Annotated in this window: 51 protein-coding genes and 1 tRNA gene (1 of these 52 running past the window's edge); 25 read left to right on the top strand and 27 right to left on the bottom strand. The window is 73.0% G+C overall.

The features are described from left to right. From acs to LCD31_RS09075, 3 genes are all read left to right on the top strand, one after another. Positions 1–1,001, top strand: the 3' portion of a protein-coding gene (acs, locus tag LCD31_RS09085; RefSeq protein ID WP_224957263.1) for an acetate--CoA ligase. Its footprint begins 979 nt before the window's first position; only the last 1,001 of its 1,980 coding nucleotides appear in the window; the start codon falls outside the window, past its left edge; its stop codon occupies positions 999–1,001. 151 nt (positions 1,002–1,152) lie between these two features. Then, positions 1,153–2,349, top strand: coding sequence for a Na+/H+ antiporter NhaA (gene nhaA / locus LCD31_RS09080; RefSeq protein ID WP_224957261.1), 1,197 nt, complete (start codon positions 1,153–1,155; stop codon positions 2,347–2,349). 73 nt (positions 2,350–2,422) lie between these two features. Next, positions 2,423–2,932, top strand: a complete 510-nt coding sequence (locus tag LCD31_RS09075; protein ID WP_224957259.1) for a phage holin family protein — start codon at positions 2,423–2,425, stop codon at positions 2,930–2,932. A gap of 75 nt (positions 2,933–3,007) precedes the next feature. Here LCD31_RS09075 and LCD31_RS09070 read toward each other — a convergent pair whose 3' ends face one another. The 4 genes from LCD31_RS09070 to nth are packed head-to-tail and all read right to left on the bottom strand — an operon-like array spanning position 3,008 to position 6,318. Beyond that, positions 3,008–4,195: a MarP family serine protease gene (locus LCD31_RS09070; RefSeq protein WP_224957257.1), complete on the bottom strand. Its 1,188-nt coding sequence runs from the start codon at positions 4,193–4,195 to the stop codon at positions 3,008–3,010. 49 nt (positions 4,196–4,244) lie between these two features. Further along, positions 4,245–4,940, bottom strand: coding sequence for a CoA pyrophosphatase (locus tag LCD31_RS09065; RefSeq protein WP_224957256.1), 696 nt, complete (start codon positions 4,938–4,940; stop codon positions 4,245–4,247). Next, complete coding sequence (locus LCD31_RS09060) at positions 4,937–5,584, bottom strand: TlpA disulfide reductase family protein (protein ID WP_224957255.1); 648 nt, start codon at positions 5,582–5,584, stop codon at positions 4,937–4,939. Before LCD31_RS09060 ends, LCD31_RS09065 begins: the two co-directional genes overlap by 4 nt. Then, complete coding sequence (nth, locus tag LCD31_RS09055) at positions 5,581–6,318, bottom strand: endonuclease III (RefSeq protein ID WP_224957297.1); 738 nt, start codon at positions 6,316–6,318, stop codon at positions 5,581–5,583. Before nth ends, LCD31_RS09060 begins: the two co-directional genes overlap by 4 nt. Before the next feature lie 324 nt (positions 6,319–6,642). Between nth and LCD31_RS09050 the strand changes: the two genes are divergently transcribed. From LCD31_RS09050 to LCD31_RS09040, 3 genes are all read left to right on the top strand, one after another. Continuing rightward, entirely contained in the window at positions 6,643–6,897 is a 255-nt protein-coding gene (locus LCD31_RS09050) for a hypothetical protein (RefSeq protein WP_029621632.1), read from the top strand. A gap of 97 nt (positions 6,898–6,994) precedes the next feature. Further along, the gene (locus tag LCD31_RS09045; RefSeq protein ID WP_224957254.1) at positions 6,995–7,669 is read left to right on the top strand and encodes a Crp/Fnr family transcriptional regulator; all 675 of its coding nucleotides are present in this window, start codon (positions 6,995–6,997) and stop codon (positions 7,667–7,669) included. Between the two features lie 634 nt (positions 7,670–8,303). After that, the gene (locus tag LCD31_RS09040; protein WP_224957253.1) at positions 8,304–9,527 is read left to right on the top strand and encodes an MFS transporter; all 1,224 of its coding nucleotides are present in this window, start codon (positions 8,304–8,306) and stop codon (positions 9,525–9,527) included. A gap of 54 nt (positions 9,528–9,581) precedes the next feature. Here LCD31_RS09040 and LCD31_RS09035 read toward each other — a convergent pair whose 3' ends face one another. Further along, positions 9,582–10,367 carry an MBL fold metallo-hydrolase gene (locus LCD31_RS09035; RefSeq protein WP_224957252.1) on the bottom strand — a complete coding sequence of 262 codons (786 nt, stop codon included), beginning with the start codon at positions 10,365–10,367 and terminating at the stop codon, positions 9,582–9,584. Beyond that, entirely contained in the window at positions 10,364–11,203 is an 840-nt protein-coding gene (locus LCD31_RS09030) for an NUDIX domain-containing protein (protein ID WP_224957251.1), read from the bottom strand. Before LCD31_RS09030 ends, LCD31_RS09035 begins: the two co-directional genes overlap by 4 nt. Before the next feature lie 135 nt (positions 11,204–11,338). Here LCD31_RS09030 and LCD31_RS09025 point away from each other — a divergent pair, with 135 nt between their 5' ends. Next, positions 11,339–12,232: a Gfo/Idh/MocA family protein gene (locus LCD31_RS09025; RefSeq protein ID WP_224957249.1), complete on the top strand. Its 894-nt coding sequence runs from the start codon at positions 11,339–11,341 to the stop codon at positions 12,230–12,232. Between the two features lie 41 nt (positions 12,233–12,273). Here LCD31_RS09025 and LCD31_RS09020 read toward each other — a convergent pair whose 3' ends face one another. The 4 genes from LCD31_RS09020 to LCD31_RS09005 form a co-directional block, all read right to left on the bottom strand. Beyond that, positions 12,274–13,575 (bottom strand): hypothetical protein, encoded by a 1,302-nt coding sequence (locus tag LCD31_RS09020; protein ID WP_224957248.1) that lies wholly within the window; start codon positions 13,573–13,575, stop codon positions 12,274–12,276. Between the two features lie 35 nt (positions 13,576–13,610). After that, positions 13,611–14,219: a hypothetical protein gene (locus LCD31_RS09015; RefSeq protein ID WP_224957247.1), complete on the bottom strand. Its 609-nt coding sequence runs from the start codon at positions 14,217–14,219 to the stop codon at positions 13,611–13,613. Between the two features lie 385 nt (positions 14,220–14,604). After that, positions 14,605–15,063, bottom strand: a complete 459-nt coding sequence (locus tag LCD31_RS09010; RefSeq protein WP_224957246.1) for a RidA family protein — start codon at positions 15,061–15,063, stop codon at positions 14,605–14,607. A gap of 2 nt (positions 15,064–15,065) precedes the next feature. Further along, positions 15,066–15,230, bottom strand: a complete 165-nt coding sequence (locus tag LCD31_RS09005) for a DUF4177 domain-containing protein (protein WP_224957245.1) — start codon at positions 15,228–15,230, stop codon at positions 15,066–15,068. Positions 15,231–15,499: 269 nt separating this feature from the next. On the opposite strand from LCD31_RS09005, the gene LCD31_RS09000 reads away from it, so the two are divergent. Together LCD31_RS09000 and LCD31_RS08995 are read left to right on the top strand one after the other, a co-directional pair. Beyond that, positions 15,500–16,501: an ArsA-related P-loop ATPase gene (locus LCD31_RS09000; RefSeq protein WP_224957244.1), complete on the top strand. Its 1,002-nt coding sequence runs from the start codon at positions 15,500–15,502 to the stop codon at positions 16,499–16,501. Continuing rightward, on the top strand, positions 16,498–17,628 hold the full coding sequence (locus LCD31_RS08995; protein WP_224957243.1) for an ArsA family ATPase: 1,131 nt from the start codon (positions 16,498–16,500) through the stop codon (positions 17,626–17,628). The genes LCD31_RS09000 and LCD31_RS08995 overlap by 4 nt, the downstream gene beginning before the upstream one ends. Positions 17,629–17,764: 136 nt before the next feature. Here the strand turns inward: LCD31_RS08995 and LCD31_RS08990 are convergent, their stop codons facing one another. Further along, positions 17,765–18,064, bottom strand: coding sequence for a WhiB family transcriptional regulator (locus LCD31_RS08990; protein WP_184483638.1), 300 nt, complete (start codon positions 18,062–18,064; stop codon positions 17,765–17,767). Positions 18,065–18,310: 246 nt separating this feature from the next. Here LCD31_RS08990 and LCD31_RS08985 point away from each other — a divergent pair, with 246 nt between their 5' ends. The 6 genes from LCD31_RS08985 (at position 18,311) to LCD31_RS08965 (ending at position 24,383) form a co-directional block, all read left to right on the top strand. Next, positions 18,311–20,731, top strand: a complete 2,421-nt coding sequence (locus tag LCD31_RS08985; RefSeq protein WP_224957242.1) for a transglycosylase domain-containing protein — start codon at positions 18,311–18,313, stop codon at positions 20,729–20,731. Between the two features lie 23 nt (positions 20,732–20,754). After that, positions 20,755–21,537 (top strand): siderophore-interacting protein, encoded by a 783-nt coding sequence (locus tag LCD31_RS08980; protein WP_224957241.1) that lies wholly within the window; start codon positions 20,755–20,757, stop codon positions 21,535–21,537. A 209-nt stretch (positions 21,538–21,746) separates the two neighbouring features. Beyond that, positions 21,747–22,685 carry a metallophosphoesterase gene (locus LCD31_RS08975; protein WP_224957295.1) on the top strand — a complete coding sequence of 313 codons (939 nt, stop codon included), beginning with the start codon at positions 21,747–21,749 and terminating at the stop codon, positions 22,683–22,685. A gap of 49 nt (positions 22,686–22,734) precedes the next feature. Then, positions 22,735–22,808: transfer RNA gene (locus LCD31_RS08970), tRNA-Pro, on the top strand. Between the two features lie 528 nt (positions 22,809–23,336). Then, positions 23,337–23,462 carry a hypothetical protein gene (locus LCD31_RS28960; protein WP_255614516.1) on the top strand — a complete coding sequence of 42 codons (126 nt, stop codon included), beginning with the start codon at positions 23,337–23,339 and terminating at the stop codon, positions 23,460–23,462. A 690-nt stretch (positions 23,463–24,152) separates the two neighbouring features. Next, positions 24,153–24,383, top strand: coding sequence for a hypothetical protein (locus tag LCD31_RS08965; RefSeq protein ID WP_224957239.1), 231 nt, complete (start codon positions 24,153–24,155; stop codon positions 24,381–24,383). A gap of 210 nt (positions 24,384–24,593) precedes the next feature. On the opposite strand, the gene LCD31_RS08960 is transcribed toward LCD31_RS08965, so the two are convergent. After that, positions 24,594–25,661 (bottom strand): hypothetical protein, encoded by a 1,068-nt coding sequence (locus LCD31_RS08960; RefSeq protein ID WP_224957237.1) that lies wholly within the window; start codon positions 25,659–25,661, stop codon positions 24,594–24,596. A gap of 133 nt (positions 25,662–25,794) precedes the next feature. Between LCD31_RS08960 and LCD31_RS08955 the strand changes: the two genes are divergently transcribed. Next, a complete protein-coding gene (locus tag LCD31_RS08955) occupies positions 25,795–27,639 on the top strand; it encodes a prolyl oligopeptidase family serine peptidase (RefSeq protein ID WP_224957235.1) in 1,845 nt (614 codons plus the stop codon). Between the two features lie 57 nt (positions 27,640–27,696). Here LCD31_RS08955 and LCD31_RS08950 read toward each other — a convergent pair whose 3' ends face one another. Then, complete coding sequence (locus tag LCD31_RS08950) at positions 27,697–29,517, bottom strand: ABC transporter ATP-binding protein (protein WP_224957233.1); 1,821 nt, start codon at positions 29,515–29,517, stop codon at positions 27,697–27,699. 463 nt (positions 29,518–29,980) lie between these two features. On the opposite strand from LCD31_RS08950, the gene LCD31_RS08945 reads away from it, so the two are divergent. Further along, the gene (locus tag LCD31_RS08945; RefSeq protein ID WP_224957231.1) at positions 29,981–31,045 is read left to right on the top strand and encodes an NADH:flavin oxidoreductase/NADH oxidase; all 1,065 of its coding nucleotides are present in this window, start codon (positions 29,981–29,983) and stop codon (positions 31,043–31,045) included. A 118-nt stretch (positions 31,046–31,163) separates the two neighbouring features. Here the strand turns inward: LCD31_RS08945 and LCD31_RS08940 are convergent, their stop codons facing one another. Both LCD31_RS08940 and LCD31_RS08935 read right to left on the bottom strand, forming a co-directional pair. Further along, complete coding sequence (locus LCD31_RS08940) at positions 31,164–31,652, bottom strand: Dps family protein (protein WP_224957229.1); 489 nt, start codon at positions 31,650–31,652, stop codon at positions 31,164–31,166. A gap of 98 nt (positions 31,653–31,750) precedes the next feature. Next, entirely contained in the window at positions 31,751–32,311 is a 561-nt protein-coding gene (locus LCD31_RS08935) for an NADPH-dependent FMN reductase (protein WP_224957227.1), read from the bottom strand. A 167-nt stretch (positions 32,312–32,478) separates the two neighbouring features. On the opposite strand from LCD31_RS08935, the gene LCD31_RS08930 reads away from it, so the two are divergent. Further along, entirely contained in the window at positions 32,479–33,561 is a 1,083-nt protein-coding gene (locus tag LCD31_RS08930; protein ID WP_224957225.1) for an alpha/beta hydrolase, read from the top strand. A gap of 87 nt (positions 33,562–33,648) precedes the next feature. Here the strand turns inward: LCD31_RS08930 and LCD31_RS29370 are convergent, their stop codons facing one another. Continuing rightward, complete coding sequence (locus LCD31_RS29370) at positions 33,649–36,141, bottom strand: LuxR C-terminal-related transcriptional regulator (protein ID WP_308011290.1); 2,493 nt, start codon at positions 36,139–36,141, stop codon at positions 33,649–33,651. A gap of 77 nt (positions 36,142–36,218) precedes the next feature. Beyond that, positions 36,219–37,598, bottom strand: a complete 1,380-nt coding sequence (locus LCD31_RS08920; protein WP_224957223.1) for an Hsp70 family protein — start codon at positions 37,596–37,598, stop codon at positions 36,219–36,221. 334 nt (positions 37,599–37,932) lie between these two features. On the opposite strand from LCD31_RS08920, the gene LCD31_RS08915 reads away from it, so the two are divergent. The 3 genes from LCD31_RS08915 to LCD31_RS08905 all read left to right on the top strand — a co-directional run bounded on the left by LCD31_RS08915 (position 37,933) and on the right by LCD31_RS08905 (position 42,739). Continuing rightward, on the top strand, positions 37,933–39,120 hold the full coding sequence (locus LCD31_RS08915) for an IniB N-terminal domain-containing protein (protein WP_224957220.1): 1,188 nt from the start codon (positions 37,933–37,935) through the stop codon (positions 39,118–39,120). Positions 39,121–39,452: 332 nt separating this feature from the next. Next, the gene (locus LCD31_RS08910) at positions 39,453–41,264 is read left to right on the top strand and encodes a dynamin family protein (protein WP_224957218.1); all 1,812 of its coding nucleotides are present in this window, start codon (positions 39,453–39,455) and stop codon (positions 41,262–41,264) included. Then, on the top strand, positions 41,261–42,739 hold the full coding sequence (locus LCD31_RS08905; RefSeq protein WP_224957216.1) for a dynamin family protein: 1,479 nt from the start codon (positions 41,261–41,263) through the stop codon (positions 42,737–42,739). Before LCD31_RS08910 ends, LCD31_RS08905 begins: the two co-directional genes overlap by 4 nt. A gap of 102 nt (positions 42,740–42,841) precedes the next feature. Here the strand turns inward: LCD31_RS08905 and LCD31_RS08900 are convergent, their stop codons facing one another. From LCD31_RS08900 to LCD31_RS08880, 5 genes are all read right to left on the bottom strand, one after another. Beyond that, positions 42,842–43,375, bottom strand: coding sequence for a Fur family transcriptional regulator (locus LCD31_RS08900; RefSeq protein WP_224957215.1), 534 nt, complete (start codon positions 43,373–43,375; stop codon positions 42,842–42,844). A 115-nt stretch (positions 43,376–43,490) separates the two neighbouring features. Next, on the bottom strand, positions 43,491–44,963 hold the full coding sequence (locus tag LCD31_RS08895) for a gluconokinase (RefSeq protein ID WP_224957213.1): 1,473 nt from the start codon (positions 44,961–44,963) through the stop codon (positions 43,491–43,493). A 44-nt stretch (positions 44,964–45,007) separates the two neighbouring features. Next, positions 45,008–45,658, bottom strand: a complete 651-nt coding sequence (locus LCD31_RS08890) for a Uma2 family endonuclease (RefSeq protein ID WP_224957212.1) — start codon at positions 45,656–45,658, stop codon at positions 45,008–45,010. Positions 45,659–45,728: 70 nt separating this feature from the next. Further along, on the bottom strand, positions 45,729–46,781 hold the full coding sequence (locus LCD31_RS08885; RefSeq protein ID WP_224957211.1) for an aspartate-semialdehyde dehydrogenase: 1,053 nt from the start codon (positions 46,779–46,781) through the stop codon (positions 45,729–45,731). Further along, entirely contained in the window at positions 46,781–48,046 is a 1,266-nt protein-coding gene (locus tag LCD31_RS08880) for an aspartate kinase (protein ID WP_224957210.1), read from the bottom strand. Before LCD31_RS08880 ends, LCD31_RS08885 begins: the two co-directional genes overlap by 1 nt. 307 nt (positions 48,047–48,353) lie before the next feature. Between LCD31_RS08880 and LCD31_RS08875 the strand changes: the two genes are divergently transcribed. The 3 genes from LCD31_RS08875 (at position 48,354) to LCD31_RS08865 (ending at position 51,487) form a co-directional block, all read left to right on the top strand. Further along, the gene (locus tag LCD31_RS08875; RefSeq protein WP_224957209.1) at positions 48,354–49,595 is read left to right on the top strand and encodes a hypothetical protein; all 1,242 of its coding nucleotides are present in this window, start codon (positions 48,354–48,356) and stop codon (positions 49,593–49,595) included. 19 nt (positions 49,596–49,614) lie between these two features. Continuing rightward, a complete protein-coding gene (locus tag LCD31_RS08870) occupies positions 49,615–50,229 on the top strand; it encodes a nitroreductase family protein (protein ID WP_224957208.1) in 615 nt (204 codons plus the stop codon). Positions 50,230–50,347: 118 nt separating this feature from the next. Beyond that, positions 50,348–51,487 (top strand): aminotransferase class V-fold PLP-dependent enzyme, encoded by a 1,140-nt coding sequence (locus tag LCD31_RS08865; protein ID WP_224957207.1) that lies wholly within the window; start codon positions 50,348–50,350, stop codon positions 51,485–51,487. Between the two features lie 9 nt (positions 51,488–51,496). Here LCD31_RS08865 and LCD31_RS08860 read toward each other — a convergent pair whose 3' ends face one another. The 3 genes from LCD31_RS08860 to LCD31_RS08850 form a co-directional block, all read right to left on the bottom strand. Further along, positions 51,497–53,386 carry an FUSC family protein gene (locus LCD31_RS08860; protein ID WP_224957206.1) on the bottom strand — a complete coding sequence of 630 codons (1,890 nt, stop codon included), beginning with the start codon at positions 53,384–53,386 and terminating at the stop codon, positions 51,497–51,499. Between the two features lie 154 nt (positions 53,387–53,540). Continuing rightward, the gene (locus LCD31_RS08855; protein ID WP_224957205.1) at positions 53,541–53,927 is read right to left on the bottom strand and encodes a hypothetical protein; all 387 of its coding nucleotides are present in this window, start codon (positions 53,925–53,927) and stop codon (positions 53,541–53,543) included. Between the two features lie 83 nt (positions 53,928–54,010). Continuing rightward, a complete protein-coding gene (locus LCD31_RS08850; RefSeq protein WP_224957204.1) occupies positions 54,011–54,292 on the bottom strand; it encodes a hypothetical protein in 282 nt (93 codons plus the stop codon). A 242-nt stretch (positions 54,293–54,534) separates the two neighbouring features. Between LCD31_RS08850 and leuA the strand changes: the two genes are divergently transcribed. Next, positions 54,535–56,325, top strand: a complete 1,791-nt coding sequence (gene leuA / locus LCD31_RS08845; protein ID WP_224957203.1) for a 2-isopropylmalate synthase — start codon at positions 54,535–54,537, stop codon at positions 56,323–56,325. Positions 56,326–56,420: 95 nt separating this feature from the next. Here leuA and LCD31_RS08840 read toward each other — a convergent pair whose 3' ends face one another. Together LCD31_RS08840 and LCD31_RS08835 are read right to left on the bottom strand one after the other, a co-directional pair. Beyond that, positions 56,421–56,618 carry a DUF397 domain-containing protein gene (locus tag LCD31_RS08840; protein ID WP_224957202.1) on the bottom strand — a complete coding sequence of 66 codons (198 nt, stop codon included), beginning with the start codon at positions 56,616–56,618 and terminating at the stop codon, positions 56,421–56,423. Between the two features lie 15 nt (positions 56,619–56,633). Next, positions 56,634–57,482, bottom strand: a complete 849-nt coding sequence (locus LCD31_RS08835) for a helix-turn-helix transcriptional regulator (RefSeq protein WP_224957201.1) — start codon at positions 57,480–57,482, stop codon at positions 56,634–56,636. Positions 57,483–57,671 lie beyond the last annotated feature (189 nt).

The following is a 57,671-nucleotide window of genomic DNA, read 5'->3' as shown; positions in this document are numbered from 1 at the left end:
CCAACGGCGCCACGCAGGTGATCTACGAGGGGACGCCGAACAGCCCGCACGAGGGCAGGCACTGGGAGATCGTGCAGAAGTACGGCGTGACGCTGTACTACACGGCGCCCACCACGATCCGCACCTTCATGAAGTGGGGCGCGGAGATCCCCGCCCAGTACGACCTGTCCACGCTGCGGGTGCTCGGCTCGGTCGGAGAACCGATCAACCCCGAGGCCTGGATGTGGTATCGGGAGCACATCGGCGGCGGGAAGACCCCGATCGTCGACACCTGGTGGCAGACCGAGACCGGCGCGATCATGATCTCGCCGCTGCCCGGGGTGACCGCCACCAAACCCGGTTCCGCGCAGGTCCCGCTCCCCGGCATCTCCGCGAAGGTCGTCGACGAGACCGGCGAGGACGTCGGCCCCGGCGGCGGCGGGCTGCTGGTGCTGGACAAGCCGTGGCCGTCGATGCTGCGCGGCATCTGGGGCGACGACCAGCGGTTCAAGGACACCTACTGGTCGAAGTTCGCCGATCTCGGCTACTACTTCGCCGGCGACGGCGCCAAGTACGACGACGACGGCGACATCTGGCTGCTGGGCCGGGTGGACGACGTCATGAACGTCTCGGGCCACCGGATCTCCACCACCGAGGTCGAGTCGGCGCTGGTCTCGCACCCGACGGTCGCCGAGGCCGCGGTCGTCGGCGCCAGCGACCCGACCACCGGGCAGGGCATCGTCGCGTTCGTCATCCTGCGCGGCAACGCCGCCGACGAGGCGGGAGGCGACGCGGCGCTGAAGGCGCTGCGCGACCACGTCTCGCACGAGATCGGCCCGATCGCGAAGCCGCGGCAGATCATGGTCGTGCAGGAGCTGCCGAAGACCCGCTCCGGCAAGATCATGCGTCGGCTGCTGCGGGACGTGGCGGAGAACCGCGAGGTCGGCGACGTGTCGACGTTGGCGGACTCCTCGGTCATGGACCTCATCTCGAAGGGCATCCGCAAGTCCTCCGACGAGTGATCGAACTCCGCTCGCGGGCCCGGTCCTCCCGGTGGGGGCCGGCCCCGCTCGCGTTCCGGTGCGCGCCCGAGCGGCTGCTAGGGTCGCCGACAGGTGTGCCGGGAAGTCGGGTCGGCGACGCATCAGCACGTCCGCCACCAGGAGGCCACCGATGACCGAACCCGCCCCGGCCCGCGGCACCGCCGCCCTCGCCCGCTACCTGCGGACCGAGACCGTCGGAGGCGTGGTGCTGCTGGTCGCCACCGCGCTCGCGCTGCTCGCGGCGAACTCGCCGCTCGGCGGGCTGTACGCGGGAGTGCGGGACTTCGCGGTCGGGCCCGCCGCGCTGCACCTGGACCTCACCGTCGGCGAGTGGGTCAAGGACGGGCTGCTCGCGGTCTTCTTCTTCGTCGCCGGGCTGGAGCTCAAGCGGGAGCTCGTCGTCGGGGAGCTCGCCGACCGCCGGACGGCGGCGCTGCCGGTGCTGGCGGCGTTCGGCGGCATGGTGGTGCCCGCGATCATCGCGTTCGCCGTCGGCCACGGGGCGCCCGGCGCGGGCCAGGCCTGGGCGATCCCGGTGGCCACCGACATCGCGTTCGCGCTCGGGGTGCTGTCGCTGGCCGGTTCCGGGATCCCGGCCGCGGCGCGGGTCTTCCTGCTCAGCCTGGCCGTCGTCGACGACCTGGGCGCGATCATCGTGATCGCCGTGCTGTTCACCGCGGGGCTGAGCCCGCTGCCGCTGCTCGCGGCGGTCCTGCTCGGCGCCGCCTACTGGTTCGCGCAGCGCAGGCGGATCACCACGCCGTGGCTGTACGTGCCGCTGGCGGTCGCCACCTGGCTCGCGGTCCACGGCAGCGGCATCCACGCCACCATCGCGGGCGTCGCGCTCGGGCTGCTCACCAGAGTGCGGGCCGATCCCGGCGAGGACGCCGCGCCGTCGGTCCGGCTGGAACACCGGTTGCAGCCCTGGTCGGCGGGACTGGTGGTGCCGGTGTTCGCGTTCTTCGCCGCCGGGGTGCCGGTGAACGGGGCGGCGCTGGGCGCGGTGTTCCACGACCGGATCGCGATCGCCGTGATGGCCGGATTGTTCTTCGGCAAGTTCATCGGGATCTTCGGCACGTCCTACCTGGCGGTGCGGCTCGGGATCGGCGCGCGGCCGGGCGGGGTGACCTGGCGGGACATCTCGGCGCTCGCCGTGCTCGGCGGGGTCGGGTTCACCGTCAGCCTGCTCATCGCCGAGCTGTCGCTGGCCGGGGACGCGGCGGAACGCGCCAAGACGGCGGTGTTGATCGCGTCCGCGCTCGCCGCGCTGATCGCCGCCGCGCTGCTGCTGCGGCGCGGACGGCGCACCGCCCGTGAGCTGAACTGATCGGTCTCGGTAGATCACCCACCGGTAACGCCACGGGAGTCTCACTCGGTCGGGCACCAGGCGGCGTGGCACGATGGCGGGCGTGAACAGCGCCCAGAAGAACCAGCAAGGCAGCAGCGACGGAGCCTGGTCGGCCGTCACATCCCTACCGCTGTCCGAAGAGGGCACTGGCGCGGGCGGCGAGCAGTCCATCGGTTCCCTCGTGCGCGACGCGACCACGCACCTGTCGACGCTGGTCCGCTCCGAGATCGAACTCGCCAAGGCCGAAGTCACCGGTGAGGTGAAGAAGGGCGTCAAGGGCAGCGTCTACTTCGTCCTCGCGCTGGCCGTGCTCGGCTTCAGCATGTTCTTCCTCTTCTTCACCCTCGCCGAAGGGTTGCACGCGCTCGGGATCTGGCGCTGGGCCTCCTTCGGCATCGTGTTCCTGCTGATGCTGGTCGTCGCCGGACTGTTCGGACTGCTCGGTTACCTGCGGGTGCGCAAGATCCGAGCGCCGAAGCGCACCATCGCGACGCTCAAGGACACCAAGCAGCTCGCTCGCCGACGCGGCCAGGACGACGCCGCGCACGCCATCGAGAGCTAGTACCGGACCGGTCCCGGGGGGGAGACGCCCGAACGCGGGCGCCTGGCCTCCGCGCGTTCCGGGTCCGGCGAGGAGTCAGCCGCCGGTGCACTCACCGGTCGAGACCGGCGTGGTGAGCGCCGAGGACTCGGCGACCTCGTCGGCCACCTCGTCGGCGGTGAGCGCGAACCCGGTCTCCGGGTCGTCCACGGCGGCGCCGAACACCACGCCCACCACGTCCCCGTCCGGGGCGACCAGCGGGCCGCCGGAGTTCCCGCTCTGCACCTTCCCGCGCACCGTGTACACGTCCCGCACCACGGTGTTCGCGTCGTAGATGTCCGGGCCGCGCAGGTTGATCCGCTGCCGCAGCCTGCCCGCCGACGCCGTGTACGGGCCGTCCAGCGGGTAGCCGAGCGCGACGACGCTGCCGCCGGGCGGCACCTCGGAGCGGTCCAGCGGCATCGCGTCCGCGTCCAGGTCCGGCACCGCCAGCACCGCCAGGTCCGTCGCCGGGTCGAACATCACCACGTCCGCGGCGAACTCGCCGCGCCCCACCTCGATCGCCACCCGGTCCGTGCCCGCGACCACGTGCGCGTTCGTCATCACCCGGTGCGGGGCGACCACGAATCCGGAGCCCTCCAGCGCCCGCGCGCAGGACGCGGCGCGGCCGCGCACCTTCACCACGCTGGTCTGCGCGTTGCGGACCACGTCGCTGGAGGCCAGCGCCTGGTCCGGCGGGTCGATCGCGGCCACCGGGGTCTTCGAGAACGGTTCCAGCGCGTCCGGGAAGCCGCTCACCCCGAGCATCCGGCGCAGCTCGTCCGGCAACGACTTGACCGCGGTCGGCATCATCGAGTCGACCTGGCTCAGCACCTGCGAGCGGGTGATCGCCGACGCGAGCCCCGGCATCGCCGAGGCCGAGGTGAACGGGAGCGCCACCAGCCAGGCCACCACGAACACCGCCACGCACTGCAGCACCGCGCCGAGCACGTTGTCCACGCCGGTCAGCTTCGACGAGGTGATCCGGTCCCGCAGCTCCCGGCCCGCCCACATGCCGAACGTCTCGCCGAACGCCACCAGCAGCACCACGATGCCCACGCCGAACCCGATCCGGGCCGGCTGGCTGTCCAGCCGCTCCAACAGCAGCGGCGCCACCCGCAGACCCACGACGGCGCCGACGAACACGCCGAGGAACGAGAACAGCGCGGTGACCAGGCCGTTGCGCGCGCCGGACACGGCGGCCAGCAGCGCCAGCGCCACCACCAGCAGATCGACCCAGTTCACCGAACACCCTTCCGCCGCGTCACGTCCCCTGCCGGTGCGCAGGCCACCGTCAGCCGCCGAAACCGACGTCCGCGGCGGACTCCGCGGCCCGCCACGCCTCGTCCAGGTCCAGCTCCGGGGCATCGTCCCAGCCGGCGGACCAGCCGCCGAGTTCCAGCACCCCGGCCAGCAGCACCCCGGTGAACCCCCACACCAGCATCCCCGGCACCACGAACGCCGGACCGGCGCGCCCGTCGCGCAGCCGCACCCGGAGCCGGTTCGCCGGGTCCACCAGCCACGACAGCGGGACCCGGGCCACCGCACGAGTCTCCCCGAGGTCGACCGCGGCCACCGGGGACGGATTCCGCCAGTGCGCCAGCACCGGAGTCACCCGGAAACCGCTGTGCGCCACGTGCAGCTCCGGCAGCACGGCCAGCGGCCGGATGCCCGCGGGGTGCGCGCCGACCTCCTCCTGCGCTTCGCGCAGCGCCGCGGCCACCGGGCCCGTGTCGGACGGGTCGATCGAGCCGCCGGGGAACGCGACCTGCCCGGGGTGCGAGCTGAGCCCGTCCGCGCGGCGCAGCAGCAGCACGTCCGGCCCGTCCGCGTCCTCGCCGAACAGGATCAGCACCGCGGCCGGGCGGGCGCTGCGCGGCGGGCGCAGCCGCGGCCAGCCGAAGTGGCCCTGGTCCACGTCCGCGCTGCGCCGCACCAGCGGGGCGAGCCACTCCGGTGCGGCCGAGCCGTCGACCACCGGGTCCGTCACGATCGACCTCCCAAGGTGCGGCGGACCGCGGCGTCCACCGCGTCCGCGGAGCGGAACACCTCCGGCGGATCGATGCGCCGGACCTCTCCCGATTCGGTGATCACGAAGCTGGCGGGCAGCACGTTCGGCACCCGCAGCGCGGCGCGCAGCGCGCCGTCCGGGTCGTGCACCGCCGGGAAGCGCACCCCCAGCGAGCGCAGCAGCGCCAGGCCGTCCGCCTCGTCGCTGCGCACCTGCACGCCCAGCACCGGGATCGAGCCGGGGCGGGCGGAGTACTCCTGCAGCGCGGGGAGCTCGGTGCGGCACGGGGCGCACCAGGTCGCCCACACGTTGACCAGCGCCGGGCGTCCGGCCAGCGCGGCGCCGACGTCCACCGGGCGGCCGTCGGCCAAGCAGGTCCCGGTCGCCCCGGCCAGCTCGGCGGGGCCGCCGGCCCGCGGCTCGGGGCAGGGTCCGAGGCCCGCGCGCAGCGCCGGGTCGACCGGGGCCGCCTGCGGCCGCTGCTCCGGGGCGTCCGCGGTCGGCGCCCCGCCGCCGGAACCACCCGGCCACAGCGCGACCACGGCGAGCCCGGCCAGCACCAGCACCACGACCGTCCACCGGATCTCGCTGCGGAACTCGCGGACGTACCGCCAGCGGCTCACGCGTCCGGCTCCTTCGCCGCCGCCTTCTCGATGGTCGCCTCGTCCAGTTCACCGGAGATCCCGGCTAGCTCCAGCAGCCGCGGCGCCTCCGGCCCGCGCACCAGCTTCGCCGCCGCCGAGGGCTCCTCCGGGCCGGCACCGAACGACGGGCAGTCCTTCGCCAGCAGGCACGCGCCGCACGCGGGCTTGCGCGCGTGGCACACGCGGCGCCCGTGGAAGATCACGTAGTGCGAGAGCATCGTCCACTCCTTGCGGGGGATCAGCTCGCCGATCGCGTGCTCCACCTTGACCGGGTCCTCCTCCACCGTCCAGCCCCAGCGGCGCACCAGCCGGCCGAAGTGGGTGTCGACGGTGATGCCGGGGACGTCGAAGGCGTTGCCGAGGATGACGTTGGCGGTCTTGCGACCGATCCCGGGCAGCTTCACCAGGTCGTCGAGCCGCGCGGGCACCTCGCCGCCGTGCCGCTCCACCAGCGCCGCGCCCAGCCCCAGCAAGGAGTTCGCCTTGTTCCGGTAGAAGCCGGTGGAGCGGATCAGCTCCTCCAGCTCGGTCCGGTCGGCGCCGGCGTAGTCCGCGGCCGCCGGGTAGCGGGCGAACAGCGCGGGCGTCACCTGGTTGACCCGCTTGTCGGTGCACTGCGCGGACAGAATCGTCGCGACCGCGAGCTGCAGCGGGTCGGCGAAGTCGAGCTCGCAGTGCGCGTCCGGGTAGCCCTCGGCGAGCTCCCGCACCATCCGCCGCGCCCGCCGGACGAGCCCGGTGCGGGTCTCCGTCCCGGCGCTCGCCGCGCTGCGGCGCGGTCGGCGCGCCGGTGCTCCCCCGGCTCGGGAACGACCGGAACCGGAGGTCACGGCGCCCGCGGTCGTCGACCGGGTGGGCGCCGATCGGGCCGCGGCGGGCCGATGGGAGGATGATCGACCAGGCTGTGACCTGTCGTGGGCTGGCTCCGGCACCCCACCAGACTACGGACCACGACGACACCCGAACCCGACCCCGTCGACGGGCAACCGACCCCCGGTTGCGTCCGTCTCGAAGGCATGAGCGAGGATTCAAGCATCATGACTGCCTGGTTCGTTATCGTCGTACCGCTAGTGATCATGTTCTTCACGTTGTTCATGGAGCGCGTGGAGGCACGGCTGCGGCACGTCGCGGTGCAGGAGAACGAGGTCGAAGAGCTGCTGGAGAACGCTCGGCCCGATGAGGTCCGGGCGCTGTTCCGGCAGGGAATCGGGCGTGCGCTGGAGCTCTTCCAGCTACGCAGGGTGGGACGCGCCGGCAAGCTGCGAACTCGCCGTTCCCGCGACCAGTCTTAAACTCAACTGGTAGTGATCGGCGGCACAGTACGGTGACCGCGGAACGACGCGGGCACCGCTTCGAACGAGCCGCCGCGTCTCAACATGGAGGGACGAGGTGGACGAGACCCTTTCCCGCGCCGGAATCTTCCAGGGCGTGGAACCGGCCGCGGCGGAGGCGCTGACCCAGTCGCTGGAACCGTCTGAGTTCCCGCGCGGACACGTGATCTTCGCCGAGGGCGAGCCGGGCGACCGGCTCTACATCATCCAATCCGGCAAGGTCAAGCTCGGGCGCAAGTCGCCCGACGGCCGCGAGAACCTGCTGGCGATCATGGGGCCGTCGGACATGTTCGGCGAGCTGTCCATCTTCGACCCGGGCCCGCGCACCTCGACCGCCACCACGGTGACCGAGGTCCGCGCGCTGACCATGGACCGCAGTGCGCTGCGGCAGTGGATCGGCACCCGCCCGGAGATCGCCGAGCAGCTGCTGCGGGTCGTCGCGCGCAGGCTGCGCCGGACCAACGGCATGCTCGCCGACCTGATCTTCACCGACGTGCCCGGTCGCGTGGCCAAGGCGCTGCTGCAGCTCGCGCAGCGCTTCGGCAGCCAGGAAGCCGGTCTGCTGCGGGTCACCCACGACCTCACGCAGGAGGAGATCGCGCAGTACGTCGGCGCCTCGCGGGAGACCGTGAACAAGGCGCTCGCCGACTTCGCCCACCGCGGCTGGCTGCGGCTGGAGGGCAAGAGCGTGCTGATCCTCGACCCGGAGCGGCTGGCTCGCCGCGCGCGCTGAGCCACCACCGGCCGCGTCGCCCAACGCGCGTCGGCTGACGGGTCCGCCTTTCGTTCGGACCCCTCAGCCGGCGCGCGTTTTCGCACGTCCGAGCCTCCCCCTCCGAGCGCGCTCGGGGACGGCGGATCCAGCACCCGGCCGCGGACACGCCGAGTCACCAGCCATGTAGGGGACGTTGTGCCCGGTTTCCTCCCCGGAACCGGAGGGCACACTGGTATCAGAGCCCGGGACATCTGCTCGGAAAGAATTCACCGAGCCGTGCAACCCGGACCGAGAACTCAACGTCTTACCTAGTGGAGGCCCTTCACGACGCGCGGAGCGCGCGGGTGCTGGGCAGCCGACGGGGAACTCCTCCGGTGCCGGATTCGGGGCCGACCATCGGAGGTTCGAGGAGCGTGGTTGGTCGGGGGACGGGCCGCGCGAGCGAAAGGGCTGGAGCGTCGCGTCGGGGGCGACGCCCCAGCCCTTTCGCACGTCCGGTCCCGGTCGCGCGGCGCCTGGCCGGGCTCGGCCGCCCGCTGCGGCCCGGTCAGCCCGAGAAGCGCGGACAGCCGGGTCGCGGCTCGTTCCGGGCGACGGAGAACACCCGGAAAACGACTGGTACCGGCGTACCAGGACGCGGATACTGGTACGCGTGTCCCATTCGATCACCTTGGCCGACTACCGCGCCGCGCTGCGCACGCCCGGAGCCACCGCACCCGTCCTGACCTCCCTGCTGGGCCGCCTGCCGATCGCGATGATCGGGCTGGCACTGCTGCTGTACGTGCAGAAGGTGACCGGCAGCTTCGCCACCGCCGGGCTCGTCTCGGCCGCCGAGCTCGTCGGCGTGGCGTGCGGCTCGGTCGTGCAGAGCAGGGTGATCGACCGGATCGGACCCACCCGGCCGATGGTCGTGATGTCCGCGGCGCTCGCGGTGTTCGTCGCCGCCGAGATCACCGCCATCGAATCCGGGGCACCGGTCGTGGCGCTCACCGCGCTCGGCTTCCTGCTGGGCGCGAGCCAGCCGACCGTGGCCCCCGCCTCCCGGGCGCTGTGGGCGCAGCTGCTGCCCGCCGGGCCGGCGCGGGACGCGGCCTACTCGTACGAGGCGATCAGCATGGAGGTCTTCTTCATCCTCGGCCCCGGCCTGGCCGGGCTGCTGGTCGCGCTGCCGTGGGCCGGTGCCGGAGTCGTCGCGGGCAGCGCCTGCATGATCGTCGGCAGCATCGGCTTCGCCTCGACGCGCGCCGCCCGCCGGTTGCGGCCGCAGGACGACTCCCGCACCTCGGGCGGGATGCTCGGGGCGCTGCGCGCGCCCGGGATGCGCACGGTGGCGCTGGCCGCGCTCGGCTTCGGCTGCCTCATCGGCTTCGTGGAGGTCGGCGTGCCCGCCTCCGCGGTCGCGGCCGGGGCGCCGAACGCGGGCGGGCTGCTGCTGAGCGCGCTGTCGGTGACCTCCGTGGTGTTCGGCGTGCTGTACGGGATGCGGCCGTGGCCGCGGCCGATGCACCTGCGGCTGCCCGCGCTGCTGCTCGGCTTCGCCGGTCTCGTCGCGCTGCTGGCGCTGCCCGGGACGCTGTGGGGGCTGTGCCTGGCGCTGCTGCTCGCCGGGTGCCTGATCACCCCGCAGTCCACGGCGCACTCGGTGGCGCTGGACCTGGCCGCGCCGGCCGGGACCGAGACGGAGGCGTTCGGCTGGGTCGTGACGGCGGTGACGCTCGGTGCGGCGGCCGGCCAGTCGATCAGCGGCCGGATCGTGGAGAGCGCCGGGCCGCCCGCCGCGTTCCTGCTCGCCGGGGTGGTCGGCGTCGTGCTGGCCGCGGGCCTGTGGGTCCGGCGCGGCACGCTGCTCCCGGTCCGCGAACCCGCCCTGGTCTGACGCGCAGGGCCTCGCTGATCGCGCCCCCGCCCCGTCAGCGGCGCCGGGCCGCGGTCAGCGTTCGCCGCGTTCCGCCAGGTAGGTCAGCTGGGCGGCGACGCTCCACGCGGCCGCTTCCCGCACCTCCGGCGGCACGTCGGCGTAGACGACCGCCACCACCTCGGCGGCGGTGACCTGCGGGCCGCGGGCGCGGACCACCGCGCGGATCTGGTCGAGCCGCTGCTCGCGGTGCGCCAGGTAGCCGTTCGCCACCTCGACCACGTCGGGCAGGTCCGGGCCGTGGCCGGGCAGCGCGGGCAGTCCGGCGGGCAGCGCCGCCAACGCCCGCAGCGAGGCCAAGTAGGAGCCCAGGTGCCCGTCCGGGTGCGCGACGACGGTGGTGCCGCGCCCCAGGATGGTGTCCCCGGTCAGCACCGCCTCCTGCCCGTCGCGCTCCGCGCGGAAGCACACCGAGTCGCGGGTGTGGCCGGGCGTGGCGAGCACGGTCAGCCGCACCCCGGAGGCCTCGACGACCTCGCCGTCGACCAGCGGGCCCGCGCCCGTGCACAGCTGCGGGTCCAGCGCCCGCACCGGCGCCCCGGCGCGCTCCGCGAGCTCCGCCGCGGACTCGGTGTGGTCGAAGTGGTGGTGCGTGAGCAGGACCAGCGACACCGGACCCTGCGCCAGGATCCGCTCCAGGTGCTCGTCCCCGGGGCCCGGGTCGACCACCACCCGGTCCGGTCCCGAGCCGAGCAGCCAGGTGTTGGTGCCGTCCAAGGTCATCGGTCCCGGGTTCGCGGCCAGCAGCACCGACGCGAACGGCGTCACCTGCCGCAGCAGGCCGTAGGAGGGGTGGGTCACCGGCCCTCCTCCTCGCCGCGGTAGCCGGGATCGCCGGGCAGCACCACGCGCCACGCGCCGTCCCGGTGTTCCAGCTGCGGGAGCACCTTGCCGAGCGGGCGCTGCACGTCCAGGGCCGCGGCGACGCTGCCGCAGGCCCCGACCTCGGACAACGTCACCCAGGTCGGCGGGAGCAGGCCGCAGCGCTGCTGCCGCCAGTCCTCCAGGGCGTCCTCCGGCGTGCTCCAGTACGCGCGGGAGGCCTCCGAGGTGACGCCGTCGGCGCGCTGCCCCTCCGGCATCGCGGCGAGGAAGAAGCGGGTGTCGTACCGGCGCGGCTCCTCCTCCGGGGTCACCCAGTTCGCCCACGGCCGCAGCAGGTCGGCGCGCAGCACCAGGCCCGCGTCGGCGAGGAACCCGGCCAGCGACAGCTCGCGGGACTCCAGCTTCGGCCGCGCGTCCGCGTACGGGCGGGTGTCGTCGACGACCGAGTCCGCGTCGGGACCGGCCAGCAGCACCCCGGATTCCTCGAAGGTCTCGCGGACCGCGGCGCACACCAGCGCCCGCGCGGTGTCCTCGGAGCACTCGAAGCGCTCGGCCCACCACCGCGGCGGCGGTCCGCTCCAGGTCACCGAGGCGTCGGCATCCCTGCGGTCCACGCCGCCGCCGGGGAACACGGTCATGCCACCGGCGAACGGCATGCCCTCGACGCGGCGCTGCAGGAACACCTCCGGCCCGCGGTCGCCGTCGCGCAGCAGCACGACGGTGGCGGCGTCCTTCGGCGTCGCGGGCGGATCGGGCCGTTCGGGCAGGACGAATCCGTCGGGCAGCGTCAGGTCCTCCGGCAAACGCACCATGCCGGTCACCTTAAGCGGAGAAGCGCGCCCGATCACCCCTGTGATCAAGATCAACAAATGCGGTTTCCCTGCCACCGGGCCACTTCTCCAGCCCCGAGGTCTGCGCGATGATCCGGACACGGGGACGATGACCGCATGAGCGGAGCACTTCGGGTCGGCATCGTCGGAGCGGGACCGTGGGCGAGGCGCGTGCACGCCCCCGGTGTGCACGCGCACCCCGGGATGCGGCTGGCCGCGGTGTGGTCGCGGCGCCCGGACACCGCGAAAGCGCTCGCCTACCACTACGACGCGGACGTCGCCGACGACTACGAGGCGCTGCTGGACGCCGTGGACGCCGTCGCGTTCGCCGTTCCCCCCGCGGTGCAGGGGGAACTGGCCGTGCAGGCCGCCCGCGAGGGCAAGCACCTCGTGCTGGAGAAACCGCTCGCCGGGGACGTGCCGTCCGCGGAGGCCGTGGCGGCGGCGGTGCGGCAGAGCGGCGTCGCGGCGCTGCTGGTGCTGACCCGCCGGTTCGCCCCCGAGGTCCGCGACTGGCTCACCGGGCTCGGGCACCTCGGCGGCTGGACGGGCGGTTCCGCGCAGTGGATCGCGGGCGGGCTGCTGTCCGGGGACTACGCGGCCACGCCGTGGCGGCAGGAGACCACCGGGGCGCTGCTGGACGCGGGACCGCACGCGCTGGACCTGCTGGACGCCGCGCTCGGCCGGATCACCCGGGTGCACCACGCGCGCCGGGACGAGTCGGACATGTGGCAGCTGGTGCTGGAGCACGCCAGCGGCGCCAGCAGCACCCTCACCCTGTCGCTGCGGGTGCCGGTGCAACCCGCGCTCGTCGAGTTCACCCTCTACGGCAGCAACGGGAAGTCGCAGCTCACCGGCAGGCGCACCGCGGCGCACGAGTGCTACGCGCAGCTGCTGGACGAGTTCCTGGCGATGATCCGGTCCGGCCGCACGGCGCACCCGTGCGACGTGCGGCGCGGGCTGCACCTGCAACGCGTGCTGGACGGCGTGCAGCGCGCGGCCGAGCTCTGAACCCGGCCCGGTGCACCCGCGTCGCGGACGCACCGGGCCGGTCAGCGCGGGTTGTCGATGGGCGGGAACCCACCGGTCGCCGAGCCCGGCATCGTGGAGTTCCACGAGTCCTGGCCCTGCGCACCGGACTTGTTGCCGACCGGCTGCGCCTGCTGCTCGCCGGAGGACGCAGGGCCCCCGCGGTCCTGCTCGCGCTGGGCGAGCTCCTCGTGCAGCTTGCGCAGCAGGTTCCGCTCCCGGTCGGTGAGCTTGGCGTCGACCGCGGCGGGGACGCGGGTGTTCTTCCCACCGCCCTGCTGCTGCGGCAGCTCCTGCTGCCGGGCCGGGTCCTGCTGGAGGTCCTCCGGGTTCACCGGGCGCTGGCGCAGCGTCTGCTCCGCGGCGACGGGCGCTTCCTCGCGGTTCGGGCGGGGCTGTTCCGCGACCGGTTCCGGGCGGGGCTGCTGCCGAGCAGGCGGCTTCTCCTCGCGGGCGGGTTCCGGGCGCACCTGCTCGCGGACCGGTTCGGGCCGCGGCGGTTCCGGGCGGACGGGTTCGGGACGTGCCTGGTCGTGGCGTGCCGAGTCGTGGGAGGCGGTCTCAGGAACCGGGGCCTCGGCGCGTCTTCCCGGCCCCGCGGCTGGCTCACCCGGGAGATCTGCTCCACCGCCGGCCTTGCTGCCCGCGGTGGCGGGCGGTGCCCGCGCGTGGTTGGCCGCACCGTTCGGGATCGCGACCTGGGCGGCCAGGTCGAGGTGCACCCGGCGGGCCGTGGCCAGCGCGTTGCGGTGGTACGGCGGCAGGTCCATGCCGCTGGTGAACACGTCCACCGAGCAGCCCACGCCAGCGCGCCGCAGCGCCTCCAGCAGCTGGTACCCGGCGGCGGTCACCGAGCCGTCCGCGCCGACCTCGGCGAGCAGCACCCGCCGCGGCACCGCGCCGTAGGTGACGCCCGCGGGCGTGGTGCGCCAGGTGCACCACAGGGCCCGCACGCCGTGCAGGCGACCCGCGATCGGGGCCAGCGCGTCGACCAGATCGTGGTCGGTGCGGTCCTGGTCGGGGTTCTCGCTGAACCGGTGCCCTTCGTCCTGCACCGCTTCCACCACGTGCAACCGGTCCGCGGGCGCGTGCGGCGAGCCTGCCTCGTCCAGCGAGCGGCGCAGGTGGTACTGCTCCGTCGAGGTCACCGGGATCCGGCCCGCCAGCAGGCAGCCGATCAGGAACTCGGCGGCCGCGTCGAGCTGCCCGATGCCGAGCATCTCGCGAACCGAGTTGACGGCGTCGTCGTCCACCCGGCCGGTCAGGGCCAGCAGGAGGTTGTGCAGGCGTTCCACCGGCCCCGCACCCTCAGCGACGTCCACCACGAATGCCTCCTTCTACGGCGCCTGCACCGGCACCGTCAGCCACGATGTCCCACGAGTTCGTCGGCGCCCGAGCACACCAGCGCCGACTCGGCGAGCGCGGCGCGGTGGTAGGCGGTCGGTTCCACCTCGGGCGGCAGCACCTCGACGCACGGCTCGGAGTCCCCGAGCGCGCGCAGGATGCGTTGCAGTTCGCTGGTGAGCTCGACGGGGTCCGCGGAACCGGTCACCAGGATGATCCGCTTGGGCCGCGTTCCCGGCAGGTGCCGCCAGGAGCTGCGGGTTTCGCGCACGCCCTGCCTGCCGCGCAGCGTGGCGCCGAGGACCAGCACCGCCGGGTCGCCCTTGTCGTCCACGTGGGACTCGGCGCGGAAGTTGTAGCGGTCCGGATCCGCGCCGGGGAGCACGGCGTGCACCACGGACGGGTCGGCACCCAGCGGCAGCAGGGCTTCGGCGAGCCTGCGGTGGTCGGCGTCGGACAGCGCGACGCGTTCCCGCAGCAGCGTCGCGGGCAGTGAGCGCGCGAGGACGTCGGCCGCCCCGCCCGCCAGCCAGTCCCGGTAGCGCCAGAGGTGCCGGTCCGGCAGCCTCCCGGCAAGTCGAAGCAGCAGCTCGTGGCACAAGAGGTCCGTTTCGCGCACCGCCACGTCGCCCCCTCCCAGCTCGTTCGCTCGTCACCCGGTGCGAGCGACCCCCGCACCCCTCATGCCGAGAGCACTCGATCGGGGTGCACTCTCTCGCGCGGAGTAGCGGAGGAGCAAGCTCGATCGATCACTCGCCGGTGTTCATACCGCCGTTCGGGTGACGGCTTGCTGATCACCCGAAGTAGCGACGCCCGAAGCGTACTGGTTGGTAGACGGGGAGCGGGCCGTACCTGGCGAGAAACGGTCCCGCCGCCGGTCGCGACGCGGTCCGGCGCCCGGACCAAGATCACCCCGCACCGGCCCGGAACGCGGAAGAGGGGGCGCGGCACCGCGACCCCTCCACGACCGACGCCCGCCCGCGGACACCGCCGCGCGGCGGAACCGGCGCTCACGCCACTTCGACGATCATCTCCACCTCGACCGGAGCTCCCACCGGGAGCTCGGCGACGCCGACCGCGGACCGGGCGTGGCTGCCCGCCTCCCCGAAGATCTCGCCGATCAGCTCCGAAGCGCCGTTGATCACTGCGGGCTGGCCGGTGAAGCCCTCCGCGGACGCCACGAAACCGACGACCTTCACGACCCGCACGATCGAGTCCAGCCCGACCAGCGCGTCCACCGCGGCCAGCGCGTTCAGCGCGCAGGTGCGGGCGTGCGCCTTCGCCGACTCCGGGTCCACCTCGGCGCCGACCTTGCCCACCGCCGCCAGCTCGCCCCCGGCGAACGGGAGCTGCCCGGAGGTGAACACCTGCGACCCGCTGCGCACCGCGGGCACGTAGGCCGCGACCGGGGTCGCGACCGCGGGCAGCTCGATGCCCAGCTCGGCCAGCCGCTGCTTCCAGGCGCCCACGATCAGGACTCCTTCGGGCGCTTCAGGTAAGCGACGTGCTGCTCACCGGTCGGACCGGGCAGGACGGAAACGAGCTCCCAGCCGTCCTCACCCCACTGGTCCAGGATCTGCTTGGTCGCGTGGGTCAACAGCGGCACGGTCGCGTACTCCCATTTGGTCATGGTCACCAGCGTAGAGACGACCGGGTGCGAGGGCGCCGCTGCCCCGCGGGCGCGTTCACCCGGGTGAGCGCGTCCGCGTCATGCCCGGCCCGCCACCGCGTCCCACCTCCGGAACGCGCCCACCGGCGGGCGGAACTACTCAGGCCGGCGGGCCCCGGCCGCCGCGGCACCTGAGCACCACGCGTCCGCGCCTACGCAGAACTACCGATGTGCGACCTGGAGATGGCTGCTACGTGCGGGAGACAGCGACCCCGGACCCCACCTACGCTGATCGTGTGACCGGATGGAACGCCGAACTCAACGACGCTCGGCTGCACATCGTCAGCGGCAAGGGCGGCACCGGGAAGACCACGGTCGCCGCCGCGCTGGCGCTGGCGCTGGCGACCGGGGGCCGCCGCGTGCTGCTGGTCGAGGTCGAGGGCAGGCAGGGCATCGCGCAGCTCTTCGACACCGCGCCGCTGCCCTACGCCGAGGAGACGATCGCCGCCGCCCCCGGCGGAGGTGAGCTGCGGGCGCTGGCCATCGACGCCGAACCGGCGCTGCTCGAATACCTGTCGATGTTCTACAACCTCGGCTTCGCCGGGCGCACGCTGAAGCGGATGGGCGCCATCGAGTTCGCCACCACGCTCGCCCCCGGTCTCCGGGACGTGCTGTTCACCGGCAAGGTCAAGGAGTGCGTCGGGCGCACCGACGAGCACGGCCGCCACGTCTACGACGCGGTGGTGCTGGACGCGCCGCCGACCGGGCGGGTCGTGAAGTTCCTGGACGTCACCCGCGCCATGGCCGACCTGGCGAAGGTCGGGCCCATCCGCGGCCAGAGCGAGGGCGTGGTGCGGCTGCTGCACTCCGGCGACACCGCGGTGCACCTGGTGACCCTGCTGGAGGACCTGCCGGTGCGGGAGACCCTGGAGGCCGTCGCCGAGCTGGACGCGGCCGAGCTGCGCCCCGGCGCGGTGCTGCTGAACCGGGTGCGGCCCGGGCACCTGCCCGCGCGCTCGGTGGCCGCCGCCGCGGCAGGCCGGGTCGACGCCGACCGGTTGCGCACCGGACTCGAAGCGGCCGGGGTGACCGCGGACGCCGAGCTGCTGGACGCGCTCACCGAGGAGACCGTGGAGCACGCGGTGCGCTCCCGGGCCGAGCAGGAGGCCGAGGAGCGGCTCGCGGCCGCCGACCTGCCGAGCGTGCGGCTGCCCGAGCTGACCGCCGGGATCGACGTGGCCGAGCTCTACGAGCTCGCCGAGATCCTCACCGAGCACGGCGTCGGGAGGTCGCGATGACGAGGCCCGCAGCGCTCGACGTCGACGGGCTGCTCGACGATCCGGCGAACCGCGTCGTGGTCTGCTGCGGCTCCGGCGGCGTCGGCAAGACCACCACGGCCGCCGCGCTGGCGGTGCGCGCCGCTGAGCGGGGCCGCAAGACCGTGGTGCTCACCATCGACCCGGCGCGGCGGCTCGCGCAGGCGCTGGGCATGCGGGAGCTGGACAACCAGCCGCGGCAGGTGGTGCTCGACGACTTCGAGCCCACCGGCGACCTGAACGCGATGATGCTGGACATGCGGCGCACCTTCGACGACATGGTGCTCGCGCACGCGGGCGAGGAGCGGTCCAGGCAGATCCTGGAGAACCCCTTCTACCAGACGATCTCCACGTCGTTCTCCGGCACGCAGGAGTACATGGCCATGGAGAAGCTCGGCCAGCTGGCCGCCTCCGGCGAGTGGGACCTGATCGTCGTGGACACGCCGCCGAGCCGGTCCGCGCTGGACTTCCTGGACGCGCCGCAGCGGCTGTCCACGGTGCTCGACGGCCGGTTGATCAAGCTGCTGTCCTCGCCGGCGAAGGCGAGCGGCAAGGGCCTGCGGAAGATCGTCGGCGCCGGGTTCGGGATGTTCTCGAAGGCCGTGTCCACGGTGATCGGCGGCCAGCTGCTGGCCGACGCCTCCGCGTTCGTGCAGGCCTTCGACTCGACGTTCGGCGGGTTCCGGGAGCGCGCCGACCACACCTACCGGCTGCTGCGCTCCCCCGGCACGTCCTTCGTGGTGATCGCCGCGCCGGAGCCGGACGCGCTGCGCGAGGCGTCGTTCTTCGTGGAGCGGCTCACCGCCGAGGGCATGCCGCTGGCCGGGCTGGTCGCCAACCGCACCCATCCGGTGTTCGCGGAGCTGACGGGCAGCCGCGCGCTGTCGGCCGCCGAGCAGCTGGACGCCGCCGGAACATCCCCGCTGACCGCGGCGGTGCTGCGGGTGCACGCCGACCGGGTCGCGGTGGCCGACCGGGAGCGGCGGATGCTCGCCCGGTTCACCCGCGCGCACCCGGAGGTGGCGCTGGTGGGCGTGCCCGCGCTTCCCGCGGACGTGCACGATCTGGACGGCTTGCGGGAGATCGGCCGGCGACTCGCGGCGGAATAATCCAAATATTCCTGGCAGCAAGAATGCGCAATCCGGTGCTCACAATCCGTCGGATCGCCATTGCGCTGAACGAGTGAACGGGTTTCCGGGCGGCCCGAAAAAACGAGCCGCCCGGACCGTGATCACGACGGGCTAATCAGCCCACCTGGTACTCGTCGATGTCGGCGTAGTCGTCCCGAGCGGCTTCCAGAAGCTCCCGCCAGTTGCGGACTTCCGGACGGCGGCGCAACAGCGCGCGCCGCTCCCGCTCGGTCATTCCACCCCACACGCCGAACTCGATCTTGTTGTCGAGCGCCTCTCCGAGGCACTCCGTCCGCACCGGGCAGCCGAAGCAGATCATTCGCGCTTTGCGCTGCTCAGCTCCCCTGACGAACAACTGGTCCGGATTCTCATCCCGGCATGCTGCCTGAACCCGCCAGTCCCCCTGCTCGAACATAAGGCTCCCCCAGCTCCTCACTGGATCGTCGGCGACCGAATTTCGTCCGGAGCCCCCCGGCACCGGATGCCGCGGCGCATGGTGCGCCGTAACGATGCTGTCGCTGGACGTGGACGAACTTTAGAGCCCCTCGGTTCCACAACCAAACAAGGGTTGTCGCTCCGTTATCTTTGACCCTCATCACATCGGGCGGAACCGCCTGACACCGGCGTGTTGATGTCGGTAAAACCACTTAGTCTTGCCGTCGTGCGTGTCCGGGACAGCTTGCTGAAGCTCTTCGGCCTGTGTGTGCTCGCCGGAGTTCTCGTCGCCGGGATGCTCTTCCCGGCCGCCGGGGCTCTCGGAGTGGTGTCCAACCGCGCGGGTGACGCGGTGAACAACCTCTCCTCCGAGCTGATGACGCAGGACCCTCCGCTCGTGACCACGGTCACCGACCGGGCCGGGGTGCCGATCGCCTACCTCTTCGACCAGAACCGGACGCCCGCGGCGCCCGACCAGATCTCCGACCAGATGAAGGCGGCGATCACCTCGATCGAAGACCGCCGGTTCTTCGAGCACGAGGGCGTCGACTGGGCGGGCACGGTGCGCGCGGCCGTCACCAACCAGATGTCCGGCGAGATCGCCCAGGGCGGGTCCACGCTCACCCAGCAGTACGTGAAGAACTACCAGGTGCACGTGGTCGCCGCCGACGACCCGGTCAAGCAGGCCAAGGCCGTCGAGCAGACCCCGGCGCGCAAGCTGCGGGAGATCCGCATCGCGCTGCAGCTGGAGAAGCGGCTGGGCAAGCAGGAGATCCTCGCCCGCTACCTGAACGTGGTGCCGTTCGGGAACCAGACCTACGGGGTCGCCGCCGCCGCCCGCACCTACTTCAACACCACCCCGGACGAGCTGGACGTGCCGCAGTCCGCGCTGCTGGCGGGCATCGTGAACAGCCCCAGCGCGCTGAACCCGGCGACGAACCCGGACGAGGCCACGCTGCGGCGCAACATCGTCATCGACTCCATGCAGGCGCAGCACCGGATCGACCGGCGCACCGCCGACGCCGCCCGCGCCGCGCCGCTCGGGCTCGTCTCGCCGCTGAACACGCTGCCGAACAACTGCGTGGGCGCCGGGCCCGCCGACGGCTTCTTCTGCAAGTACGTCGTCGACTACCTGCAGAACGCCGGGTTCGCCGAGCAGGACCTGCGCACCGGCGGCTACACGATCCGCACCACCCTCGACCAGAAGGCCACCGACGCCGCGAAGCAGGCCGCCGAGAAGCACGTGCCGCGCGACACCAAGGGCATCGCGAACGTGATGGCCGTCGTCGAACCCGGCAAGGACAAGCACGAGGTGCGGGCGCTGGTCGCCAACCGCGACTTCGGCAACGACGCCGAACGCGGCCAGACCTCGTACCCGCTGCCCAGCGGCGTCGCGAAGTTCGGCGCCGGATCGGTCTACAAGGTGTTCACCGCCGCGGCAGCGCTGGAGAAGGGGATGGGGATCCAGAACACCATCCAGGCGCCCGGCCACTACACCTCCACCGTGTACCGCAACGGGTCGGCGCCCTACACCGTCGGCAACGCCGAAGGCGTCAACCCGGGGCCGCGGACCTTGCAGAAGGCGCTCGCGACCTCGCCGAACACCGCCTTCGTCGCACTGCAGGAACGGGTGGGGCTGGACCAGACGGTGGACATGGCGACCCGCCTCGGGATGCGGCAGACGCTGCTGCACTCGAACTTCCAGGGCGACCCGCTCGCCCCGAACGACGCCAACGGGCCGTCGATGGCCGACGTGGTCAAGGAGAAGAAGATCGGGGCGTTCACGCTCGGTTTCGGGCCCACCAGCCCGCTGGAGCTGGCGAACGTCTCGGCGACCCTGATGAGCGGCGGCACCTGGTGCCCGCCGACGCCGGTCGACCAGATCATCGACCGCAACGGGAACCCGATCTCGATCACCGAGGATCCGTGCGAGCAAGCCGTGGACGAGGGCCTCGCGAACGCGATGGCCGTCGGCATGAGCCAGGACGACCAGGCTGGCGGCACCGCGTACGGCGCCGCGAACAGCGCGGGCTGGTCGCGGCCGATCGCGGGCAAGACGGGGACCACCGAAGCCCACCAGTCCGCCGGGTTCATCGGCGCCACCCCGCAGTTCGCCGGCTCGGTGCTCACCTTCTCCGACGGCACCAACCCGCAGGGCATCTGCGACAGCACGCCGCCGACGCTGTGCGGGGCCAACGGCGGCAACATCTACGGCGGCAAGGTCCCGGCGCGGACCTGGTTCGAAGCCATGACGAAGATCCACGAGGGCCTGCCCACGATGGAGCTCCCCGAGGTGACCGACCGCTACGAGAACGGCGGCGACGAGTTCCAGGTGCCCAACGTCGTCGGCATCAGCGCCGAGCGGGCCAAGCGCACCCTGGAGAAGGCCGGTTACAAGGTCGAGCAGCGCTCGGTCAACAGCGAACGCCGCAAGGGCTCGGTCACCAGCCAGACGCCGCGCGGCTTCGCGCTGCCCGGCGAGACGGTGACCCTGTCGGTGAGCACCGGGTACGTGCCGCCGCCGTCCACCGCGCCGAAACCCCCGCCCCCGCCGCCACCCGCGCCGGGCGAACCGGGACGGCCGCCGGGCGAGCAGCAGCCGGATCCGCCGTTCGTGCCGATCCCGCCGGGCATCTTCCCGCCCTGACCGGCTCCCTACACTCGGCTGCTGTGACGAACACGCAGGCGAGCACGCGGCGGGTGCGGTCCCGGTACCGGCTGCTGCGGGTGGACGAGGTCGAGCGGATCACGCCGCGGATGGTGCGGGTCGTGCTCGGCGGCGACGAGCTCGCCGACTTCGACAGCACCGGCAGCGACCAGCGGATCAAGCTCTGCCTGCCGCGGCCCGGGCAGCCGATGCCGCTGGGCCGCGACCGCGCCGAGGTCTTCGCGCTGCCGCGGCAGCAGCAGCCGAAGCAGCGCACGTACACGGTGCGCTGGTTCGACGCGGCGCGGCGGCGGCTCGCGATCGACCTGGTGGTGCACGACCACGACGGCCCCGGCTCGACCTGGGCCCGCGACGTGGAAAGCGGGTCGCAGGTCGTGGCCGTCGGCCCGAGTCCCTCCTACCGGCCGGACCCGGCCGCGGACCGGCTCGTGCTGGCCGGCGACGAGACGGCGCTGCCCGCGATGCTGGCGATGGTCGAGGAACTGGACGAGCGGGCCCGGGTCCGGGTGTTCGCCGAGGTCGCCGACGCGGCCGAGCACCAGGAGGTGCGCACCGGGGCGGACGTGGAGTGGACCTGGCTGCACCGGGACGGGGCCCCCGCCGGGCGGAGCTCGGTGCTCGCGGACGCGGTGCGGGCGGCGGATCTCGGGCCGCGGCCGGACGTCTGGGTGGGCGCCGAAGCCGAGGCCGTGCACGTCATCCGGGAGCACTGCCAGCAGGAGCTCGGCCTGGACCGGCGCCGGGTGTACGCCCTCGCCTACTGGCGCTACGCCACCGCCGCCTGATCGCCTGCCGTCCGACTCCTGCCGCGAGGTGGGGCGGGTGGTCGGCCTGGCTACGCGCTCGCTGCTCAGCGGCTTCGCCGCCGACGGGGAACGACAGCGGACCGCTGCTGTTCAGGGGGTCTGGGGTGGTGATCGGGCGGTGCCCTCCCGAGCGTCGCGGGTCCGCCACCGGTCGTAGGCTGGGCGACGTGAACAAGCTCGGTCGGATCATGCTCGCCGGCGGCGCACTGGGTGCCGCGACCTTCGGCTACGCCGCAGGTGTCGAACGAACGCACTGGACGCTGCGCCGCGCCACCGTGCCGGTGCTCGCGGAAGGCGCGCCGGAACTGCGCATCCTGCACATCTCCGACCTGCACATGATGCCGAACCAGCGGTCCAAGCAGCGCTGGGTCGCCGCCCTCGACGAGCTCGCCCCCGACCTCGTGGTCAACACCGGCGACAACCTCGCCCACCCGCAGGCGGTGCCCGCGGCGCTGCGCGCGATGGGGTCGCTGCTGGACCGGCCCGGGGTGTTCGTGTTCGGCAGCAACGACTACTACGGGCCGAAGCCGAAGAACCCGGCGCGCTACCTGCTGCCCTCGGCGAAGACGAAGCGCATCCACGGCGATCCGCTGCCGTGGCGGGACCTGCGCGCGGCGATGACCGAACGCGGCTGGACGGACGTCACGCACCGCTGGCACGACGTGGAGATCTCCGGGATCCGGATCCACGTGGCCGGACTGGACGACCCGCACCTGAAGCGGGACAAGTACTCGAAGATCGCGGGCGACCCGCCGCAGGAGGCGCAGCTGCGGCTGGGCCTGACGCACTCGCCGGAACCGCGGGTGCTGGACGCCTTCGCCGACGACGGGTACGACCTGGTGCTGGCCGGGCACACCCACGGCGGGCAGCTGCGCGTTCCCGGCTACGGCCCGATCGTGACGAACTGCGAGCTGGACCGGGCGCGGGCGCGCGGCGCGTCCACGTGGGGCGACATGCACCTGCACGTGTCGGCGGGGCTGGGCACCTCCCCGTACGCGCCGGTGCGGTTCGCCTGCCCGCCGGAGGCGACGCTGTTGACGCTGGTCCCGCGCTCGCAGGGCGCCGCGCCGAAGGCCACCGGACTGTTCGGGAACCCCCCTTCCGGGGCCCGCGCGAACATCCGCTAGACTTTGCTCAGCGGCGGACGAGCACCCGAGATGTTCGCCGTTGAGTGATCGGGGTGTGGCGCAGCTTGGGAGCGCGCTTCGTTCGGGTCGAAGAGGTCGTGGGTTCAAATCCCGCCACCCCGACAGGTAGAGGGCCTGGTCAGGACTCCAGCAGGAGTTCCGGCCAGGCCCTTTTCTCGTCTCCGGATCACCTCTTGGGAGAAGACCGGGAGACGATCTTGGTATCAGCTCTCCCGGCCGCTCCCCGCGCGCTCCTTCAGAACCTCGTCCAGAACGGTCACCGGCGACCGCGGAGACATGGCGAGCCGCGCGTCCAACGCTGTTTCCCATCCTGGCCTGGAGTACCGGTACGTGGCCGCGGTGCGCAGGGCGGGCTGCTGCCTGCTGGCTGCCGGTCGCGCCGGGCCGGACACCGCATGGTCTGCGCCCTTCCCACCGGACCCTCGTGGAGGAGTGGGGAACGCCCGCGGTGCCGGCCGATGAGCGAATCGGGCACACGGACACGTCGGTCCGGCGGCGCTACACGCAAGGTGACCACGGAGATGCGGTGCCCGTCGACACCCCGGCGGCGGGCCACGTCAGCCAGCCTGAGCCTCGGAAGACGTACGTCCGGCCGTGGCACGAACAGGGCTCCGGCTTCGCCTGGGAGACATGGTCCGCTACCTGATAGAGCAGAAGGCCGGCACCAAGGGTGGGTACGTCCACAACCGGAACCTCGGCAACGTGACCGGCACCGTGATCCAGGAAGGCGAGATCCACGGCAACATCTCGCTCTAGCCCGTTGCAGTGCGCAAATTCCGTGGCGCGCGGAGAACGGCGCGTGGGTGGGCAGGGCCGATCATGACGAGCTGGACCAGCCCTTAACCGGCTGTCCATGCAGTTTGCAGGCACCCGCACGCGATCAAGAGACGACGCCCATCACCGCCAGAATCGCGAACAGCACCAGCAGAACGACAATGGTGACGACGGCGGTGATGAGGCTCTTGATACCCACTACGGACACTCTCTTTCCATGGCTTGCGGACAGGGCGCAGCGAGATTAGAACATCCGGCCCGCCACATCCCACCTCGATGCTGTTACAGAGCCGAACGAAGCCTGCAAGGGCAGCAGCGTGACACGCCACCCACCGGCTGCTCGGCGTGGCCCGCGCTCAGCGCAGGCGGGCGCCGAGTCGACGCTCGCCGACTCCCCCAGGCCGCACCCGCGGTATCCGGCGGACGACGGCCCGCGGCAGCACCGCACATTCCACGGCACTTCCGGCATATCGCCCGGAAAAGGACTCGACCGCTGAACTGGACGACGCTTTCAGCCGCTCCCGTTTCCGTTCACGGGAACGCCGAGGGTTTTCCCTCTACTGCGGAATCGACTCGGTCATCACCCGTTCCGGTGTTCTCGCACCCGTAGCATCAGGATGTGACGAATCCAACGGTCACTCGCAACTGAAGTCGATCCACGAGGTAGTTTTCATGCGTTTTCGCAAGAGCATCTCCGCACTCGTCCTCTGCGCCGCCGGTGCCGGTACCGCCGCGCTCGGCGCAGGTACGGCGCTCGCGGACGTCGACAAGGAATTCGGCCCGTACGACAGCATGGAGAAGTGCGGTAAAGCCGGAGAGGACCACCGCGGCGACGAAGGAATCGTCGGTTACCAGTGCGAGGAGAGGTCGGACGGCTTCTACTTGGTCGCCACTTACCGGTGACGACATTTCAAGCGTGACACCGGTGCTCGCCCACCTCGCGACGCCCATCCGCGCATTCGCGGAGCGGAACGGTCACGGGTAACGGGACCCGCGCATCCCAGCGGTGCGCCGCGCCTTTCGGAGATGCGCGACGGTGACCACCGGCGTGCTCGACCCGATCACGGACGGCCGTTCTCGCGTCGGAGGCCGGTTCGCGGTGCCGCCGGTCGATCAGGCGCAGGTCCAGCGGACCGGTTTCGACGGGCCCTTGAGCATCCCCGCGGTTCCGGTGAGCGCCGTTCCGTCCGGGCTGATCGAACGCGGGGCGACCTGCCAGCCGTTCATCCCGGGCAGCTGGGTCCGCTGCTCGCCGTCGACCAGAACGCCGTCCTGACCGGAGCCGGCGGGGGGGGGGGGCCCCCCCCCGGGGGGGGGGGGGCCCCCCCCCCCCCCCCGGGGGGGGGGGGGCGGGGCCCCCACGCCGCGGTCGTTGATCGCGCCCGAGCCCGCGACGGTGTCGGGCAGCGACTCGGCCGCCCCCGTGTCCAGGTTCCAGCGGATCGCGCCGTCGGGGCCGTCGCCGAACACCCACGACCCGCTGATCCCGGTCGCCTCCAGGTGCGCGTTCGGCGCGACGCCCGCGGGCCGCGGGAGCGGGGCGCCGGTGCCGTCCGGCCGCCAGACGTAGCCGACGGTCGGGGCGTCGGGGGTGTCGCCGTCGACGGTGCCGACCACCGTGCCGTCCGCCGCGACGTCGGTGGCGATGCCGCGCGGCCCGACCAGGTCGACGGGCTGGTCGGAGCCCGGCTTCCACACGACCGGGAGCTCCCCGGCCGCATCGGTGCGGAATCCGGCGATCACGCCGGAGTCGTTGATGCCGCGCGGCGTCACGTGCCCGGGCAGCACGTGGACCTCGCCGTCGCGCAGCACGTAGGGCCGCCGTTCGCCGTACTCGTCGAAGATTCCGCCGACCGCGACCCCGGCGGAGTTCACGTCGGTCAGCGCATCGGGCAGGTCGGCGGGCAGGTCCACGATCTCGCCGTCCCGCCACACCACGCCGACCTCGGTCTGCACCGGGTCGTGGCCCACGGCCCGGCCGACGGCGGTCCGCCCGTCCGCGCTGGCCCCCGCTACCCCGCCCTCGGTGGTGCCGGGCGGCAGCGGGAGTTCGCGGATCTCGCAGGCCGCGGGCGCGGCCGGTCCGGCGGCGGCCACCGCGGGGGCGGTCGCCACGACCGATCCGGCGAGCGCACCGCCCAGCCCGACGAGGCCGATCAGGGTCCTTGTTCCGAGTTCCACCACAGCTCCCTCGCGTTGTTCCACGACTCCGGGTGACGCGCGGCGGCGGTGCGGGGTTGCCCGGTCCCGGTGATCCGCCTCGGGCGAGTGGAAGGGGCGGCGCGGTGTCGGGGGCATCGGGCAGGATCGTGGGGTGAGCGAGTACCCAGACGCGAAGATTCCGCAAGAGCTGTTCGACGACGCCGAGCGGGAGGCCCGGTGGCGAGCGCGGTTCAGCGCACCTCGGGTGTCGCTGCCGGATTGGGCGCGGGAAGCGCCGGGCCGCAGCCTGTACGTCTCCAACGCCAGCGGTACCTGGGAGCTGTACGCGTGGGACCGCGAATCCGGTGCGCACCGCCAGGTCACCGACCGTCCGAACGGGACGTTCCACGGCACGCTGTCCGCCGACGGCGCTCGGGTGTGGTGGTTCGACGACACCGACGGCGACGAGTTCGGTTCCTGGGTGAGCGAGGACTTCGCCGCGGGCGGCGGGAAACCGGAACCGGCGCTGCCCGGGACGCACCCCGGCTATCCGGCCGGCTTGGAGCTCGGGCCGACGGTGACCGGGGTCGGCATGTCCACCGACGACGGGGTGACGGTGTGGGTGTCCCGCGCCGGCGGAGCCCCGGAGGTCGTCTACGAGCACGAGCAGGACGGTGGCCTGTCCGCGCTGTCCTGGGACGAGAGCCTGCTGGTGCTGTCGCACTCCGAGCACGGCGACAGCAGGCACCCGGCGCTGCGCGTGCTGCGGGTGGACGGTGCCGCGACCGTCGCGGACAAGTGGGACGGGCCGGGGAAGGGGCTGGACGCGCTGGACTTCGCGCCGGTCGCCGGAGATCCGCGGCTGCTGGTGCTGCACGAGCGGCACGGACGGGAAGAACTGCTGATCTGGGACGTGCTGGCCGACACCGAGCGGGAGATCGACCTCGGCCTGCCCGGTGAGGTGTCCGCGGACTGGTACCCGGACGGCACCGCGCTGCTGATCGCGCACACCCACCACGCGCGGACCACGATGCACCGCTACGACCTGGAGACGGGCGAGCTGGTGGAGCTGGCGACACCCGCGGGCACCGTCGGCGGCGCCTCGGTGCGCCCGGACCGCTCGGTCGAGTACTCGTGGTCGTCGGCGGCGACGCCGTCGCTGGTGCGGACGCTGCGCGCGGACGGCACCGACGAGGTGCTGCTGACCCCGCCCGGGGAGCGGCCGCCGGGGTCCGAGCCGGTGCGCGACGTGTTCGTGCCCGTCCCGCACGGCCCGAACGAGTCGGTGCACGCGCTGGTGTCCCGGCCGGAGGGCGCGGGTGACGGGCCGGTGCCGACGGTGTTCAACCTGCACGGCGGGCCGCACGCGGCGGACGAGGACCGGTTCTCCGCGTACCGGGCGGCGTGGCTGGACGCGGGCTTCGCCGTCGTCGAGATCAACTACCGGGGTTCGACCGGCTACGGCTCGGCGTGGCGGGACGCGATCGAGGGCAGGCCGGGCCTCACCGAGCTCGCCGACGTCGCGCACGTGCACGACTGGGCGGTGCGGGACGGGCTCACCACGCCCGAGCTGAGCGTGGTCGCCGGGGCGTCCTGGGGCGGCTACCTGACGCTGCTGGCGCTGGGCACCCAGCCGGAGCGGTGGGCGGGCGGTGTCGCCGGGGTGCCGGTCGCCGACTACGTCTCGGCGTACGCGGACGAGATGGAGCCGCTGCGCGCCTACGACCGGGCGCTGTTCGGCGGTTCGCCGGAGGAGGTGCCCGCGGTCTACGAGGAGTGCTCGCCGCTGACCTACGTGGACGAGGTGCGGGCGCCGGTGCTGGTGCTGGCCGGGGACAACGATCCGCGGTGCCCGATCCAGCAGATCCTGAACTACCTGGACCGGCTGGCGCAGCGGGAGGTGCCGTTCGAGTTCTACCGCTACGACGCCGGCCACGGCTCGCTGGTGGTGGCGGAGACCCTGCGCCAGGTCGCCGCGGAGATCCACTTCGCGCGCCGGGCGGTGGGCCGCGCCTGATCCGCTCCGCCCGGCCCGCCGCGCGCGGGCCGGGCGTTCAGCGGATTCCCAGCCGGTTCACGCGCGGCCACCACGGGCGCGGAGCGGATCGGTGAGCCCGGCCGGCCACGGGCGGTGCAGCCGCACGGTGGGCCGGTCGTCGGCCGCCGGGACGGGCAGCTCGCCGCTGAGCACGCGGCTCCGCGGGCGCGCGGGTTCGGCCACCCGCCCGCCGCGCAGCACCACCACTCGGTCGGCGAGCTCGGCCAGTTCCGGGTCGTGGCTGATCAGGATGGTGGTGCGGGTGCGGGACAGCTTGCGCAGCGGCGCGACCACGTTGGCCTTCGACTCGGCGTCCAGGCCGTTCGTGGGTTCGTCGAGCACCAGCACCGGGGTGCGGCGCAGCACCGCGCGGGCGATGGCGATGCGGCGGCGCTGTCCGCCGGACAGCAGCGCGCCGCGCTCGCCGAGGACCGTCTCGTAACCCTCCGGCAGGGCGCGGACGAACTCGTCGGCGTCGGCCTCCCGCGCGGCGGCGACGATCTCGGCCGGGGTGGCGTCCGGGCGGCCGAAGGCGATGTTCTCGGCGACGGTGCCGTGCAGCACGTCCGCCTCCTGCGGGACGAACGCGATCTGGTCGCGCACCACGTGCAGCGGCAGCCGGGTGAGGTCCACCCCGTCGAGCAGCACCTGCCCGCCCTCCGGGTCGTAGAACCGCAGCAGCAGCTTCGTCAACGTCGACTTCCCCACCCCGCTGGGCCCGGTGACCAGCACGAACTCGCCCGGCCGGATGGCCAGCCGGAAGTCGCGGAGCGCGTGCTCCGCCGCCCGCGGGTACCGGAAGGCGACGCGGTCGAACTCGACGGCGCGGCCGGGGCGCCCACCCGGCGGCAGCTGCGCGGTGCCGTCCGGGGCGTCGACCACCGCGGGCCGCGCATCGAGCAGTTCGACGAGCCGTTCCGCCCCGGCGCGGGCGGCGGTGACCGCCATCGTGATGCGGCCCAGGTCCTGCAGCGGCGGGTACAGGTAGCCGATGTAGGCGGCGAAGGCCATCAGCCCGCCGATGGTGATGCGGTCGGCGGAGATCTCCCAGACCCCGACGCCGATGACCAGCAGGATGCACACCGTCTCGACCACGGTGACCAGCGGCGCGTACGTCGAGGACAGCCGCGCCTCCACCAGCTTGGCGCGGAACCAGCGCATCGAGGCGGCGTGCAGCTTCGCGTCCTGCCGTTGCTGCTGGTTCGCGGATTGCACCAGCTCGACGTGCGAGAGGCCCTCCGCGACGGTGCTCGCGATCTCGCCGTTCGCGGCGCGCTCGGCCCGGGAGGCGTCGCGGATCCCGGCGGAGAACTTCCGGGCCACCAGCCAGAAGGCGGGCGCGAGCGCGAAGGACAGCAGCGCCAGGTCCCAGCGCAGGTACAGCGCGGCCCCCGCGTACAGCACGACGCCGAAAAGAGCGGTTCCCGTCTCCACCACTCCGGAGGCGACGAGCCTTTCCACCGATTCCACGTCACCGGACATCCGGGCGACGAGATCTCCCGTTCTCCGGCGCGCGAAGAAATCGGGCGACAATCGTTGGACGTGCGCGAAGACGTGCGCGCGCAATCGCACGAGGAATCGTTCCGCCGCGCGCGCGGAGAGGTAGGCCCCGCCGAACGAGGCGAGCGCGCCGGCCACCGCGATGCCCAGCCAGGCCGCCCCCGGCGCCCAGAAGGCGTCGAGGCTGCCCGCGGCCAGCGCGTCATCGGTGATCAGCATGAACATCCAGATCGCCGCGGTGTCGGCCAGCGCGGCGACCACCAGCAGCACCCCCGCGACCAGCAATCCGGCCCGTTCCGGGCGCAGGTGCGGGCGGAACCGGGCGAAGATCTCGCGGATCCCCGGCGCAGCGGTCATGATTCACCTCTCCAGTGCGCGATCGCGCGGAACGCCCGGAGGGGCGGCGGCGATGCGGACGCCGCCGACCCTCCGGTGCGGAGTCACTTCCGCGGCTGCTGCGGCCGGCCCGGGGCGGGCTGCTCGGGGCGCGGGAAGTGCGGGCGCTTGCCGGGAACCGGAATGGGGAATCCCATGGTGACCTCCTGGTCGATTCTCTTCTCTGATTTCGCCGGGCCGTTCGGCGCCGACATGAACGAAACTACCGGCGCAATTCGGCGGGAATCGACGCGAATGCGCTGCCAATTCCCTGGGAACGAACTGGGTGCGAACCGGAGGTTCCGCCGGGGTCGCGGATTCCCGGGAAGCGCGCGGCGGCCGCCCAGCGGGCTCCCAGCCGCGGCGGGTACGCGGGTGACCCACGTCTCACGCGTTGTTCCGCTCAGCGCGGAATACCCGCGCGTGCAACTGCGTCATGGGGGTCATGAGCCATCTCTTCGACCCGTTGAAGCTGGGCGCCACCGAGATCCGCAACCGCGTCTGGGTGTCCCCCATGTGCCAGTACTCCGCCGTGGACGGGGTGCCGACCGATTGGCACCTGGTGCACCTCGGCCAGTTCGCCGTCGGCGGCGCCGGGCTGGTCATGGCCGAGGCCACCGCCGTCGCACCCGAAGGCCGCATCAGCGCCGCCGACACCGGGCTGTGGAACGACGAGCAGGTCACGGCCTGGCGCCGGATCACCGACTTCCTGCGCGAGCAGGGCTCTACCCCGGCCGTGCAGCTGGCGCACGCGGGCCGCAAGGCCTCCACCACGGCCCCGTGGGAGGGCGACGGCACGCTGCCCGCGGCCGACGGCGGCTGGCAGACCGTCAGCTCCACGTCGAACGCCTTCGGCGCGCTGGCCGCCCCCCGCGCGTTGACCGAGGACGAGGTCGCCGCGATCCCGCAGCAGTTCGCCGACGCCGCGCGCCGCTCCGCGGAAGCCGGGTTCGAGGTCGTCGAGCTGCACTTCGCGCACGGCTACCTGGCGCACCAGTTCTACTCGCCGCTGGTCAACGACCGCACCGACCGCTACGGCGGCGACTTCGACGGCCGGGTCCGGCTGCTGCTGGAGATCGTCGACGCGGTGCGCGAGGTGTGGCCCGCGGGACGCCCGCTGCTGGCGCGGCTGTCCGCGACGGACTGGGTCGAGGGCGGCTGGACCGGCGACGACTCCGTGCGGCTGAGCCGGCTGCTGGCCGAGCACGGCGTGGACCTCGTCGACGCCTCCACCGGCGGTGCGGTGCCCGACGCGCGGATCCCGGTCGGCTCCGGCTACCAGACCCGGTTCGCGCGGCAGATCAAGCTGGAGGCGGAGGTGCCGACCGGCGCCGTCGGCCTGATCACCTCACCGCAGCAGGCCGAGGAGGTCGTGTCCTCCGGTTCGGCGGACGCGGTGCTGCTCGGCAGGGAACTGCTGCGCGACCCGCACTGGCCGCTGCACGCCGCTGACGAGCTGCACGCCGAGAACATCTGGCCGAAGCAGTACGTGCGCGCCCGCCGCGCCTGACCGCGCCCCCGTGCCCGCCGGGCGCCGAGCTCGGCGGGGCGGGCGGCCCCTCATCGCACGTGGTTCGGCCCGGCGCCCGCTCCGTTCGAGCGAGCACCGGGCCGGGCCGTGCGGGTGGTCAGGACTCCGCGAGCTGGGCCTGCCACATCCAGTGCGACTTCTCCAGCTCCTGCGCGATCGCGATCAGCAGGTCCTGGCTCACCAGGTCGGTCTTGTCCGTCTCGTCGATCCGGCCGCGCAACCGGCGGATGACCGTCGCCAGCGCGTCGACGATGGCGGCGATGACCTCCTTGTCGGAGCGCCAACCGGCCTCGAAGCGCGGCACCCCGGAGGCCTCGGCCACGGTCGACGCCCGGCCGTCCGGGGAGACGCCCAGCGCGGAGGCGCGCTCCGCGACGTCGTCGGCGAAGCCGCGCGCGACCGAGACCAGCTCGTCCAGCTGGAGGTGCACGTCGCGGAAGAAGCGGCCGACGACGTTCCAATGGGCCTGCTTCGCCACGAGGTGCAGGTCGATCATGTCCAGCAGGGTCCCCTGCAAGGCCTTGCCGGTGATGTCCTGGTCGGAGTCGCCGAGCGGGCTGGAGATCGGGGACTTGGTGGCGGTCATCGCGTACCTCCTCGCACCGGGTGCGCAGTCGGTTCGGGCATGTCCCCCGGTGGTTACCCGCCGAGCCCGCCCGATAATCACCGATCGGCGGTGCGGAGTCAGGAGCGGCGCTGTTCGGCGAACTCGACCAGCTGGGTGCCGATGGTGCGCAACGTGCTCCCCAGCTTCGGGTCGGAGCAGGTCCCGTCCGGTTCGAACCGGGCCTCCGATGAGTTGACCGCGGCGCCGAGCGGCGTCGGCCAGCCGCGCAGCGAGTGCACCACCGAGCGCAGCGCCTGCAGCGTGGTCACCGCCGCCTGCCAGCCGTACGCGGCGCCGACGCAGCCGACGGCCCGGCCGTCCAGGTAGGGGCGCTCGTCGGCGCGGAGGTCCTCCGCGTAGTCCAGCGCGTTCTTGATCAGGCCGGAGATGGTGCCGTGGTAGCCGGGCGAGGACAGCACCACCCCGTCCGCCCCGCGCAGCGCGGCGACGAGCTCCCGCGCGGCCTCGGTGCGGTCGGTGAAGTGCGGGTCGTAGAACGGCAGCACCAGGTTCTCGCCGCCGATGGCGCGCACCTCGGCGCCCGCCTCGCGCGCCCCGGCGAGAACGGCGTGCATCGCGCGCTCGGACTGGGAGTCCGGGCGCACCGAACCGCCGATCCCCACCACGGTCACGGTCATCTTCGGATCCTTTCATCGGGGGCCGGCGGTGTCCTGCGGTCGCAGCCGGACGTCGATCACGCTACGACCTCCAGATAACTCGAAGTCAAAGGTCCGCGGCAGTGTCCCGGGTCACGACTACCTGCTAGTAGCCTCCCGGGCACGGTCCGTCCTCGGGAGGTCTTGCCATGTCGAAAGCCGTCGAACTGATCCCGCCCCGGCTGCGCGCGCACGTGCTCGGCGCCGGGTTGCACGCCGCGTTCGCGCTGCCGCGGCCGCTGCGCAGGCTCATCGCGGGAGCGCCGCGGCGGATCGACGGCCAGGAGCTCGCGCTCGACGCCCAGCTGCTGCTGAAAATGCAAGCGCTCACCGGCAGCACCCAGCTCACCAACGGCGACGCCGCCGGGTCCCGGGCGCTGATGGCGGAGTCCACCGCCATCGTCGACCGGGCACCGCTGCCCGGCGTCGCGGTCGGCGAGCGCACCATCCCCACCCCGGACGGCGAGCTCGCGGCGCGGCTGTACCGGCCGCAGTCGCTCACCGAGCACAGCCCGCTGCTGGTGTTCTTCCACGGCGGCGGCTGGGTCATCGGCGACCTGGACAGCCACGACGACCTGTGCCGCTACTTCGCGAAGGCCGCCGGGGTGCGAGTGCTCTCGGTCGGCTACCGGCTCGCACCGGAGGACCCGTTCCCGGCGGCGTTCGACGACGCGATGGCCGCGTTCCGGTACGCGGTGGAGCGGGCCGAGGAGCTCGGCACCCAGCCGGACCGGATCGCGGTCGGCGGGGACAGCGCGGGCGGCAACCTGGCCGCCGCCGTCTCGTACCACGCGACGCGGGCCGGGGGGCCGAAGCCGGCGTTCCAGCTGCTGATGTACCCGGCGCTGGACGCGACGGTGCGGCGGCGCTCCCGGGACCTGTTCAGCAGCGGGCTGCTGCTGTCCGACTCGGACATCACCTGGTTCCTCGACCAGTACGCGGCCCCCGGCACCGACCGCACCGACCTGCGGCTGTCGGTGCTGCTGGCGGACGACCTGAGCGGCCTGCCGCCCGCGCACGTGGTCACCGCCGGGTTCGACCCGCTGCGCGACGACGGCGAGGAGTACGCGCGGCGGCTCGCCGAAGCGGGCGTGCCGGTGGTGGCGCGGCGCTTCGAGGACCTGATCCACGGGTTCGGCAACGTGCGGCAGGCGGGCACCCGGTTCAACGAGGCGCTGAGCGAGATCGCGGGCACCCTCCGCGCCGGGCTGGCCCTCGGCGGCAAGGCCTGAGCTCGACGGCCCGTCCGGGTTCCCGGGCGGGCCGTTCCGCGGGCCGCGGACCGCCGCGGCACCGGTCCGCGCGGTCGGATCCGGCGGTCAGGAGTCGAGGATCCCGCGGAGCCGGGCCAGCAGGTCCTCCCGGGAGGAGGCGCCCAGGCGCTGCTTGATCCGTCCGATGTGGTGCTCCACCGTCTTCGCCGAGATGAACAGCCGCTTGCCGACCTGCTTGTAGGTGAGCCCGGACAGCACCAGCTCCGCGACCTCCCGCTCGCGTTCGCTGAGCACGCCGTCGCCGGACTCGCCGATGGCGCGCGGGCGGGCCGGTTTGCCCTGCAGCGAGCGGGCGCACTCCAGCAGCCCGAGCATCGTGGGCCGGTCGGCGGTGCGCAGCGCCGCCTGCCCGGCGAGCCGGGCCCCGTCCCAGGTGAGCCCGGCCGCGTGCAGTCCGCGGGCCGCCTGCTCGGCCTGCTCGCGGTCGACCGCTCCGGTGAGCACGTCCTGCCAGGTGCGGGCGGCCGCGGCCATCGCCGCGGACATCGGGTTGTGCCCGGACATCGCCTCCAGCGCGGCCACGTGGGTGCGCACGGTCGCGGCGTCCTCGCTGACCACGGCAGCCTGGAGGCACTTCCAGCGCAGCAGCCCGGTCCACAGCGGCGGGTCGCCGAGCTCGGCGAGCAGGGCGAACGCCGCGTCCAGGTGCGGTTCGACCCAGTCCTGGTCGTGCAGCCGCGCGCAGGACACGGCGAGTTCGCCGAGCGCCAGCAGCCCGAACAGGTCCGCCGGGTGCTCGGCGATGGCCTGCCGGGCGCGGCCGCGGACGGCGTTCAGCGCGGCGGTGTCGTTGTCCCGGTTCGCGATGCCCGCTTCGATCGCGGTGGCCAGCAGCCGGTCCCGCGCCTGCAACGCGTCGGGGGCGGGCGCGGCGGCGTCCAGCGCGGCCCGCGCGCCGAGGGTGTCGCCGCGGGCCAGCGGGATCCACGCGGCGAGCAGCCGGTGCCGCACGGCGAGCATCGGCCCGCCGCTGCCCGCTTCGATGGCGCGCCCCACCACGGAGGCGGCGACGTCGAGCTCGCCGCAGTGCAGCGCGGCGAGGGTGGCGATCGCGGCCGGCGTGTCCGGCACCAGCGCGGCACCGCCGACCGGTTCGGCCAGCGACGCCGACCGGGTCAGCAGGGACAGCGCGGTGACCGGGTTGCCGGTGATCGATTCGCGGATCCCGTCGACGAGCTGGTCGGAGGAACCGGACAGCGAGGTCGGCGGCCCCGGGTCGGGCACCGTCCGCAGCAGCTGCTCGGCTTCGGCGAGCCGTCCGGTGCCGATCAGCGACACGGCCGCGTAGGCGCGGTCGCCGGGCCAGCGCAGGTGCTCGGCGGACCAGCGGCACAGCTGCGCGGAGCGGGCCGGCAGTCCGCGGTGGGCGAGCACGCTGGCCGCGACCTGCACGCCCAGCGCCCGGTCCGGGACGGTCTCGTCCACGATCACCGCGTCGGCGAGCCGCAGCGCCTCGTCGAAGTGCCCGGCGATCGCGGCGGCCTTGGCGCGGCGCGCGGCGAGCCGGACGGGCGGGGTTCCGGCGGAGACGGCGGCGTCGAAGAACCGCGAGGACAGCTCCGGCGCCTGCTCGGCCGCTTCCACCCCGGCCTGCTCGTAGGCCTCGGCCATCGTCGGGTCCGCGGCCGAGGTCGTCTCCGAGTCGAGGAACGGGCGCAGCAGCCCCAGCACCGGCCGGCCGCGGTCGAGCTGCACCCGCACCAGCCTGCGGGCGATCGCGATCCGCTCGTCGACGGGTGTGAGCAGCTGCGCCGCGCGGCGCGCCAGCGGCAGCAGCTCGCCCGCCCCGTCGGTGAGCCCGCTGGCGCGGATCGCGGACAGCGCGGGCACCACGTCGGCCGGGTCGAGCGCCAGCAGCCAGGCCAGCACGTCGGGGTGCGGGGCGGCGCCGACGGCGACGGCGCTCGCGCACCGGCCGCCGACCTCGCCCAGGGCGGCGAGCTCGTGCTGGACGTGCTCGACGATGCGGGACGGCACCGAGGTCGGCGTGAGGTGCTGCGGGCTGGTGTCGGCGAGCACGCCCTCCACCAGCCGCGGGACCCCGCCGGTCTGCGCGAGCAGCCGGTCGATCCACTCGGCGGGCGGCGCGGTGCCGAGGCCGCGTTCGACGCGGGCGGCGAGGTCGGCGGCGGTGTACCCGGACAGCACGACGGGCGGTCCGGAGCGGTCCAGGACGTGCACGAGTTCGGCGAGCTCCGCGCCGCGCGGCCACGGCCGGTAGGCGACCACCAGCCGCGCCCGCGGGTCGGCGGCGAGCTCGCGCGCGGCGCGCAGCGCGGCGTCGTCGAGCAGGTGCGCGTCGTCGAGCAGCACGGCGGTGCTCGCGGGGTCGGCGCGGCGGACGTCCCGCTCGACCGGCACGCCGGCGGCCCGGTAGGCGTCGGCGAGCTCGTCGAGCAGCGCGGTCTTGCCCGCACCGCCGGCGGCCTGGATCCCGACCTGCACCGGTTCGGCGGGCGCTGCCGCGACGGACTCCCACAACCGGACGGCGCGGGGCCCGGTCACCAGGTCTGGGGCGGTGGCTGTCCGGTGGTTCACAGGAGTCCTCGGTTCACGGAGACCTCGATTCGCGGGTCACTCGGCGGGATCACTCTTGGGGGTGGGAGTGGGTTTCGTCAACGCTGCTGGGTCTGGACGGGGCTGGTCGGGGTCTGCCCGCCGAACCCCTGCACGATGGTCAGCACCAGGCCGCCGATGATCAGCAGCGCGGCCGCGCCCAGTTTCAGGATCTTGAGCAACCGCTGCCGGTCTTCGTCCGGCGGTTCCAGGTACATCGGTTCGACCTGCACCGGCGGCCGCGGTGGTTCTTCGCGCTCGGGTTCGCCGTCGATGACGTCGAGCCCGCCGGATCCGGGACCTTCGACGCGGACGAGCACGCTGGTCTCGGCGGCGGACTCACCGCGGTCGCTGACCGCGGACAGCACGCCGACGGCGGAGGCCGCCGCGCCGCGGGCCGCGACGAGTTCCGGTGCCGCGTCCACCTGCGGGGCGCGTTCGAGCCGTTCGGCGACGAGCTGCTTGACCAGCGGGGTGCGCGCGGTTCCACCGGCGAGCACGAGCGCGGCCAGGTCCTCCGGCGCCACCGCCGCGGACTGCACGGCCTGCAGCAGCAGCTCCGGCACCCGTTCCAGGTGCGATCGGACGAGCTGCTCGTAGCGGGGGCGGGACAGGGCGAAGTCGGTGCGCAGCCCGGGAAGTTCGATGCGGACGGTGGTGCCCGGGTGGTAGGACAGCGCTTCCTTGCCGCGGGCGCAGTCGCCCCGCAACGCGACCAGCGCGGCCCGGTGCGCCGGGTCGGACGCGTCGAGCCCGTCGAGCTGGGGGCCGAACTCCGCCAGCAGGTGGGAGAAGATCTCGTCGTCGAGGTCCTGCCCGCTGGGATGCCCGGTGTCCAAGGTGGACCCGACCACGTCGAAACCGGGGCTGCGGCGGCGCAGCACGGTCGCGTCGAAGCCGGTGCCGCCGATGTCGGCGACGGCGACCGCGTCCTGCTCGGCGACCTGCTGCCTGCTGGCGTAGTCGACGGCGACGGCGACCGGTTCGGGCACCAGCGTCACGTCCCGCAGGCCGAGCGCGGCGAGCGCCTGGCGCACCAGGTGGGCGCGGAACGGCCCCCAGGTGGCGCTGTGCGCGAGGGTGATGTGCTCGGCCGGGTGGCCGAGCTGGTGGGCGACGGTGTCGGCGACCCATTCGACGACGGCCGCGACGAGCGCCTGCGCGGAGATGAACTCGCTGCCGACCAGCAGCGGCGCCTCGTCCCCGACCTGGCGGGTGAACCCTCGGACGACCCACTCGTGGTGGGTCAGCTCCTGCTTGCTCGCCTGCTCGCCTGCGACGAACGACCCGTCCTGGACCCGGCACAGCACGGTGGGGACGGTGTGCCCGGCGGAACCGAGCGGCAGCGGGGTGGCCGCACCCCACCTGCCGCCGTCGCGCCGCGCGATGGCGGCGGAGGTGGCCGTGGCCCCCACGTGGATCCCCAGGACGTAAGGCATGCAACCCCTTCCTGCGATCGCCTTCCGGGGTCATCTGGCGGTACCGGGCGCACGACCGGGGAAGTCCGGATCACACGGTCGGGTGACCACCCGATGACGCTCAGGGCGGTGACAATTTAGCGCGTGCTCGATCACGGAGTGCTGACGGATCCCCCTATGGGTCCCCTAGTCGAGTCAGGACCGCACCCCCTAACAGTGCCCCCAATCACTAGGAGTCGTACCCGATGGCTGCGGGCACGCCCCGCAGTAGCGTGCTCGCTGGGAGTGAGGGATCGGGCACGACCTTCACTCGGTCACACGTAACCGAGTTCCGCTGAGCCAGGAGAAAGCAGTCATGACCCACTCTCAGCCGGATGATGCCCCGGGCCGTACCGAGCCCCCCACTGCCACCCCGGGGGCGCACGACGCGCCCGGCCAGCCGGACGCACCGACGCTGTACGAGTTCCTCACGAGGCTCGTGACCAGCCCGGACGCCCAGGCTGCCTTCGACGCCGATCCGCGCGCCACGCTGGATCACGCCGGACTCGGGGACATGAGCGCGACGGACGTGCTGCACGCATCGTCGCTGGTGCTCGACTACGCGCCGGTCGAGATCGCGGACGAATACGGCCGCTCACTGCAGAGCAGCGTCGAGAAGTTCGCCGCGAGCACCCAGCACGTCGCGATCAACGAATTGCATCCCGCACAGCCACACGAGCAGGAAGTTACGGAACTCAGCATGCTGCCTCCGCACAACACCCCCGCCCCTGCCCCCGGCGACGACGCCGAGCAGCACATCCACGACGAGACCAACGTCAACATCGAGCAGACCGACTCGCACAACCTGGTCAACGTGCACGACGTGCTCAGCGGCAACGAGATCCTGAGCGGCAACGAGGTCAACGTCGGCAACGTCGTCGGTGACACCACCTCCACCGCGGTCGCGGGCGGCGACAGCATCGTCGGCACCGTCGGCGACGTCGCGTTCGGCGCCGTCAGCCAGGTCACCAACACCGTCGACAACACCGTCAGCACGGTCGGCGGCGTGGCCGGTGGCGCCACCTCCGACCTGCCGGTCGTCGACGACCTGACCGGCGCGCTGCCGGCCGGCGGCGACGCCGCCTCGGTCGACGCGGGCGCGCTGTCCGGTGTCGCCGGTGGCGCCCTGGACACCGTGGGCGACGTGGCCTCCGACGTGCCGGTCGCCGGTGACATCGCGGGCCCGGCCGTCGACACCGTCGGTGGCGTGGCCGGTGGCGCCGTGGGCACCGTCGAGGGTGTCGCGGGCGGCGCTGTGGACACCGTCGGCGGCATCGCCGGTGGCGCCGTGGCCGGCCCGGTGGGCGACGTGGCCTCCGCGCTGCCCGCCCCGGCCGACCTGCCGGTCGTCGGTGACGTGGCCGAGTCCCTCCCCGTCGAGGACGTCGCCTCCCACCTGCCGGCCCCGAGCGACCTGCCGGTCGTCGGCGACATCGCCGGCCCGGCCGTCGAGGACGTCGCCGGTGCGGCCACCTCGGCCCTGCCGCTGGACGGCCTGCTCTGATCCGACCTCCGGTCTGATCAAGGCGAAATGCCCTGAAAGCCGGGGGGGGGGGGGGGGGGGGGGGCCCCCGGGGGGGGGGGGGCCCCCCCCCCCCCCGGGCCCCCCCGCCCCCCCCGGGGGGGGGGGGGGGGGGGGGGGGGCCCCCCCCCCCCCGCCGGCGGGGGGGGGCGGGGGGGCCCCCCCCCCCCCGTTTCTAACACTCCCAAACCCCCCCCCCCGGGGGGCCCCCCCCCCCCCCCCCCCCCCGGCTTTCGCATTACCACACCACAGTCCTGACACAAGTCACCCGCTCGGGTTTTCCTTTCGCTGTGTAACGGTCCACAATCGCTGCTGTGATCGAGACGGCGATGGTGGAACTGATCGATCGCGCGACCGCGGAATGCGCCGAGCAGCAGCGCCCCGACCTGCACAACCGGCTGCGCCAAATCCGGACGCGCGTTCTGGATCCCGCCCAGCTGGTGCTGGTCGTGGGCGAACCGAAGCAGGGCAAGAGCGAACTGATCAACGCGTTGGTCAACGCATCGGTGTGCGACTCCGGCGACGACGTGACCACGCTCGTGCCCACCCTCGTGCGGCACTCCGACCACCCGACCGCCCAGGTCGTCGAGCAGGAACCCGCCGGCGGGCCCGCCGCCCTCGACCGGTTCCCCGTCCCCGTCGAGCAGGTGCGGGAACGCATCGGGCAGGCCATCGGCAACGGCCGCCCCGTCAGCCGCGGCGAGGTCGGCATCCCCCGCGCCGTGCTCAAGGACGGTCTGGTGCTGATGGACACGCCCGGCTTCGGCGCCACCTCCAGCACCCTCACCGCCCGCACCCTCGGCGTCGTCGCGGAAGCGGACGTGCTGCTCATCGTCTCGGACGCCACCCAGGAGCTCACCCACAACGAGCTGACCTTCCTGAAAAAGGTCGCCAAGCTGTGCCCGAACGTGGCGCTCGTGCAGCCGAAGACCGACGTCACCCCGCACTGGCGGAAGGTCGTCGAGGTCAACCAGCGGCACCTCGCCGGAGCCGGGATCAACGCCAAGATCTTCCCGGTGTCCTCCACGATCCGGATGCAGGCGATGCACGCGAAGGACGCCGCGCTCAACGCCGAATCCGGCTTCCCGCAGCTGGTCGAATACCTGCGCGGCGAAGCGCTCGGCAAGCACGACCAGCTCACCCGCAGGCTCGTCGCGCAGAACGTCGCCGACGCCGTCGACGAACTCAGCGAAGCGCTGAAGACCGAACTCGCCGGGCAGAGTCCGCGCACCGCCGCGCAAACATTGATCGAACTGGAAACGGCGCAGCGGCGTTCCGAAGATCTGCGCCGGATCACCGGCCGCTGGCAGAAGGCGCTCAGCGACGGGATCGGCGAACTGTTCGCCGACATCGAATTCGACTTCCGGGAACGGACCTGGGCGATCACCACCCAGATCGGCGAAACCCTGGAGGAGGCCGACCCGGTGCCCGTCTGGGACGACTTCGCCGGCTGGCTCGACGGCGCGCTGCTGACCGCCATCGAGGAGAACTTCAGCTGGCTGGACAGCCGCCGCGAGCAGCTCCGCGACCGGATCACCGACGAGTTCCTGCGCGAGTACCCGGGCTCCCGGCCGCACATCGAGCAGGCACCGCTGCCGGACCCGTTCGACCAGGTCGCCCCGCTCAAGCAGCCCAGCAACGGCACCTACAAGCGGTTCGACCAGGTGCTGACGGGGCTGCGCGGCTCCTACGGCGGCGTGCTCATGTTCGGCCTGATCACCAGCCAGCTCGGGTTGGGGCTGCTGAACGTCGTGACCATCTGCTCGGGCCTGGTGCTGGGCAGCCGGAGCCTCGGCGAGGAGAAGGACGCCCGGCTGCGCCGCCGCCAGGCCGAGGCCAAGACCACCGCGCAGCGCTACGTGGAGAACGTGGTGTTCCACGTGAACAAGGACGCCAAGGACGTCATCCGGGCCACCCACCGCGCGCTGCACCAGCACTTCACCCAGCTCACCGAGGAAGCCCAGATGGAGATCAGCCGAGCCATCCAGGAGATCAAGCGCGTCGCCGAGCGCAGCGCCGTGGACCGCGAGGACCGGGCGCGCGAGATCCGCCGCAAGCTGGAGGAGCTGGCGCTGCTGCGCAGGCGGGCCGGGATGCTGACCGCGAACCGCATCAGCGCGGCATGAGCACGCCCGACCAGCCCCGGAGCGACCTGCTGGAGCGCTCCCGCGCCCTGCTCATCCGCACCATGACGTTCTACCGGGACGACCCGCGCACTTCGGCGTGGCTGCGGGGCCGGTTGGAGCGGCTGGACCAGCCGCTGCGCATCGCCGTCAGCGGCCGAGTCGGCTCCGGCAAGTCCACGCTGATCAACGCGCTGGTCGGGCAGGTGCTCGCGCCGACCGCCGCCGAGGAGAGCACCCAGGTCAACACCTTCTACCAGTACGGGCCGGAGCCGCGGATCACCGTGCACACCCCGCACGGCGCGGTGCAGAACGTGCCGGTGACGACGCTGGACCCGGCGACCATCCGCGACCTGCAGCGCTGGCGGCCGGACGAGGTGTCGCGGCTGGTGATCGAAGCGCCCTCCCCCGGATTGCAGGCGATCACGCTGATCGAGACGCCCGGGGTGTCGTCCTCGGCGGTGCAGGACACCGGGCGCTCGGCGCTCGCGCAGATCCTCTCCGAGGCGGACGCGGTGCTGTACCTGACCCGCTACCCGCAGCAGACCGACGTGCAGTTCCTGCAATCGGTGCACGAGCTGCAGCTGGCGCGGCGCGCTCCGATCAACACGATCATCACGCTGTCCCGCGCCGACGAGACCGGCAACGGCGGCGGTGGCGCGGTCGCCGCGGCCGAGCGGATCGCGCTGCGCTGGCGGGACGACCCGGTGGTGCGGTCGTTCACCCAGTACGCGATCCCGGTGATCGGGCTGCTGGGGCAGGCCGCGGTCACGCTCACCGCGGAGGACTTCGCCGCGCTGGTGCGGTTGCGGCAGCTCCCGGAGAAGGCGCTGGAGACGCTGCTGCTGTCCTCGGACCGGTTCGCGAACAACCCCACGCCGGAATCGGTGCCGCCGAGTGCGCGCCAGGACCTGATGGACCGCTTCGGCCGGTTCGGGCTGGCGCAGGCGCTGACCGCGCTCGGCGAGGGGATCACCGACCAGAAGAAGCTGAGCGCCGTGCTCCTGGAGGCCAGCAGGCTCAACGACCTGCAGGAAGCGGTGCACCAGCAGTTCGTCGAGCGGCAGGACGTGCTGCGCGCCCGGTCCGCGCTGCTCGCGGTGGACATGGTGCTGCGCGCCAACCCGCGGCCCGGGGTGGCGCAGCTGCACGGCGAGTTCGAGCGGCTGCTGGCGAACGCGCCGGAGTGGGAGGAGATGCGGCTGCTGTCGGCGTTGCAGTCGGGTCAGCTGAGCTTCCCGCGGCCGCTGCAGAACGAGGCGCGGCGGCTGCTCGGCGCGCACGGCCCGAGCGCGGCCGCCCGGCTCGGCCAGGAACCGGACACCCTGGAAGCGATCCTGGCGGACGAGGCGGGGGCGGCGCTGGCGCGCTGGCGGGACCAGGCGGTGAACCCGTTGCACGACCGCGCGCACCGGGACGCCGTGCGGGTGGTGCTGCGCAGCTGCGAACGGCTCATCGCCTCGCGCATGCACCGCTGAGCACCCGGCTCCGGACCCCGTCGAGCGCTGGAACGCACCGGGAGCCCGGCCCCGGTCCAGGCCCGGGAACCCGGGCCTGGACCTTGTGGTGGGATGCCGCAGTCAGCGGCGAGGGGCGGTTCGGTCGCCCCGGTCGGTGCCGGCGAGCCGGTCGTCGCCGGTGGGGTCCGCGTCCGGACGGCAGCCCGGGCACAGCCCCCAGAACACGATCTCGGCCTCGTCCACCGCGAACCCGGCCGGATCGACCGGGTCGAGGCAGGGCGCGGCGCCGAGCGCGCAGTCGACGTCCTCGGTCCGCCCGCACGCCCGGCACACCAGGTGGTGGTGGTTGTCGGCGGTCCGGGACTCGAACCGGGCGGGATGCCCGGCCGGCTCGATCCGCCGCAGCAGCCCGGCGTCGGTGCAGGCGTGCAGCACGTCGTAGACGGCCTGGGTGGAGACCGAGCCCAGTTCCGGCCGCACCGCGTTCGCCGCCTGGTCGGCGGTCGAGTGCGGGTGACCGGCCAGCCAGCGCAGCACCGCGATCCGCGGCCGGGTGGCCCGCAGCCCGCTGGCGCGCAACCGCTCGCGGAGGCGGGCCGAGTGCCCGTCCGCGTGGTCGACGCCCCTGGTCGCGGGGCCGCTGCGCTGGTTCATGGCCCCACCATTGTGCCACGAAAAAACTGGAACGAGTCAAAAGAGCCCCGTCCGGCCCAGCGGTGCCCGATCGCCCCGCCCGCGCCCGTGGTCGAACGGGCCGCGCGGGGCCCGATCACAGGTCGAGTTCGCGGAGGGTGCCGTGCAGCCGGTCGATCAGGGGGCGGCGGCGGGCCAGCAGCGCCGCGGCCTCCGGGTCGGGGTGCGCGGTCCGCTCCGGCCGCACCAGGCGGGCCGCGTGCTGCAACGAGTCGAGCTCGCCGAGCGCCCGCCAGCCCAGCAGCACCGCTCCCAGCCCGGAGCCGCCGCTGCTGTCGGTGAGTTCCAGGTCCATGTCCAGCGCCGCCGCGATCGCCGCCGACCACACCTCGCTGCGGAACCCGCCGCCGGTGGCCCGCACCGCGCGCACCTCGGCGCCCGCGTCGAGCACCGCCTCCTTCACCAGCGCCAGCTGCTGCGCCACGCCCTCCACGACGGCCCGGGTGATCTCGGCGCGGCCGTGCGAGCGGCGCAGGCCCACCAGCGCACCGGTCAGCCCCGCCTCCCACCACGGCGCCCGCTCCCCCAGCAGGTAGGGCAGCGCGAGCAGCCCGTCGGCGCCGGGCGGCACCGCCAGCGCCTCGTCGAGGAGGTCGGCGACGTCCACGCCGAACGCCTCCGCGGCCCACTGCCCGACGACGGCGCCGTTGCTCACCGCACCGCCGATCACCCACAGCCCGTCGGCGAGGGCGTAGCTGAACGTGCGGCACCCCGCGTCCACGCCGGGCCGGTCCCGCACCACGCGCAGCGCCCCGCTGGTGCCCAGCGACAAGCCGGCCACGCCCGGGCTGATCGCCCCGGTGCCGAGGTTCCCCAGCGGCCCGTCCCCGCCGCCCAGGGCCACCGGCAGCCCCGACGGCAACCCGGTGGCCGCCGCCATCGACGCGGTCAGCGGCAGCACGTCCGTCGGCGCGAGGATCCGCGGCAGCTGCTCGGCGCGGACCCCTGCCACCTCCAGCGCCGGGCCGTACCAGTCGAGCGCGTGCACGTCCTGCAACCCGCTGCCGGAGGCCAGCGAGGAATCGGTGGTGAACCCGTCGGCGAACGCGCCGAACACGTAGTCCTTCAACGCGCACCAGCGCTCGACGCCGCGCACCAGGTCCGGCCGCTCCCCGGTCAGCCAGGCGAGCTTCACCATCACCGATTGGGTGTGCACCGGCGTGCCGGTGGCGCGGTGCAGCTCGGCGGCGGACGGGTCGGCGCGCAGCCGCACCGCGACGTCCGCGGCGCGGGTGTCGGCCCAGTTGAACGCGGGGGTGGCGGGTTCTCCCGCCGAGTCGAGGCCGACGAGGGTGTGCATGGCGGTGCTGAACGACAGCCCGCGCACCTCGTGCCCGTGCTCGCGGGCCCAGCTCGCGCAGTCGGTGAGCGCCCGCACGGCGGCGTCGCGCACCTGCCGCGGGTCCTGCGTCGCCTCGCCGGTCTCCTCGGTGCGCAGCGGGTAGCCGCGCTCGGTCCGGTGCAGCACCTCCGCGTCCGCGGTGGCGGCCACCACCTTCGTCGCCGTGGTGCCGAGATCGATGCCAAGGACGACGGGTGCGGGGCTCATGCCCCCAACCTAACCGGGCGCGGTGGCGGGTCCCCGCGTGCCGGTCAGCGGCCCGGCGCGCGGACCACGAGGGAGGCGAGGTCGATGCCGATCTCGAACGGCTCAACGGTTTTGAACATCCCACCCCCTTCGAACTGGGGCTCGTATCCGCCGTCGCACAGCCGAAGTGCGGTGAGCGTCACCGAATCGTCGATCTCGATGATCCAGTAATGCGGAATACCCGCCTGGGCGTACTCCTGCACCTTCACCAACCTGTCGATACGCCCGGACCCGGGTGACACGACCTCGACGGCGAGCACGACATCGGCGGCGATCAGCCGGTTCGGATTCGCGTCGAAGGCCTGCGTGGACGCCATGATCACATCCGGAATCCGGACCGTCGCAGGGAAGCCGCCGCCGATCACGACTTCCACATCCGGCAGCACCTCCCATTTCACCGGGAGTTGCGCGTCCAAGATCGCCGTCAGGCGTTTGATGACACGCTGGTGGACGGCCGCTGCTTTCGGGGACACCTGGAGGACGCCTTCCTGGAGCTCGTAGCGCCGCGAGTTGTCCTCGGGGAGCTCGTCGAACTCCGCCAGCGTCAGCAGGTGGTCGGGCCAACTCATCACGGACATACCTCCGGAATCGGCACGTTCGAACAGCAGCTCGACCGGGTATCCCTGAAGATCACCAGGCCGGGTGGTGGGCGCCACCCGCTCGTGAGAGTAGAAGGGCGCCTCCCTCCCGGCCAAGAGGAAGGCGCCCGTCAGCGAGCCCGCGAGATCACTTCACCAGCGTCTCGGCGATCTCGTAGGTGTTCAGCGCGGCCCCCTTGCGCAGGTTGTCCCCGCACACGAAGAAGTCCAGCGAGTTGGTGAAGTCCAGCGACTGCCGCACCCGGCCCACGTAGGTCGGGTCGGCGCCGACCACGGCCGCCGGGGTGGGGAACTCCAGCTCCTCCGGGTCGTCCTGCAGCACGATCGTCGGCTGCGCCTCGAACACGCGGTGCGCTTCGGCGACGGAGACCTCGCGCTCGAACACGGCGTGCACCGCGAGCGAGTGCGTGGTGACGACGGGGACGCGCACGCAGGTCGCGGAGACCTTCAGGTCCGGGATGCCGAGGATCTTGCGGGACTCGTTGCGGACCTTCAGCTCCTCGGAGGTCCAGCCGTCGTCCTTGCGGGAACCCGCCCACGGCACCACGTTCAGCGCCAGCGGCGCCTTGAACGGCGTCTCCGCCGGGAGCCCGGCCGCGGCCAGCGCCTCGGCGACGTCCCCGGCGCGCTCCCCGACCTGCTTGCCGGCCAGCGCCGCGATCTCGGCGTGCAGCCGGTCGATGCCTTCCTGGCCCGCGCCGGACGCGGCCTGGTAGGAGGACACCACCAGTTCCTTGAGCCCGAACTCGCGGTGCAGCGCACCGAGCGCGGCCATCATGGACAGCGTCGTGCAGTTCGGGTTGGCGATGATGCCGCGCGGGCGCTGGTGCACCTGCTCCGGGTTGACCTCCGGCACCACCAGCGGGACCTCGGGGTCCAGCCGGAACGCCCCGGAGTTGTCGACGGCGATCGCACCGCGCTCGGCGGCGATCGGCGCCCACCGCTCGGAGATCTCGTCCGGCACGTCGAACAGCGCGATGTCCACGCCGTCGAACGCCTCCGGGGCGAGCTCCACCACGGTCAGCTCCTGGCCGCGCACGGTGATCTTCTTGCCCGCGGAGCGCGCGGAGGCGATCAGCCGGATCTCGCCCCACGGCACGGATTCGCGGTCGTTGATGATGTCGATCATGACGGTGCCGACGGCACCGGTGGCGCCGACGATCGCGACGGTGGGTGCCATCAGATACCACTCCCCGCGTACACCACGGCCTCTTCCTCGCCACCGAGCTCGAAGGCGCCGTGCAGCGCCCGCACCGCGTCGTCCAACTGGGTGTCCCGGATCAGGACCGAGATCCGGATCTCCGAGGTGTTGATGATCTCGATGTTGACGCCGGCGTTGGACAGCGCCTCGCAGAACGTGGCCGTCACCCCGGGGTGCGAGCGCATCCCCGCGCCGACCAGCGAGACCTTGCCGACGTGGTCGTCGTAGACGACCTCCTCGAACCCGACCTCGTCCTTGATCTTCTCCAGCTCGGCGACGGCCTCCGAACCGTTGTCCCTGGCCACGGTGAACGTGATGTCGGTGCGCCCGGAGCTGCTGCCCGAGACGTTCTGCAACACCATGTCGATGTCGACCTCGGCGTCCGCGACCACGCGGAAGATCTTGCCCGCCACGCCTCGGTTGTCCGGCACACCGCGCACGGTGACCTTGGCCTCCGACCGGTCGTGCGCGACGCCGGTGATCATCGCCTGTTCCACGGAAAGGTCCTCCACTGAGCCGGACACGATCGTTCCGGGCTTGGGTGAGTACGACGAGCGGACGTGCAGCGGGACGCCGTAGCGGCGGGCGTACTCGACCGCGCGCAGGTGCAGCACCTTCGCGCCGGTCGCGGCCATCTCCAGCATCTCCTCGTAGGTGACGCGCTCCAGGTGCTTCGCGTTCGGCACGATCCGCGGGTCTGCGGTGTACACGCCGTCGACGTCGGTGTAGATCTCGCACACGTCGGCGTTCATGGCCGCCGCCACCGCCACCGCGGTGGTGTCCGAGCCGCCCCGGCCGAGCGTGGTGATGTCCTTGGTGTCCTGCGCGACGCCTTGGAAACCGGCGACGAGCACCACCTGCCCCTCGGCGAGCGCCTCCTGCACCCGGCCCGGGGTCACATCGATGATCCGCGCGTTCTGGTGCGCCGAAGTGGTGATCACCCCGGCCTGCGAGCCGGAGAACGACCGGGCCTGCTCGCCGAGCGCCTCCACCGCCATCGCGACGAGCGCGTTCGAGATCCGCTCCCCCGCGGTCAGCAGCATGTCCAGCTCCCGCTCGGGCGGGGACGGGTTCACCTGCTGCGCCAGGTCGAGCATCTCGTCGGTGGTGTCGCCCATCGCCGAGCACACGACCACGACGTCATTGCCCGCCTTGCGGGTCTCCACGATGCGTTCGGCGACCTTTTTGATCCGGTCGGCACTTTCCAGCGAGGAACCGCCGTACTTCTGGACGACGAGCGCCACGTGAAACTAACCTCCTCGCGCCGTTCCTCGGGTATGGGTGCCCGGAGGAAGCGGTCGTCCCGGGTGCGGGAGTGGTCCCGCACTGACGCCGGTGGACGAAGAGCACCAGCGCGGCCACACCGAGTTAGTCGGCGCACCGGGGAGCCCCGCGACCAGCGAGAAGCAGCTTCGACCCGGCAGGTCGAGCGGCCCGTGACTGGTCGCTCCGCTGCTGCGCCAGCCTACCGAACCGTTACCGCCCAGACCCATAGCCGTGACTGACGACTAACCTGTCAGGCCGGTTTGTCGACAAGGGCGGAGGAGCGGGTTGTCCACCACTCCGGAGGCGGTCGGGCCACGACATCCCCAGCCCGCCGAGAGCATCCACGACCAGCGAGAACGTCCCGCCCAGCGATGGTGGGAACGGGCCCGCGACGGGGCCGCGGACCTCGGCGCCCGGTGGGCCTTCCTGGCACCCGGTGTGGTTTACCTCGCAATCCGGCTGTTCGGCCTGCTGGTGCTCAGCTGGCTGTCGGCGGCCAACGACGAGACCCTCCGCGACAACCTGCGCGCCTGGGACGGCGAGTGGTACCTGGAGATCGCCGCGCACGGCTACGGCGGCGTCTCGGACAGCATGGTCGACGGCTACGGCCACCGGTCCCCGGAGACGCCGCTGGCGTTCTTCCCCGGCTACCCGGTGCTGGTGCGGCTGGTGCGCTCGTTCCCCGGCTTCGGGCTGGACGGGGCCGCCACGACGGTGAGCCTGATCGCCGGGATCGTCGCCGCCTACGGCCTGGCCCGGATCGGGCGCTCCGTCGGCGGCACCCGCGGAGTGGGGCTGTTCCTGGTGGCGCTGTTCGCGGCCTCGCCGATGTCGGTGACGCTGTCCATGGCCTACTCGGAGGCGCTGTTCTGCGCGCTGGCGGTGTGGGCGCTGGTGGGGGTGCTGGAGCGGAACTGGGCGCTCGCCGGGCTGTGCTGCGCGGCCTCCGGGCTGGTGCGGCCGACCGCGGCGGCGTTGATCGGCGTCGTGGGGCTCGCCGCGCTCGTCGCGCTGTTCCGGCGCGAGGACGGGTGGCGGCCGCTGCTCGGCGCGGTGCTCGCGCCCGCGGGCATGGTGCTGTACGTGGGGTGGGTCGCGGTGCAGACCGGGGAGCTCGGCGGCTACTTCGCGCTGCAGCAGCGCGGCTGGTCCTCCGCGTTCGACGGCGGGGTCGCGACCGGGAAGTTCATGCTCGAAACGCTGTCCGAGAACAAGTCCGTGCTGGAGACGTTCACGGTGTGGATCGTGCTCGCCGCGCTGGTGCTGCTGGTGCTGTGCGTGCGGGCGCGGATGCCGTGGCCGCTGGTGCTGTTCGCGTTCGCGGTGCTGGCGATGGACCTCGGCTCGGACGGGCTGATGTACTCGAAGGTGCGGCTGCTGCTGCCCGCGTTCCCGCTGCTGATCCCGGTGGCGATCGGGTTGGCGAACCGGCGCACGACGACCGCCGTGTGCTCGACGGTGCTGATCGTGTGCTTCGGCGCCTGGTTCGGGGCGTACGCGCTGACGGCGTGGTCGTACGCGATCTGACGGTGAACAGGAGGCCGGAGTGACCGAGGTGTTCGAGATCCCGGACGGCAAGGCGGCCGACTCGTCGGCGCCGCTGCACCCGCTGCTCGCGGCGCGGTGGAGCCCGCGGGCGCTGGACCCGGCGGCGGAGCTCGGCGACGGGGAGCTCCGCGCGCTGTTCGAGGCGGCCCGCTGGGCGCCGTCCTGGGGCAACACGCAGCCCGCCCGGTTCCTCGCCGGGCGCCGCGGCGAGCCGGTGTTCGACCGCATCCACGGCACGCTCTCCCGCGGCAACAAGGGGTGGGCCGCGGCGGCGGCCGCGCTGGTCGTCGGGCTCGCGCGGACCACCGACGACGAGGGGGAACCGCTGCCCTACGGCGAGTACGGGGTGGCGCTCGCGGCGCAGAACCTGGTGCTGCAGGCCGTCGCGGAGGGCCTGGTCGCCCACCAGATGGCCGGGTTCGACCGGGACGCGGTGCGCGCCGAGTTCGCGGTGCCGGACGGCTTCGAGCCGGTCGTGGCGATCGCGGTCGGCAGGCTCGGCTCCGCCGACGGCATGCCGGACCGGCTCCGGGAGAAGGAGGCCGCACCGCGCTCCCGCAAGGCGCTGGCGGACCTGGTGTTCACCGAGCGGTGGGGCGAACCGCTGTTCTGAATCCGGCGCCCCGGTCTGTTTTCACAGGCCCGCGACGTCCCCCGACCGGCCCGGATCGGGGGAGCACAGCGGTCCGGGCAGTGACGCGCGGTAGATCGGTGGGGTATGACTCTCACTCGTGTGGACGAGCCCGAGAGCGGCGGCGGAGGCGCTGGACCGCGCCGACGAGCTCGCCGCGCTGCGCGCCCGCTACGCCCTGCCCGCGGGGGTGATCCGGCTCGACGGCACCAGCGGCGGGCCGCGGCCGCGCGCCACCTCGGCCCGGCTTCGCGAGTTCGTCGAGAACCGGCGGGAGCTCCGCGCCCCCGAACCGCAGGTCGACGCGGGGCTGCACCGGCAGGCCCGGCTCGCGGCGGCCGAGCTGGCGCCGCTGATCGGAGCGCTGCCCGCGGAAGTCGTGGTCGCCGATTCGGCGTCGATGAACCTGTTCAACGCGCTGCGCGCGGCGGCGGGGCTGCGGCCCGGGCGGCGGGTGCTGGCGGTGGACGCGCACGACTTCGCCGCGGACCACTACTTGGCCCGCTCGGCCGCCGATTCCGCCGGGTGCGAGCTGCGCTTCGTGGACGATCCGGCCGAGCTGCCCGCGCAGCTCGACGACCAGGTGGCGGTGGTCGCGCTCTCGCACGTCGACCCGCTGTCCGGGGAGGTGCGCGACGCGGCGGAGCTGACCGCCCTGGCGCACCGGCGCGGTGCGCTGTCGCTGTGGGACCTGAGCCATTCCGCGGGCGCGGTGCGGGTGGACCTGCGCGGCTGGGCCGCGGATTTCGCCGTCGGCTGCGGATACCGGTACCTCGGCGGGGGCTCCGGGGCGCCCGGCTTCTCGTTCGTCGCGCAGCGGCGGCGCGCGGAGCTCGCCGAGGTGGCGCCCGGCCGCGGCGGGTTCGGGGCGATGCCGCCGACGTTCTCGATCACCGAGCTGCGGGCCGGGCTGGCCGCGCTGTCCGGGGCGGACCCCGGGTCGCTGGCCGCGAAGTCGACCGGGCTGGCCGAGTTCTTCGTGCGCTGCCTGCGGGAACTGCCGGTGGCGGTCGCACCGGTGCCGGTGTCCGGCGCGGGGCGCGGCGCGCACGTGTGCGTGATGCACCGGCGCGCGCACGACGTGGCGCAGGAGCTGTCGTCCCGCGGGGTGGTCGTGGACCTGGCCGGGCCGGGCCGGCTGCGCTTCGGCTTCGCCCCGACGTGGTTGCGCTACGCGGACGTCCAGGAGGCGGCCGACCACTTCGGAGCGGTCCTGGCGGAACTCGCCCAGCGCCGCTGATCCGTCCGGTCAGGACACCACTTCGGTGTAGACGTCGGTGAGCTTGTTGCGGAGGTTGTGCGCGGGCGCGTCGGGCTGGATGCGCAGCTGCCGGGCGGCGGTGCGCAGGGTCGAGACGATCCGCTGCGTGTGTTCGAGCCGCAGGTCGTCCCCGCCGCGTTCGATCAGCAGCGCCCGCTCGGTCGCGGCGTCCACGAGCCGTTCCAGCACGATGATCGACGGCCACCACACCTCAGCGGCGCGCCCCACCGCGGCCGGTTCCATGAGCTGCTGCTGCAGCGCGGTGCGCAGGTCGGACAGCTCCCGGTAGGTGCGGCGGCGCAGCGCGGAGCGCCCCTGCACGCGGCCGGCCATGGACAGCGACACGTACTCGGAGACGGTGTCGACGGCGTCGGCGAGCCTGCCCGCGAGCGCGGGGCTGCGCCCCGGCGGCCACATCAGGTAGCCGACGACGAGCACGAGCACGCAGCCGAGCAGCGAGTCGACGAGCCGGACCCGGGGCAGCTGGTCGGCGAACAGGTCGCTCTGGTGCATCTGCAGCAGCACGATCGTGGTGACGACCATGGTGAACAGCCCGTAGTGCCTGCTGAGCGCTTCGGGGACGAACGCGGCGACGAGCACGGTGACGAGCGCGAGCCCCCAGCCGGGCGGCACGGCCAGCAGCAGCGCCCCGGCGACGACCACGCCGACGAGCGAGCCGATGCCGCGCAGCACGGTGCGGGCGAACACGGACCCGGAGTTGGGTTTGAGCACCAGCGCCACGGTCATCGCGATCCAGTACGAGTTCTGGAACTGCAACGCGATCCCGATGCCTTCGGCGACGGCGAGGCACAGCACCATGCGCAGCGTCAGCAGCCAGCCGGTGCGCCCGATGCTGATGTCGCTGCGCCACAACCGCAGCCGCTCCCAGGTGCCGAGGCGCGCCCGGAAGTCGGGGACGTCGGCTCGCTTCGCGCGGCGCCAGGAGTCGATGAGGTCGGTGAGCCCCTGGTCCAGCGCGTGCACCATGATCGAACCGGAGGTGGCGGGCCGGTAGGGCGGCACGGTGCCGCCGTCCCGCACGCACCGCGCGATGGAGCGCATCGCGTCGAGGGTGCGGTCGGTGGGCCGGATGCGGGCGTGCGCGAGCGCCACGGAGGCTTCGACGACGGGCGTGGCGCGGGTGAGCACCACGTAGAGCCGGTCGTGCACGCGGCTGCGCGAGATGGAGGCGCCGCCGACGAGGATGTCGTGCGCGTTGTTGAGCGCCCGGGTGAGCTCCTGGCGCGCGTTGATCGCCGCGTCGGTGCCCGCGGCGTCGAACAGCTTCAGCAGCGCGTCGAAGACGCGGGCGACGGCCCCGCGCGCGGGCGCGGCCCGGCGGAACGGCCAGGTGGCGGCGACCAGCGCCAGCAGCAGCACCTCCCCCGCCACGAACCAGCCGATCTGCTCGCCCACCGGCACGCCGGTGGTGACGTGCCCGGTGGCGACGACGCAGAAGGTGAGCATCTGGGCGCCCGCGGCGGCGCACAGGTCGTTGACCCGGCTGGCGAGCACCGAGGGCACCGCGACGGCGACGACCACCGCGGCCGCCCACAGCGGGCTCGGGGCGACGACGCCGACGGCGAAGCCGAAGCCGCCGCTGAGCACGGTGAGCCCGACCCGGCGGATGCGGTACCGGTAGGAGCCGGTGAGGTCGGAGAAGCTGGCGCACAGCGCGCCGAGCGACACGAGCACCGCTTCGTCGAGCTTGCCGACGCCGAGGCCGACGAGGGTGGGGCCGCCGATGCCGAGGGCGGCGGCGACGATCCGCGTCCAGTCCAGCGGAAGCGGCGCGGGCCGCAGCATGCGGAGCAGCCACGCGGGCAGCAGCGCGCGGGTGGCCCTGGTGGTTCCGGCGAGCGCTTCGGTCCGTGTCACGCACATCCCTCTCGCTGGTGGGGAATCCGCGCTCCACGCCGAGCGGCTGAGTGCGTGCATTGTCACGCCGCTCAGCCGCTGTTCCACCGGCTCCGTGCAAGCATCACACGTTGCGGTGCATCACATCACCGGGTCGGGGCCGGCTGATCGCCCGTCAGCCGAACGCCCGGATGATCCGGACCACGATGGACGTGAGGACCAGCCAGAAGATCGCGGCGATGCCGAAGTTCACCAGCACCGCCAGCTGCGGGTCTTCGGGCGTGAACAGGTCCGCGAAGCCGAGCGCGAGCGGTTGCGACCAGTCGGCGACGAACCGGGTGATGCCGTTGTCCGGGTTGGCGCCGCCGACGGTGAGCACCACGTGGACGGTGAGCACCAGCGCGATCAGCGTGCCGATCCAGCGGGCCACCGAGGCGATCGCTCCGACGGCCTTGGCGCGGCTCTGCGCCCAGTCGTGGGTGCGGCGCAGCCGCCGTCGCCCTCCGCTGGGCAGGTCGCTTTCCTGCGCACCGGTGGTCGCCCCACCGACGTTCTCCGACATACCCGGAAGTGTGACACGCGACAACTCACCAGAACTACCACCCAGTAGCCCCCGTGTCCGCCTCGTGACCCGGGTAGCGGCCGTCAGCCGAAGACGCGGGCGAGGAGGCTGGTGACGAGGACCCAGAACAGGGCCGCGAGGCCGTAGTCGAGGAGCAGCTGCAACTGGGCGTTGGTCGTCTTCACCAGCCCCGGGAAGAAGAGGGCCAGCGGTTCGGCGGCGCCGCGCACCGAGTCGGCGAGCCCGTTCTCGCTGGGCAGTCCGAACAGCACGAACACGATGTGCAGCACCAGGATGACGGCGAGCAGGAAGCCCGCGCCGTTGATCAGGGTGGCGATGCCGGAGCGCCCCTTTTTCGCAGCCATGATCCCAGTCTGCCCCGCCCGGCGGCGCCGGTGTTCCGCCGCCCGGCGGTCGCGGACCGACCACCCTGTGGGACGCCGGGGTTGCGTCGTGGGCACCCGTTGCGGTTAACCTGGCGGACGTGGCACGCGTTCTCCTGCTTCGCCGCCGCGACGGGGTCAGTTAGGCCGGCCCCTCGTCGCGGGGTAGCAACCTGCCGGTCTGCGGTTCTGACATCCGACCAGCAGCAGGAGACGAACACCCGATGACTTCGCCGCAGGAACCCCAGGCCCCCTTCGCCGGCCGGGTACGCACGCCTTCCCGCCAGGCCCCCGCCGACCAGCAGCCCTGGAACCCGCAGCGCGGCTCCGCGATGCCGTACCACCGCTACCGCCCGTTCCACGAGCTGGTCGAGGACGTGTCGCTGCCGGACCGCACCTGGCCGGACCAGCGCATCACCCGCGCTCCGCTGTGGTGCGCGGTGGACCTGCGCGACGGCAACCAGGCGCTGATCGACCCGATGTCGCCCGCCCGCAAGCGCCGCATGTTCGACCTGCTGGTCGGGATGGGCTACAAGGAGATCGAGGTCGGTTTCCCGGCGGCCAGCCAGACGGACTACGACTTCGTCCGCGAGATCATCGAGGACGGCGCGATCCCCGAGGACGTGCGGATCCAGGTGCTGACGCAGTGCCGTCCGGAGCTGATCGAGCGCACCTTCGCCTCCCTGGAGGGCGCGCCGCGCGCCATCGTGCACGTGTACAACTCGACGTCGATCCTCCAGCGCCGCGTGGTGTTCCGCGAGGAGCGCGAGGGCATCAAGAAGATCGCGAAGATGGGCGCCGAGCTGGCCCTGGAGTACGCGGGCAAGTACCCGGACACCGACTTCCGCTTCCAGTACTCCCCCGAGTCCTACACCGGCACCGAGCTGTCCTACGCGGCCGAGGTGTGCGACGCGGTCACCGAGATCTGGCAGGCCACGCCGGAGAACCCGGTGATCCTGAACCTGCCCGCGACGGTCGAGATGGCCACGCCGAACGTGTACGCCGACTCCATCGAGTGGATGCACCGGAACCTGGCGCGCCGCGACTCGGTGATCCTGTCGCTGCACCCGCACAACGACCGCGGCACCGGCATCGCTGCCGCGGAGCTGGGCTACCAGGCCGGGGCGGACCGCATCGAGGGCTGCCTGTTCGGCAACGGCGAGCGCACCGGCAACGTGGACCTGGTGGCGCTGGGCATGAACCTGTTCAGCCAGGGCATCGACCCGCAGATCGACTTCTCGGACATCGACCACGTCAAGCGCACCGTGGAGCACTGCAACCAGCTGCCGGTGCACGAGCGGCACCCGTGGGGCGGCGAACTGGTCTACACGGCGTTCTCCGGCAGCCACCAGGACGCGATCAACAAGGGCCTGGAGGCGGTCCGCGTCGAGGCGGAGCGCGCCGGCGCCGACGTGGCCGACCACCCGTGGGAGGTCCCGTACCTGCCGATCGACCCGAAGGACGTGGGCCGCAGCTACGAGGCCGTGATCCGGGTGAACTCGCAGTCCGGCAAGGGCGGCGTGGCGTACGTGATGAAGAGCGAGCACCAGCTGGACCTGCCGCGCAAGCTGCAGATCGAGTTCTCGAAGCTGGTGCAGGCCCGCACCGACTCGGACGGCGGCGAGGTGTCGCCGAGCGCGATGTGGCAGGTGTTCTCCGAGGAGTACCTGGAGCCGCGCTCCCCGCTGGAGCTGGTGTCCCGCACCCTCAGCGGCGAGACCGGCCACGAGACGGTCACCGCGAAGGTCGTCGTGGACGGCAGCGAGCAGGAGATCACCGGCACCGGCAACGGCCCGATCGCCGCGTTCGTGGACGCGCTGAGCACCATCGGCCACGACGTGCGGGTGCTGGACTACAACGAGCACGCGCTGACCGCGGGCGACGACGCGCGCGCCGCCTCCTACCTGGAGTGCGCGGTGGGCGACGAGGTCTTCTGGGGCGCGGGCATCGACACCTCCACCGTCACCGCCTCGCTGCGCGCGGTGGTCTCGGCGGTGAACCGGGCGCACCGCTGAGCCCGGCGCACCGCTGAACCGAGCGGACCGCTGAACCGAGCGGAAGGGCCGCGTCGGCGCACGGAATCCCGTGCGCGGGCGCGGCTCTTCGCCGTTCAGCCCCGGTACCGCCCGCGGGCGACGGCGGCCAGGAAGTCCGTCCACTGCGGACGGTCGAAGGACAGGTGCCCGGCGGCGCGGTCCTTGGAATCGCGGACGGCCGCGCCATCCGGAAGACCACCCACCTCGACGCACTGGCCACCGCCGTTGCTGTAGCTGCTGGTGCGCCAGTTCCGCGGTAATCCGCCGCCCACGATCTCCTCCTCCGGTCAGGCCGCGTGCCGATGGCGCAGTTCGTCGAGCCTGCGCCGGGAGACGCGCGGGTCCAGCGCACTCGCCCGCAGGTGCTCGAAGACCTGCCGGTAGCGGTCCACCTCCGCGGCCTCTTCGAGGTAGCTCGCCCCGCTGAGATTGTCCAGGTACACCACCGGGTCGTACAAGGTCGCGAAGTCGAGCATGGTGAACGCGGTGCCCATCGCGACGTGCGTGCCGATCTCGAACGGCAGCACCTGCACGGTGACGCCGGGGCGCTCGGACATCTCGCGCAGGTGCTCCAGCTGCGCGGACATCACCTCGCCGTCGCCGCAGCGGCGGTGCAGCGCGGATTCATCGACGATGGCCCACAACGCGAGCCCGTCACCGAGCCGCTGCTGCCTGGCGACCCGGACCTCCGTCCGGCGCCGCACCAGATCGTCCGGCAGGTCCGGAGCCCACGACTCGATGATCGACCGGGCGTAGTCCTCGGTCTGCAGCAGTCCCGGAACCAGGTCGATCTCGAAGTTGCACACCGACGCGGCCTCCGACTCCAGCTCCACGTAGTCGCCGAAGTAGTCCGTCAACGCGTCGTCGTACGAGCGCCACCAGCCGCGCTTCTTCGCCTGCTTGCACAACCCCACCAGGAACTCCGCCAACTCGCCGTCGACCTCGTAGATGGCGCACAGGGCTCGCACGTCCGGAACGCTGACCGAGGTCATCGCGGTCTCGATCCGGGAGACCTTGGAACGACTCCAGTCGAGCTCGCGCATCACGTGCTCGACGGAGATGTCACCGCGTTCCTCGCGGAGGCTGCGGAGCTTCGCTGCGAGTCGACGACGGGCGACACCGGGCTTGTTCGACATGGCGAGCACCGTACCGGATCAATTTTCCATTACCGATCGGGTGAATTACCGCAATAGCACGCGTGTGCAACGTTGCACAGAATGGCCGATCACTGCCACAGTCCCGATCACCACTTCCGAACGGCCGCCGCTGCGACGGGAATCCACCTCCCCTTCCCCGGCGCGGGGCGGCTCCAGGGGCCGGTGAGC

The sequence above is a fragment of the Saccharopolyspora sp. 6M genome, assembly GCF_020176775.1.
GTDB lineage: Bacteria > Actinomycetota > Actinomycetes > Mycobacteriales > Pseudonocardiaceae > Saccharopolyspora_C > Saccharopolyspora_C gregorii.
This window is presented reverse-complemented; position numbering and strand designations above follow the sequence as displayed.

Excerpts from the sequence above, each read along its gene's own strand:
- LCD31_RS08975 (WP_224957295.1), top strand. The coding sequence starts at position 21,747 with ATGCTCGCCGGCGGCGCACTGGGTGCCGCGACCTTCGGCTACGCCGCA.
- LCD31_RS08905 (WP_224957216.1), top strand. The coding sequence starts at position 41,261 with ATGAGCACGCCCGACCAGCCCCGGAGCGACCTGCTGGAGCGCTCCCGC.
- LCD31_RS08915 (WP_224957220.1), top strand. The coding sequence starts at position 37,933 with ATGACCCACTCTCAGCCGGATGATGCCCCGGGCCGTACCGAGCCCCCC.
- LCD31_RS08950 (WP_224957233.1), bottom strand. The coding sequence starts at position 29,517 with ATGACCGCTGCGCCGGGGATCCGCGAGATCTTCGCCCGGTTCCGCCCG.
- LCD31_RS08995 (WP_224957243.1), top strand. The coding sequence starts at position 16,498 with ATGACGAGGCCCGCAGCGCTCGACGTCGACGGGCTGCTCGACGATCCG.
- LCD31_RS08945 (WP_224957231.1), top strand. The coding sequence starts at position 29,981 with ATGAGCCATCTCTTCGACCCGTTGAAGCTGGGCGCCACCGAGATCCGC.
- LCD31_RS08965 (WP_224957239.1), top strand. The coding sequence starts at position 24,153 with ATGCGTTTTCGCAAGAGCATCTCCGCACTCGTCCTCTGCGCCGCCGGT.
- LCD31_RS09075 (WP_224957259.1), top strand. The coding sequence starts at position 2,423 with ATGGCGGGCGTGAACAGCGCCCAGAAGAACCAGCAAGGCAGCAGCGAC.
- LCD31_RS09025 (WP_224957249.1), top strand. The coding sequence starts at position 11,339 with ATGAGCGGAGCACTTCGGGTCGGCATCGTCGGAGCGGGACCGTGGGCG.
- nhaA (WP_224957261.1), top strand. The coding sequence starts at position 1,153 with ATGACCGAACCCGCCCCGGCCCGCGGCACCGCCGCCCTCGCCCGCTAC.
- LCD31_RS09050 (WP_029621632.1), top strand. The coding sequence starts at position 6,643 with ATGACTGCCTGGTTCGTTATCGTCGTACCGCTAGTGATCATGTTCTTC.
- LCD31_RS08895 (WP_224957213.1), bottom strand. The coding sequence starts at position 44,963 with ATGAGCCCCGCACCCGTCGTCCTTGGCATCGATCTCGGCACCACGGCG.
- LCD31_RS08855 (WP_224957205.1), bottom strand. The coding sequence starts at position 53,927 with ATGTCGGAGAACGTCGGTGGGGCGACCACCGGTGCGCAGGAAAGCGAC.
- LCD31_RS08885 (WP_224957211.1), bottom strand. The coding sequence starts at position 46,781 with ATGGCACCCACCGTCGCGATCGTCGGCGCCACCGGTGCCGTCGGCACC.
- LCD31_RS08935 (WP_224957227.1), bottom strand. The coding sequence starts at position 32,311 with ATGACCGTGACCGTGGTGGGGATCGGCGGTTCGGTGCGCCCGGACTCC.
- LCD31_RS08850 (WP_224957204.1), bottom strand. The coding sequence starts at position 54,292 with ATGGCTGCGAAAAAGGGGCGCTCCGGCATCGCCACCCTGATCAACGGC.
- LCD31_RS28960 (WP_255614516.1), top strand. The coding sequence starts at position 23,337 with ATGGTCCGCTACCTGATAGAGCAGAAGGCCGGCACCAAGGGTGGGTAC.
- leuA (WP_224957203.1), top strand. The coding sequence starts at position 54,535 with ATGACTTCGCCGCAGGAACCCCAGGCCCCCTTCGCCGGCCGGGTACGC.
- LCD31_RS08940 (WP_224957229.1), bottom strand. The coding sequence starts at position 31,652 with ATGACCGCCACCAAGTCCCCGATCTCCAGCCCGCTCGGCGACTCCGAC.
- LCD31_RS08900 (WP_224957215.1), bottom strand. The coding sequence starts at position 43,375 with ATGAACCAGCGCAGCGGCCCCGCGACCAGGGGCGTCGACCACGCGGAC.
- LCD31_RS08835 (WP_224957201.1), bottom strand. The coding sequence starts at position 57,482 with ATGTCGAACAAGCCCGGTGTCGCCCGTCGTCGACTCGCAGCGAAGCTC.
- LCD31_RS08990 (WP_184483638.1), bottom strand. The coding sequence starts at position 18,064 with ATGTTCGAGCAGGGGGACTGGCGGGTTCAGGCAGCATGCCGGGATGAG.
- nth (WP_224957297.1), bottom strand. The coding sequence starts at position 6,318 with ATGGTGCGGGAGCTCGCCGAGGGCTACCCGGACGCGCACTGCGAGCTC.
- LCD31_RS08930 (WP_224957225.1), top strand. The coding sequence starts at position 32,479 with ATGTCGAAAGCCGTCGAACTGATCCCGCCCCGGCTGCGCGCGCACGTG.
- LCD31_RS08920 (WP_224957223.1), bottom strand. The coding sequence starts at position 37,598 with ATGCCTTACGTCCTGGGGATCCACGTGGGGGCCACGGCCACCTCCGCC.
- LCD31_RS09030 (WP_224957251.1), bottom strand. The coding sequence starts at position 11,203 with ATGGTGCGTTTGCCGGAGGACCTGACGCTGCCCGACGGATTCGTCCTG.